Genomic DNA, 56,966 nt, shown 5'->3' with positions numbered 1-56,966 from the left:
CGCGACCGAGGGGGTCGGCAAGGACCTGGTCAACGAGCCGATGATCAGGCACTGGTGCGAGGCGATGGGGGACACCAACCCTGCCTACACGGGGTCGGGCGCGATCGCCCCGCCGACGATGCTGCAAGCGTGGACGATGGGCGGCCTGTCCGGGCACACCGACCGGTCCCCGGCGTACGAGGAGCTGTTCGGCCTGCTCGACGGCGCGGGATACACCTCGGTGGTCGCGACCGACTGCGAACAGGAGTATCTGCGTCCGCTGCGGCCCGGTGACCGGATCACGTTCGACGCGGTGATCGAATCGGTCTCGGCTCGGAAGACGACCCGGATCGGAACGGGCTACTTCGTGACGACGCGGATGGACGTCCGGGCGGAGGGGGAACTCGCCGGGACGCACCGCTTCCGCATCCTCAAGTACGCGCCGCCCGCCAGGAAGCCGGAGTCGCCCCGCGGTGACCGGCGGCTGCGCCCGAGGCCGGTGATCAACCGGGACAACGCCGGGTTCTGGCAGGGCGTCGCCGAGCACCGGCTGCTGATCCAGCGGTGCGGGGCCTGCGGGGTGCTGCGCTTTCCCTGGCTGCCGGGCTGCAACGCGTGCGGCGGCCGGGAGTGGGACACGGTCGAGGCGAGTGGCGAGGGCACCGTCTTCAGCCATGTCGTGATGCATCACCCGCCGTTTCCCGCCTTCGGCACCTCGCCGGAGGGCGGCCCGTACGCGGTGGCACTGATCGAGCTGGCGGAGGGGGTGCGGATGGTCAGCAACGTGGTCGGCGTGCCGTACGACAAGGTGCGGACCGGCATGCCGGTGCGGCTGGAATTCCTGCGCACCGACCCGGACTTGGAGCTCCCGGTCTTCCGGGGAGGTGAGGGCTGACATGGACTTCGCACCCACCGAGGAGCAGACCGCGGCGCGCGGACTCGCGGCGCGGATCTTCGGGGACCTCTCGACGCACGAGCGCCTTGCCGCGGCCGGAACAGGGACGGACGCCGGGCTGTGGAAGGAGCTCTGCGCGACCGGACTGACCGCGGCCGTCGAGGAGATCGGCCTGCTGGGCCTGGTGCTCCTGTTGGAGGAGCAGGGCAGGACGACGGCGCAGGTGCCGTTCGCGGCGAGCTGCGTGTACGGGCTGCTCGCCGTCGCCGGACACGGTACGGACGCGCAGCGCCGGCTGCTGCTGCCCCCGCTGCGGGACGGCACGACCGTGGCCACCGGGGCCTTTCCGGCCCGCGGCGGGATACGGGCGGACGGGGAGCGGCGGCTGAGCGGCAGCATGCCGTACGTGCCGTGGCTGAGGGACGCGGAGCTCGTCCTCGTCGCGGACTCCGATCGTGACCTGTGGATCGTACGGACCGCCGATCCCGGAGTGACGACGCAGCCCGTGGAGACCACGGCGCCCTGGTCGGCGGCGCGGCTCGTCCTGGACCGGGTGTCCGGGGAGCGGCTCGGGGGCGCCGGGGCGTACGAGGCGGTGCTGGCCGCGAGCCGGATCGCGTTCGCCGGCTTGCAGGCCGGGGTGTGTGCCGGGTCGCTGGCCAGGGCCGTCGCCCACACGAACACCCGGGAACAGTTCGGGCGCCCGCTCTCCACCAAGCAGGCGGTCCTGCTGCACGCCGCCGACGCCCATATGGACACCGAGGCGATACGCGTCACCGCGTACGAGGCGGCCTGGCGGTACGACGCCGGACTGCCGTACGGACCACAGGCGTTGACCGCCGCCTGGTGGGCGTCGGAGGCCGGGAAGCGGGTGGTGCACACCGGCCAGCATCTGCACGGCGGAACGGGCGCGGACCTCGACCATCCCGTGCACCGGCACTTCCTCTGGGGGCGTCAGCTCGACGCCTATCTGGGGTGCGGCAGCGAAGTGCTCCAGGAACTCGGCGAGTCGCTGGTGAAGGAGGGATCGGAGTGAAGGCCGGTGAGGAACTGGCGCCGCTGGAGATCGCGGTGACCCGCACCCTGATCGTGGCGGGCGCCATCGCCTCCCGCGACTACCAGGACGTGCACCATGACGCGGAGCTCGCCCGGCAGAAGGGCTCCCCGGACATCTTCATGAACATCCTGACGACCAACGGCCTGGTCGGCAGGTATGTGACCGACCGCCTGGGGCCGTCGGTCGTGCTCCGCAAGGTCGCCATCAGACTGGGCGTGCCCAACCGTCCCGGGGACACCATGGTCCTCACCGGCACCGTCACCGCATGCGGGGGCGATGGTACGGCCGAGGTGTCGGTCGTCGGCACCAACAGTCTCGGCAGGCATGTCACCGGCACGGTGACCGTCGGTGTGACCCAGGAGGCGGCATGAGCCTGCGCAGGGCCGACTCGCTCGGCGGCCGGGCGGCGATCGTGGGCATCGGGGCGACCGAGTTCTCCAAGGACTCCGGCCGCAGCGAACTCGCCCTGGCCGTCGAAGCGGTGCAAGCCGCCCTCGACGACGCCGGGCTGACCCCCGCCGACGTCGACGGCCTGGTCACCTTCACCATGGACACCAGCCCCGAGATCACCGTCGCCCAGGCGGCCGGCATCGGAGAGCTGACCTTCTTCTCCCGCATCCACTACGGCGGCGGAGCGGCCTGCGCCACCGTCCAGCAGGCCGCCCTGGCCGTGGCGAGCGGGGTGGCCGACGTCGTGGTCTGCTACCGCGCGTTCAACGAGCGCTCCGGACGCAGATTCGGCTCCGGCGTGCAGCAGCGGGAGCCCACCGCGGAGGGCACGGCACTCGGCTGGAACCTTCCCTTCGGGCTGCTCACACCGGCCTCCTGGGTCGCCATGGCCGCGCAGCGCTATCTGCACACCTACGGGCTGGCGCCGGACGTCTTCGGCCATGTCGCGGTCACCGGCCGGCGGCACGCCGCCCGGAACCCGGCGGCGTACTTCCACGGGAGGCCGATCACCCTCGCCGACCATGCCGCGTCGCGGTGGATCGTCGAACCCCTGCGGCTGCTCGACTGCTGTCAGGAGACCGACGGCGGGCAGGCGATCGTCGTCACCAGCCCGGAGCGGGCCAGGGACCTGCCCCGGCCGCCCGCCCTGATCGTGGCCGCCGCCCAGGGGGCCGGGCGGGCGCAGGAGCAGATGACCAGCTTCTACCGCGACGATCTGACCGGGCTGCCGGAGATGGGGGTGGTGGCGCGGCAGCTCTGGCAGAACTCCGGACTCTCCCCGTCCGACATCGATGTGGGCATCCTCTACGACCACTTCACGCCGTTCGTCCTGATGCAGCTGGAGGAGTTCGGTTTCTGTGCGCCGGGTGAGGCCGCCGGCTTCGTCGAGGCCGGCGCACTGCCCCTGAACACGCACGGCGGCCAGCTGGGGGAGGCGTATCTGCACGGGATGAACGGCATCGCGGAGGCGGTCCGGCAGATCCGGGGCTCGTCGGTGAACCAACGGCCCGGGGCGGCCAGGGTCCTGGTCACGGCAGGCACGGGCGTACCCACCTCGGGTCTGATCCTGGGGGCGGACGACTGAGCGGGACTGCGGTCCGCGAGGGAAACCGGTCCGGGCAGGGGCAGGCGTCCGGGCAGGGACGGGGGCGACCCTGAGCCCCGGCGCCGGCGGCTCCCCCTGCAGGAGGTGGAGCCGTCTTCGTCTCTACTCCCTGAGGGGGACACGATTTCGGGACCTTGGGCCGATTCCCGGGGCCGTGCCCGCTCCTAGCGTGGAGCCATGACCATGCCAGTCTGCACAGGCGCCTCCGGGGGAGCCGCCGTCACCGGACATGTCCCGCACGGCTCGTACGCGCCGCGCACGGCTCAGGCCGCGCGCACCCCGCACGGCCCGCGGGCTCCGCATGCCCGGTATCCGTCGTTCTCCTCCTTCGTGCGGGCGCGGGGGCCCGTACTGCTGCGCACCGCACGCTCGCTCACCGCCAGCCCGAGCGATGCCGAGGACCTGCTGCAGACCGCGCTCACCAAGACGTATGCCGCCTGGGAACGGATCGAGGACCACCGGGCACTCGACGGCTACGTCCGCCGGACCCTGGTGAACACCCGGACCTCGCAGTGGCGCAAGCGCAGGATCGACGAGTTCGCCTGCGAGGAACTGCCCGAACCGGAGTCGTCGGCCGGCCCCGACCCGGCCGAGCAGCAGGTCCTGCACGACGCGATGTGGCGTGCCGTGCTGAAGCTCCCGGACCGGCAGCGGGCGATGGTGGTCCTGCGGTACTACGAGGACCTGAGCGAGGCCCAGACGGCCGAAGTGCTCGGGGTGTCCGTCGGCACGGTGAAGAGCGCGGTGTCGCGGGCGCTGGGCAGGCTCAGGGAGGACCCGGAGCTGGCTCCCGTGCGATGAGAATCGGCCGGGTGCGATGTGCCGTCGGGGTCCGCTTCCGTCGGACGACACCGATTTCGTAGGGCCGGAACTAGTGACATACCGCTCGGTATGTGCGCAGAATCTGCGGAACCCTACTGCCGCGTAGCGCCCACCGGGAGGACGCCGTGCTGAGCACCATGCAGGACGTACCGCTGACTGTCACCCGCATCCTGCGACACGGGATGACCATTCACGGAAAGTCCCAGGTCACCACCTGGACAGGTGAGCCCGAGCCGCAACGGCGCAGCTTCGCCGAGATCGGCCGGCGGGCGACGCAGCTGGCGAACGCGCTGCGCGACGAGCTCGGGGTCGAGGGCGACCAGCGGATCAGCACCCTCATGTGGAACAACGCCGAGCACGTCGAGGCGTACCTCGCGATCCCTTCGATGGGCGCGGTGCTCCACACGCTCAACGTCCGGCTCCCGGCCGAACAGCTGATCTGGATCGTCGCGCATGCCGACGACAAGGTCGTCATCGCCAATGGCACCCTGCTGCCGCTGCTCGCACCGCTCCTGCCGCACATGCCGTCGGTCGAGCATGTCGTCGTCACGGGGCCGGGCGACCGCTCCCTCCTCGACGGCGTCACGCCCCGGGTGCACGAGTACGAGGAACTGATCGCCGGCCGGCCGACCGAGTACGACTGGCCCGAGCTCGACGAACGCCAGGCCGCCGCCATGTGCTACACCTCCGGCACCACCGGTGACCCCAAGGGCGTCGTCTACTCCCACCGCTCCATCTACCTGCATTCCATGCAGGTCAACATGGCGGAGTCGATGGGCCTGACCGACCAGGACACCACGCTGGTGGTCGTCCCCCAGTTCCACGTGAACGCATGGGGTCTGCCGCACGCGACCTTCATGTCCGGCGTCAACATGCTCATGCCGGACCGGTTCCTGCAGCCCGCCCCGCTCGCCGAGATGATCGAGCGCGAGAGGCCGACCCACGCCGCCGCCGTCCCCACCATCTGGCAGGGGCTGCTCGCCGAGGTCACCGCCCGCCCGCGCGACCTGACCTCCATGGCCCGCGTCACCATCGGCGGCGCGGCCTGCCCGCCCTCCCTGATGGCGGCGTACGACCAGCTCGGCGTCCGCCTCTGCCACGCCTGGGGCATGACGGAGACCTCGCCGCTCGGCACCATGTCCAACCCGCCGGCCGGACTGACCGAGGAGCAGGAGTGGCCCTACCGGATCACCCAGGGCCGCTTCCCGGCCGGTGTCGAAGCACGCCTGGTCGGCCCCGGCGGCGAACACCTGCCGTGGGACAACGAGTCGGCCGGCGAGCTGGAGGTGCGCGGACCCTGGATCGCCGCGGCCTACTACGGGGGCGCGAACGGTGAGGCGCTGCGCCCCGAGGACAAGTTCAGCGAGGACGGCTGGCTGAAGACCGGCGACGTCGGGGTGATCAGTGAGGAGGGCTTCCTCACGCTCACCGACCGGGCCAAGGACGTCATCAAGTCCGGCGGCGAATGGATCTCCAGCGTCGAGCTGGAGAACGCCCTGATGGCGCACCCGGACGTGGCCGAGGCGGCGGTCATCGCCGTCCCGGACGACAAGTGGGGCGAGCGCCCGCTCGCGACCGTCGTCCTCAGGGACGGTGCCACCACCGCCTACGGGGTCCTGAGGGACTTCCTCACCGAATCCGGCATCGCCAAGTGGCAGCTGCCGGAGCGCTGGACGGTCATCGCGGCGGTGCCGAAGACCAGCGTCGGAAAGTTCGACAAGAAGGTCATACGAAGGCAGTACGCGGAGGGCGAGCTGGACGTCACCGTGCTCTGACCCCGGCCCGGTCGGGGCATGGGGGGGCGGGACACGGCAGAACGGCGAGGGCGGTGCGGGAATCCCCGCACCGCCCTCGCCGTCACCTCGTCGTCTTCTTCGTCCGCCCGTTCGCGCCCGGACGGGTCAGTTCGTGCCGATCTTCGCGAGCAGATCGACGATGCGTGTCTGCACCTCGTCGCTGGTGGAACGCTCGGCCAGGAAGAGAACGGTCTCGCCCGAGCCGAGCTTCGGCAGGTCCGACCCGGCCATGTCGGCGGAGGTGTAGACGACCAGCGGCGTCCGGCTCAACTGGCCGTTGGCGCGCAGCCAGTCGACGATCCCGGCCCGACGGCGGCGTACCTGCATCAGGTCCATCACCACCAGGTTGGGCCGGATCCGGGCGGCGAGCGTCACCGCCTCGCTGTCCGTGGCGGCCCGGACGGCCTGCATGCCGCGGCGTTCCAGCGTCTCCGTCAGCGCCAGCGCGATCTCCTCGTGCTCCTCGATCAACAGCACCCGCGGCGGGTGCTGTTCGCTGTCGCGCGGGGCGAGCGCCTTGAGGAGCACGGCCGGGTCGGCACCGTACGCGGCCTCCCGCGACGCCTGCCCCAGACCTGCCGTCACCAGCACCGGAACCTCGGCCGCCACCGCGGCCTGACGCAGCGACTGCAGTGCCTTGCGGGTGATCGGACCGGTGAGCGGGTCCACGAAGAGCGCGGCGGGGAACGCCGCGATCTGCGCGTCGACCTCTTCGCGCGAGTGCACGACCACCGGACGGTAGCCGCGGTCGCTCAGGGCCTGCTGAGTGGAGACATCGGGCGCGGGCCAGACGAGCAGCCGACGCGGGTTGTCCAGCGGCTCCGGCGGGAGTTCGTCGTCGACCGGCTGCGGCGACGGACGGTTGGCGACCTCGACCGCACCGCCCGGACCGTCCAGCGGCTCCGGCCCCTCCGCGCCCTCGTCGGGCGCCCCTATGGCATAGGCGCGCCCCTCGGCCTCCTGAGCCGGGAGCAGCTGCCCCGAATCCTGGGCGGGGACGGGCACGGGCTGGGCCGGTGCGGGCTGCGGGGTGGGCTCCTCCTCCGGCGGGGCGGCGAGCTTGCGGCGCCGTCCGGCACCGCCGAGCGTCTGGTTCTGCTGATGCGCGAGGTGCTGGGCGAACGGCACACCCTGGCCGAGGGTGCGCACGCTGAAGGCGCGCCCCTGCGTCGAGTCCGACGAACCTCCCGGAAGCGGAGACTCCGCGGGCAGTGGCTGCCTGCGCGCGGGCGGCACGGGGGCGACGTCCCGCGGACGGCTCTCCGCGACATCGGGGGCGCCCACGGCGGCCGTGCTGCCGGTGGTGTGCGTGGTCTGACCGGCCGCAGGCCACTGGGGAGCGCTGCCGGGCTGCTCGGCGACCTGATCACCGGGGCGGCTGTCCGTCTGCTCGCCGGCCCGTCCCGCGGGTGTGGCCGGACCCGCTTGCGCGGCACTGTCGTGCGCCCGGTCGCCGGACTGCGGGGGCGTCTGCTCCGCGGGCCGCCCGACGGCGACGGCGGGGCCGGTCTGCTGGGGGGCGTCGGCGTGACGCCCCCGGCGCCGCCCGGTCGGTGCGGGGTGCGCCTGGGGCGGTGTGTGGTCGTCGCCCGGCGGGATGCGTACGGCGTCGTGGCGCACGGGCAGCGCGGCATCCGCGTCGGCCCCGGTGGCCGGGGCCCGGTCGGCCTCCGCGGGCGGGAGTGCGAACGCGGTACGGGGCCCGGCCGGCTCGGCCTGGGCGGACCGCTCCTGCGCACCCGCCAACGCCCGGCGTGCCCGGCGCCCGGTCGGCTGCGGCGCCGGCCCCGGGCCGTCACCGGCCTGCGGGAAGCCCTCGGGAGCAGCGGAGGCGGCCGGCAGGGCCAGCTGGTTCTCGCCGCCCTGGCGCGCCCGGTGCCCGCCCGCCGGCACCGGTACCGGCAGCGGCACCTCGGAGGGGACGCCCTGCGGCGGCACGGTCCGCCCGAGCTGCGGACGGCCGCCGCCGTCCTGAGCACTCTCGGCCGCTGTCACCAGCGCCCCTTCGGACGGCGCCGGTGCGGGCAGCGCCAACGCCTGTCCCGGCCCCCGCTGATCGACTGCGGGCTCCGGCCCCTGGTTCTGCCCGGGCAACGGCGCCGGCTGGGCCGAAAGGGCATGCTGCGTACCGGACTCGGCCGGACTCGGCCGGCCGCGCCTGCGCCCCGATCCCTCGCCCTGCTGCGCCGGAATGATCTCGTGCGCGCTCGGCTCCTGCTGCTCCGCGGGCTCACGACGCGCCCGGCGCCGCCCCGTCGGTTCGGCCGCCGTGTCCTCACCGTTCCCGCGCCCGCCCCCCGAAGCGTCCAGGGGGCTCGCCAGGAACGCGTCCGTGGACGCCCGGCGGGCCCGCCGCCGTCCGCTTCCCGGCGCGCCCTGTCCGGGGGCCGGCTCGGGCGCGGGCTCGGGCGCGAGCTCCGGTGCGGGCGCCGTCGGCGTCACCGTTCCCGAGCCCGTGCCCAACGGCACTTCGAGCACGTACGCGCTGCCGCTCATCCCCGGCACCTCGTGCGTCTGGAGCACGCCGCCGTGGGCGTTCACGATCCCGCGCACGATCGGCTGGTGCACCGGGTCCCCTCCGGCGAACGGCCCGCGCACCTCGATCCGTACGACCTCGCCGCGCTGCGCCGCCGCGACGACGACCGTCGAGTCGACGTAGCCACCGCCCGGCACCACGCGGGTCTTGCCGGTCGAGTCGACCCCGGCGACGTCCGCGACCAGATGGGCGAGCGCGGTCACCAGCCGGGCGGCGTCCACCTCGGCCTCGATCGGCGGAGCATGCACCGCGAACTGGGCGCGCCCGGGGCCGATCAGCTCGACGGCCGCGTCGATGCCGGCCGTCACGACCGAGTCGAGCAGCACCTCGGCCTTGGACAGCTCCTCCGCACCGGCGTCCAGGCGCTGGTAGCCGAGCACGTTGTCGACGAGCGTCGTCATCCGGGCGTAGCCCGCGGCCAGGTGGTGCAGGATCTGGTTGGCCTCCGGCCACAGCTGACCGGCCGGATCGGCGGCGAGCGTGCCGAGCTCACCCCGCAGCTCCTCCAGCGGCCCGCGCAGGGACTCGCCGAGCACGGCGGTGAGCTGGGCGTGCCGGGCGGTCAGCGCCGCCAACTGCTCGGCCTGCGCCTCCAGCTCGGCGGTGTACCGCTCGGCCCGGTCGGCCAGCTCCGTGCTGTGCCGCTCCGTCAGCTCGGTGATCTCGGTGGTGTGGTCCGCGGTCAGTTCGGCGACCTCGGCCTGGTGCCGCTCGCCGAGCTCCTCGTACGGCCTGCGGTCGGTGAACGCCATGACCGCGCCGACCAGCTGGTCCCCGTCCCGGACCGGTGCGGTGGTCAGGTCGACCGGTACCCGCGCACCGCTCTTGGACCACAGGACCTGTCCGCGCACCCGGTGCTTGCGGCCGGACTTCAGGGTGTCGGCGAGCGGTGACTCCTCGTACGGGAACGGCTCGCCCTCCGCCCGTGAGTGCAGGATCAGCGGATGCAGCTCCTGGCCGCCCAGGTCGCTCGCGCGGAATCCGAGGATCTGCGCGGCGGCGGGGTTGACCAGGACGACCCGGCCCTCCGTGTCCGTGCCGACGACGCCCTCGGCCGCGGCCCGCAGGATCATCTCGGTCTGCCGCTGCGAGCGGGCGAGTTCGGCCTCGGTGTCGACGGTGCCGGACAGATCCCGTACGACGAGCATCAGCAGCTCGTCGCCCGTGTAGCTGCCGGCGTAACCGCCCTGGAAGTCGTTGTACGCGGCCTGGCCGTCCTCCAGGTCGGCGCTGGTGACCTCGACCGGGTACTCGGTCCCGTCCGTGCGCCGGGCGACCATCCGCGTCGGCTTCGTACGGCTGCGGGCGTCCGCGTCGTCGGGCCGCCGCATCGACCCCGGGATCAGCTTGGAGTCGAACTCCGGCAGCAGATCGAGCAGCCCGCGCCCGACGAGCGCGGTGCCCGGCGTCTCGAACATCTCGAGCGCGATGGTGTTGGCGTTGACGACGGTGCCGTTGCAGTTGACGAGCAGCAGCCCGTCAGGGAGTGCATCGAGTATGGCTGCGAGGCGAGCAGTGCCTCGGGACGGCCTGCTGCTCACGACGACGCTTCCTCCCTGATTACCGCACCTTGCCGACAGCGGGCCCCATCTTGCCCCTCGGGCCGCAGGCTGTCACGGATGGAGTCTACGGGCTGGGGAGCGGCATGGGACGGCGGATACGGGGGAGCTCTCACCAAGCTTCTGTGCATACCGTGTACGACTCCATCCCTTTATGTGACGGTTTATGTGCCGTTCGAGAGATCCTGGGCCGGGTGCGGGCCCTTGATCAGCGGACGCCCGGGAGTACCGGCCGCAGGTTGTTCCAGCGCGAGATCGCGCAGCCGTCGGTCCGGTCGAAGACCGCGTCGATGTCCCTTCCCTGCCAGGTCCCGGTGACCCGGGCGGTCGCCGGGCCGCCGAACTGCTGGGTGCACAGCGCGTCCTTGGGTACCGGGGCGAACGGGTCCACGCCCCGGTCCGCCAGCTCCGTCAGCCGGTCGCAGGCCTGCCCCGTCGCCGGGTGGCTGCCGCCGGCCGGCCCGCAGGTCAGCCCGAAGGTGCCGTCTGCCGCCGGATCCCCCGTGCCCGAGACCGTGATCGTCAGCCGGGTGCGGCCGTCGTCCCCGTCCAGCAGGGGCAGGGGCAGAGGGAGAGGCAAGGTCCCGGTGGCCGCGCTCGCGGCCGGTACGGCGGCGGACAGGGCGACGAGAGAGGTGACGGCGGCGAGGCTGAGGCGGCGCAACATACGGGCTCCTGTGCTCGTGCCCTTCGAGGGGCGGAGAAACGGGGCGGGCGGAGGGCGAACGGGCCGGGAGGCCGATGGAACGGGAGAACGGCGCCCTCTTCCTCACTAACGCTCCGCACTCCACGGCGTTGCGCGCCCGCAGACGCTTTGCCCTCGCGGCCGACTGCCTAGTACCGTAGGCAGCGATTGGTGACGCAACACTCAGGTGTGTCATCATCTGCACGTACCTCTCGCGCATGCGTGGGGTGTGCTGGAGGCGTCGCCTAGTCCGGTCTATGGCGCCGCACTGCTAATGCGGTTTGGGTCTTAAAGCCCATCGAGGGTTCAAATCCCTCCGCCTCCGCTTCATCACCGAAGCCCCGTGCCACCGGCACGGGGCTTCGGTCGTATCCGGACCCGCGTCGTCCGTCCGTCGCTTCCGAGGGGCCCGTCAGCCGCTCTCCACCCGCCCTCCAGCCGTCCCGCGCGGCCCGCCGGGGAGGCTCGCGAACCCGACGATCATGACGTTTCCGCAGGTCAGAGCAGGTTTGGCTAATGGATTTCGCACTACGGCGCAGGTCATGTAATGTTGTTCCCGCAACGCCGACCGGGAAGAAAAAAACCGGGAGGAAGAGCAAGCGGCCAACACCGCGAACAAGCACTCGTAGCTTAACGGATAGAGCATCTGACTACGGATCAGAAGGTTGCAGGTTCGAATCCTGCCGAGTGCACATCAGGCCAGAGGCCCTCAGGAGAAATCCTGAGGGCCTCTGTCGTATGTCGTGACGGCAGTGGTTGACGGCAATCTCTTCCGAGGGCGGCTGTCAGCCCGATCAGACGGCTACGCGGACGTCGGCCTCGCCGGGTCAGCGGATGGCCTCGTCCATGAGCACGTAGAGCAGCCCGACGAGGGCGCCGCTGCTGATGATCTCGCGGCGGTCGATCATGCCCCGCACGTCGGCCAGCGGGATCCACTCGATCCGGTCCGACTCGTTCTTCTCGGTCGGCGGTCCCTCGTACGTCGCCCCGTCGGCCCGGAAGACGTGGTGCTGGGAGTCGGTGATGCCGTTGGCCGGCTCGGCGTAGATCAGTGGCTTGATCGGGCCGGGGCGCCAGCCGGTCTCCTCCAGGACCTCACGGGCCGCCGCGTCGGCCGGGGTCTCGCCCTCCTCGACCAGACCCATGGGCAGCTCCCACGCCCACGCGTCCGTGATGAAGCGATGCCGCCACATCATCAGGATCTCTTGCCGATCGTTGACCACGGCGGCCACGGCCAGGTGCCGGAGCTTGACGACGTGGTGTTCCCAGCGGTTGCCGTCCGGGGTCTCGATATCGGTGAGCCACAGGTTCACCCAGCTGTTCTCGTAGATCGGACGTTCCCCGTGGATCTTCCACTGCATTGCTGCGGCCCCTCTCGGTCGGCCTCCACCATCGCAGAACGAACGGTGAAGACAGGTGAGTTCGGAGACCTGACCCCGATCTGACGAATATCTGGGCGGACGCCCGCCTCCTGGTCATCGCTTGTGCTCCCGAGCGAAGAGCTTGGCCCGTCGGCTTGGGAGGACCGAGTGCTGGTGGGGCGCTCTGTCAGTGCGCGGTGACTGAGTACGCGGCGAGCGCGCGGTTGCCGCGCGGCTTGGCGACGGCCCGGAGAACGTCGGCCTGGCTCAGGACAAGGTGTCGCACCGGCTCGGGCAGTGCGGCCAGATGTTCCTCCGTTCCGGCCAGGTCGAGGCAGGCAGCGATTTCCCAGTCACCGTCCTGGAGCTCTCCGGTATCGACCGACCCGCTGCTGTCGGCCGTCCAGCCGGCCTCGGGCAGGAGCCGTAGCAGCTCCTCACGGGAGAAGGGCGTGCGGACATTGCCCTGGCCACGCGATCCTGCGGCCTCGGTCTGCCCCTGGACCAGCACGGCGAGGAGGTGCGCCAGTTGGTCGCCGGAGGCAGGCGTCAGGTCCCACTCGGTGAAACAGAGTCGCCGCGCCCACGGCCGTACTCGGGCCAGTGTGTCTCGCAGTTGTCCGAACGAGGCGAAGTACCAGGAGCAGTGTGCGAGCACCACATGGTCGAAGGTGTTTTCTGGGAAGTCGACGGAGGGGTCGAGGACGTCGGTGGCGAAGCGGAAGTCGATGCGCGGCCCGAGGGGGCCCGCCATGAGCCGGTCTGCCGACTCCCCGAGTGTGACCGGCGCCCCGTAGGAGGGTTCGGCCACGTCGACGGCGACCACGCGCCCTTCGGGCCCCACCGCTTCTGCGAGGACGGCAGTCATGTCGCCCTGGCCACAGCCCAGTTCGAGGACGGTTGAGCCGGGTGCGATGTGCCAGTCCGCCACGAGCGCGGCGCGGTGGCGGGTCTGGGACAGCTGGATGTCCGGGCTGTGACCGGCGGCGGCCATGCCGGCCGCGAGCGAGGGAACCTTGGCGCGGAGATCGGAAGGATTCACAAAATCCGTGATGGTACTTGATGGTCGGTATGGGGCTGCCGGAGTGGTACCTCGTGGGGTGCACTGTTGGCCCTGACGGGACGTGTAGCGCCACGTGCTGTTCGGCGGGCGCAGCGCCATCAGCACGCCTGGCGGACCTTCCCGGGGCCGCGCGACCGGACCACCCCGAACGTTGTTCAGGCCGAGGGGCGGTCCGGTCTTTGGGGCGTTGGCCTCACATGTCTGCGGCGGCCATCACTCGGGAACGCAGCGGCTCGGCCGTCAGCATGTCGGCGAACTGCCAGGAGTAGTTCGTGACCTCTTCCTCTTGCAGTTCGACCGCGTCCGCGGTGGTGCGGAACAGGAACCGGAAGTCGAAGTGCAGGTGCGCAGGTTCGTCTTTCGCGTCGTTCGCCGGGATGGTGTGCACATCGATGTGCAAGGGGGCTTCTCCGTCCGGCTCGACCTGATCGCGGCTGATGCCGGTCTCTTCGGCCAACTCACGCAGTGCGGCATCTCGCAGACTCGCGTCGCTGGTCTCGACGTGTCCGCCGGGCAGCAGCCACTTGCGTAGGGCTCGGTGTTCGATGGTGAGGACGCGGCTGTCGGGGCGGACCAGGGCGGCACCAGCGGTGACGTGTCCGCGGAACTCCTTGCGCGAGGTGATCGAGTCGCCGGCTTCCTCGACAGCCTGCCGCAGGGGCGAAAGAGCATCCTTCTCGTCCGGGTGGTCGGCAAGGTAGGCGTCGATGGTGTCGCGTACGTGCTGCGCGGTGATCGGCATGAGGCTGGTTCTCCTAACGGTTGAAGTAGGTCAGCCATGTTCCGGCGATGGTCGCCCGGTCGGTGGCGTCGACCTCGTGCATACCGGGTCCGAGGTGTTTGTAGGTGAGGTTTCGGACGCCCGCGAGTATCTCGGCCTGTACGAGGTAGATGAACGGGCCCACGCTGGCGCCGTGCAGGAAGTTAACGGCGTTGCCGCCGTTGAGCAGGTAGAAGTAGTGCCCGGTCGTCTGGTACCGGGTGACGTGCTCCCCGTTCGGGGTCCGCTGGTACACGGCGGGAAGGCCGGCCAGGTCGAGTTCGTCCTCGCTGCTGGTGACCGTGGCGACGTAGGCTCCGTTCCGCAGAGCTGAGAAGTCTTCGCCCCGCAGTGACACGGCACCGGTCGCGCACAGGACGAGACCGGCCCCGTGCAAGGCTGCGTCGCGATCCCTGGCGACAGAGAAGCCCTGTGAGAGCGCCTGTGTGCGGCGGACGGGGTCGATGTCGTAGACGGTGACATGGACACCCTTGGCGTGCAGCAGGCGGGCGATGCTCGACCCGAGCTTGCCGAAGCCGATCACGAGGGCCGGGCGGCCGTGCAGGATGTCACCGCGGCCCCGCATCAGTGCCTCGGTCGAGAAGACGACCGACTGACCCACGAGAAAGTCCTCGGGATCCTTCAACGGGGAACGGGCGACGGAGACGACGGGGCAGGGCAGTTTCTCGGCGCTCGCGTACCGCTTGTGCCCGTTCTCCGTGTCCTCGACCACGCCCAGGATCCGACCCGAGAACCGCTCGCACAGGGCGTTGAGAGCCGGCGCGAAGTATCCGCCGACATCAAGCAGCACGACATTCTCGCCAGCGGCCCGCGACTCGACGTAGTCGACCGCACCGGTGGGGTCCTCGAACAGTTCCCGCGAGAGGGCGTCGCACTGGGTGGTCTTCTCGATCTCGCGGTGCGCAGTGGGGTCGACGGACTTGGGCTTGGGCAGCACGGCCCGCAGGCTGGTACTCATGCCCACGGCACGCACGAACGCGGGTCGTTCAGGCAGCAGGTGTGTGATCAGGAAGGCCGACGGTCTCTCCGCCGGGGCGAAGGCGCCTGCGATACGGGCGAAGTACGAGTCGAGCCGTGCACGCTCGAACTGTTCCATTGGCTCACTTCCCTTGAGAGGAGCGCGGAGGCGGGGGCATAGGGTGGCGCACCGCTTTCGGGGTCTCCTGTGGCGTCCCGTCCCCTGGGAGCGGGGTTGCCGACCGGGCGGGGAGACAGGCTTGCGGGAGCGCCGGGCACCGTGTGGGCAGCGGATCGACCCGAAGGGAGTATCGGGCGTCGTAGTCCGTCACGGCGAACACGAAGGAGCGGTCTGTGGCAAGGGCACATATTGCGTGCTCGTACGCCTGATCATTGCTGGCCCACGCGCGCAGCTCGGCTCCAGGGCCGGGCATGTCCGGTACTGCGGTGGTGAGCGGCGCGTCCTGGAAGAACGTGGCTCCGGGGTCCGGGGACAGCAGCCGAGCAAGGTGGAGTGCTTCGGCACGTAGCCAGCGGGCGGCGAGACGGGAAGACCGGCATCGGCAGGTGGCGAGCAGGACTTCGCGGGTGCCGCTGAGGTTGTTGGCGGTCGCTTTACAGCGGAAGGCGATGAGCGACCGCATCGGGATGCGCGCGGAAGCAGGCGGACCGGGCATCAGCACGGCCGGGGTCACCGCTGGTGCTCCCGAGTTGATTCCCTCGCCTCGATCAGCTGGTCGAACTGCAGGTAGTACAGCTCGACTTGCATTGAGGTGAGCACGAGCAGCGTCTCGCAGACGCTGCCGTCCTCGTAATGCACGGTGACCGGGACCGCGGCCTGCTGAGCGCGGTGGTCGTAGACGGCATCCTGCTTCATGGGCGTGACGTGCGTGACCGGGACGGGCACGGGACACAGGGTGCTTCCGTCGGACCGGGCCCGCCAGTCCTCACCGCCGTCGACTGGACGCAGTTGGTACGACGCAGAGATGCCACTCGGCAGAGCGACGACCACCCCGATCTTTCCGCCCTTGGCGAGGTCGAGAGCGAGCTCGCCAAGGCGGGGTTGAAACGGGGTGCCGGGGATTAACGCGGTTTCTGATCCAGGGAGTTGCTTCGCTGATTCTTCTGCCATGCTCCGAAGTTAGGAAGGTCTCCGGGGCTCAATATGAACCACAGGAATACGCCCCTCATCCGTCGAGGTGGAAGCGGTCCGACATGCGGCGCAGCTTCTCGCGGGTGCTCGTTCGTTCGGCGTACACGATGCTGCGCAGGGTTGACCGGGCGATGGGGTGGTTGCGGATGAGCTGGGGTGCGATGCGCTCGGCCGTCTCCAGCTCCTTCAGTGACTTGTCCCGGTTTCCGTCCCATAGCCAGGCGCGCGCCAGGTCCATGTGGTGATGACCCCGGCGGGAGTTGGGAAGTGAGTCGACCAGAGCCGGGGATGTGCGGCGGTTTATCGAGAGCGCCTTGCGCTGCTCATGCATCTCCAGCGCCACGCTGATCGCGTGAATCTGCACGTTGCCCGCCGAGAACGTCAGACTGTGGCGGTCGCACACCTGAGGGCCGCGGTATTCCGTCATACGGTCGGCAGCGGCCCGCGCGTGACCGATGCGGTCTTCGGCTTCCGCAGGGCGGCCGGCGCGGGCGGCGGAGACAGCCGCACGTAGTTGCAGGGAACCCCAGGCACGGAGGGCCAGCGGATCGCCCTGGTCGTAAGCCTGTTGTACCGAGCGAAGAGCTTTGTCCGACAGAGCCATGGCATCGTCCCAGTCAGCGGTGGCCCACATGTCCCAGACACGCATCCAGTCGGCGACGGCAGGCATGACGGGGTCGCCGGAAAGCCGGGCGGACCATGCAGCCCGCTCACACGCCATGGCGATCAGCTCAGGGTGACCAAGGGCATGCGCGGCCGTGTGGGCGAACTTGCAGCACACGGCATAGATGGCGAACGCCTCTTCCCGCTCGTGCCCAGTGAGTACTTCGGCGAGGGCGCGTGCCTCTCGGAAGAGGTCAGGAAGAACCTCCATGATCGCCACGTTGGCAGCGGCGTCACGTAGGCGGTGCAGGCGGGTGGTTTCCTGCCAGAGCTGGCGGGCGGGCCGGGGGGTTCCGTCGAAGACAGGGGCGAGATCGTAACGGCGCAGTTCACGCATGATGGCTGTGGCGGAGATCTGCCACTGATTCTCGGACGGGGAGCTGTTGTACGGCCGTCCGATCAGGTCGTTCGGGTGTATGTGCAGCTCCGAGGCAAGCAGGTTGAGCAGGCCGACGCGGTCGAGTTCGATGTGTCCGCGTTCCATCTTGGACACCCAGCCCTGTGTCTTGCCCAGGGCGGCAGCGAGGTCGGCTTGCGTCATGCCGAGGCGGAGCCTGGCACGGCGTGCGCGACGGCCGATCTCTTCGGCTTCTTCCAGCATCAGCGTGCCCCCTGATGGGCGAGGCGTTGGCGGTCCAGCGGGCGGCGAGGCATCGTGCTCCATCCGTCGGGGCTTCCACTGATGAAGGTACCGAGAGTGCGCGGTGGTTGGGGAGTGCCATAGGCAGGAAGCCCCTGCCTGCGGCGACGCGTGGGTGGATCGCCTCGATCTTCCGGATGCCCGACCGGCCGATGAGTCGAGGTCTTGTGCTTGCCCTCTGTGTCGGAGACCCCGGCCCGCTCTTCAAAAGGTCAGCCGATTATGGCAAGTCTCTTGTTATTGCAAGTAATATGCAGCAAGCTCAGGCGTCTCTTACCGTCTGCTCGGAATGCGGAGCCCCTTCATGCCCCATCTGATGCCGGATTCAGGGCCGCAGCGGGTCCTTGCTGCCTCGAACTTCGTCTACACCGTCGGCAGCGGCCTCTATCTGACCGCGGGGGTGCTGTACTTCACGGAGGCGGTGCACCTTCCGGCGAGCCGCGTGGGGCTCGGGCTTGGCATCGCCGGTTTCGTCGCGCTGGCCGTGGGCATCGCGGTCGGTCACCTCGCCGACGTGTACGGAGCACGGGGCGTCTACGCGGTCACTCTGGTGATCCAGGCATTAGCCACGGCCGGCTTCCTGTTGGCGGACAGCTTCTGGCCGTTCGTTGTCGCGGTGAGCGCAGCAACCGGAGCAAAGGCGGCCGGTCTGGCCGCACGTACTCCGCTCATCAGGCACTACGGAGGAGACCAGCCACAGGAGTTCCGCGCCTATCTCCGTGCGGTGACCAACGTCGGCATTTCCTTCGGCGCCGTAGGGGCCGGCTGGGTCGTCCTGAGGGGCACCCCCACCGCGTATCAGCTCATGGTCGTCGGCAACGCGATCGCCTTCGTGCTCGCTGCGGCTTTCCTGGTCCTTCTGCCGCCGGTCACCCCTGAGCCCGTTGCCGCCGGCCCTCGCTGGATCGCCCTGCGGGACGCGCCCTACCTGCTGCTCACCGCCCTCGACGGGATCATGGCCGTCCAGTTCAAGGTGCTCACCGTGGCCATCCCGCTCTGGCTGGTCGGGGTCACGGCCGCACCGCACTGGCTCATCCCGGGCACCATGCTCACCGGAACGGTCATCGTCGTGGCGTTCCAGGTGCGAGCCAGCCGGAACATCGATTCCCCCGAGGCCGGCGGCAACGCCTACCGGCGAGCGGGCGTGGCCTTCCTTGTCTCCTGCGTGATGATCTCGCTGGCCGCAGGAATATCGGCGTGGGCCGCTGCAACGCTGCTCATCACGGCGGTAGTTGTCCACACCATCGGTGAGCTGTGGCACTCGGCCGCCGGCTTCGAGGTGTCATTCGCTCTCGCCCCACAGCACGCCACCGGCCAGTACTTGGGAGTGTTCGGGCTGGGCGCCGGACTCGCCGAAGCTCTCGGGCCCGGGCTGCTCATTGCGCTCTGCATCAGCTGGGGGCGGCCGGGGTGGTACGTCGTGGGAACGCTGTTCGCCCTGACGGGACTTGTGGCGCCGCGTGCTGTTCGATGGGCACGGCGCCACCAGCCCGCCTGGCGGACATCCCGTGGCGCCGTGAAGGAAGCATCAGCCGCATGAGCTGGGTGTGGGCGGATTCCAGGGGCCTCGTGCCCTGCGGCAGAAGGAAACCGACAGCGGGCAGCCGGTTCTCCCGGTGCGCCGCTGCCCACGCGACCTGCGGGATGTCACTCCGATGCCGCGCCGAAGGCACCCGCCTGGCCGCCACTGCCTGGCCCGTTCGGCCTCCCGCGTGAACGCTGAAGTGCCGTAGGCCCCTATCGAGAGTGAGGTCGACATGTCAGTACCCGCGATACGTGGCTCGCTGCTCCGACGCAGGGCGTTGCGCGTGGCGACGGCAGGGTGCGCGGTCACCGCCCTGTCCGCGCTGACCACGGTCCCTGCGGCAGCGGACGACGGGGCGAACGCCACCAGGCCGACCATCGTGCTGGTCCACGGCGCCTTCGCGGACGCCTCGAGTTGGAACGGGGTGATCGAGCGGCTTCAGCGTCGCGGATACACCGTGATGGCCCCGGCCAACCCGCTGCGCGGCCTGTACAGCGATTCCGCGTACATCGCCTCCGTCCTCAAGACGATCAAAGGCCCGATCGTGCTGGCCGGTCATTCCTACGGCGGCGCTGTCATCAGTACGGCCGCAGCGGGAAACCACCAGGTCAAGTCACTGATCTACATCAACGCGCTGATGCCGGACGTCGGTGAGAGCGGTGATTCGCTGTCCGCCCGCTTCCCCAGCACCCCGGGCACCGCCACGAACGCCGTGCCGTATCGGACGGCCGACGGCAGCGGCACCGACCTGTACCTCAAGCGGGACAAGGTCCACCAGGTCTTCGCCAACTGCCTGTCGGAGAGCCAGGCGAACCTGCTGGCTGCCACCCAGCGCCCGGTGGCCACGACGGCGTTCTCCGAGAAGGCCAAGGTCGCGGCCTGGAAGGAGATTCCGTCCTGGGCCCTGGTGGGACGGCAGGACAAGACCGTCAGCCTCCAGCAGCAGCTCTTCGAGGCCCAACGGGCCCACTCCCACACGCAGGAGATCGACTCCTGCCATGTGTCCCTCATCGCCCGCCCCGACGCCGTGGCCGACCTGATCGTCCAGGGCGCCACTGCGGCTGCGGGCAGTTCCTGACCTGACGGGGCTGCCGTCCGACGCCCCCTCCTGGCTGGTGCCGCGACGGGCAGAGGCTGCCGGTCGCGGCACCTGGCGGCGGAGGCCCGGTGTGATCACGCGGGCGGTGTCTGAGTCGGGCAGGCCGTGGGGCCGGTGGACGCCGGGCGGGCCGGCAGGGGCTGCAGCGGGGTGCAGACGGGGGTGGCGGCTCCGATGAGTTCGACCAGGCCGTCGCCGCCGGTGGGCGGGGTGATCGCGGACCAGTTGTTGGCCAGCCAGACGTTGCCGGACTGGTCGAGCTGGACCGCGGTGAGGTGCTGGAGGGAAGGGCTGCGGTAGCCGTCGCGCGGGGACAGCACGGAGCCGGTGGAGGAGCCGGGCGGGCAGGCGCTGGTGTTCGTGCCGCACAGGACGGATACGGACGGGGCGCCGAAGCCGGCGACCCACACCCGGTCGGATCCGTCGACGGCGACGGACCAGGGAGCGATGGGCGTGGGCAGTTTGTAGACGCCTGCCACGGTTCCGTCGGACCCGATCCGGGTGACCGAGTTGCTGACGAAGTCGGGCACCCAGACGTTGTTCCCGGAGTCGACGGCGAGTCCGAGTGGCCAGTCGAGCGACGCGTCCTTGATGGGCGAGAACGAGGTCGGTTTGAAGTCGGGGCCGATGACGGTGACGCTTCCGCCCGCGTGGCCCGTGGGGGTGCGGGTGTCCAGGAGCTTCGCCCCGTTCAGGCGGGCGTTGGAGACCCAGGCCCGGCCGTATCCGTCGATCTGGAGGGAGAACGGGTGGTCGAGGCCGCCGCCCGTGATGGTGATCGCCTTCGAGGGATCGCCGTGGGGGTAGACGATCACGCTTCCCTGGCCGCGGTTGCCCTTCAGGCCGTAGAAGTTGGCGATCCAGACGTTGCCCCGCTGGTCGACCGCGGTGCCCTGCGGGTGGTTCAGGCCGCCGTTCCTGAAGCCGGTGCCGGGCGACAGCGGCTTTCCGGCGGACGAGTACTTCGCCATGGCGTCGCCGCCGTAGCTGGGTACCCAGACGGACCCCGCGTGGTCGATGGCGATGCCCCAGGCACCCGCCTTCATCCCGCCGCCGCTGATGGGGCTGTTGAGGGCCGGGTTGCCCACCGGGTCCTGCACGGTGACGTAGGGGCTCGGGTTCCGGGTGCCGGGCAGCCAGTTGTTGGAGGCCCAGACGTTGCCCCTGGCATCGATGGCCATCCGGCCGGGGGCGTACACCTCGGGGGCGGTGAAGTGGAGGGCCAGCACCCAGGCCGACGGTGCCGAGGTGAGTGCGGGGCTGTACGTGTGGGTCCGCGCGGCCAGGGCGTACAGCCTGCCGGTGGCCAGGCTCGGGTTGTGGGCGAGGTTGAGCACGGCTTCCGCCGTGTCGCCAGGTGCGCTGCCGCCTTCCGGGGTGGCCAGGCGCAGCATGTCCTGGCACAGGCCGGTGCCCGATCCCGGCGCGCACAGGGAGACGAGGTTGGCCAGAGTGCCGAGGGTGGCCAGGGTGTCGTTGCGGCTGCCGTTGTTCCGGTCGCTGACGACCTTGCCGGGCTTGCCCGATGCCGGGTCGGCGAGGTTGTAGGACGTCGCGGCGGCGTTCTGCAGCCCGGGGCTCGGACCGGTGATGCCGCTCCGGTCGGTGAACTGGGCCAACGCGTAGGTGGTGGCGACCGTGGTGAACTCGTTCACCGTGACAGCGGACTCGGAGCGCTGCGGGACACCGCCGCCGGGGCCGACGCCCACGACGGAACGCAGGCGCAGCGACGGGTCGCCGCTGGGGGTGGCTTCGACGTACTGGACGGAGCCCGTGGGCCCGCCGGGGCCGGGCCGGATCCGGAAGGTTCCGGCACCGTCGGTGGTGGCGCGCCCCAGCACCCGGGCTCCTTCCCGGTCTCCGGCGAAGAGCGTGACGGTGGTGTGGGACAACGGCTTTCCCGCACTGGTGACCGTTCCGTGCAAGGGGGCCGGTGGGGCGGGAGGGGCGGCCGCGGGCAGTCCCGTCAGGGCGAGTGCCAGGGTGGCCGATGCGGCCAGGGCGGTACCTGGGCGGCGCAGAGGGGACGTGAGCCTTCCGACGCCGTGGGGGAGCCGAGGTGTCGATCTGCGCGGGTGCCTGCCGGAGGGAAACAAGATCCGGGCCTTTCGTCATGTCGGCGCCGTGCACAACCTCCGCCCGCGGGCAGAAGCCTGACGCGTCAACGGGGCGTGGGGAGAGGGTGCGGAGAGGCCGGGCGGTGGGCGGCGGGCCCCGTTGGGGGCATGAGGACCGCCGCCACGGCCGGTGCGATCGCCGCTACCCCGTGCCGCTGTTCGGTTCGCGCAGCGTGAACCAGCCGATCCTGTGGCCGCACAGCCAGATCAGGCCCAGGTACAGGCCCGGGCCGACCTGGCGGAGCTCGTCCCGTACACCTCCGAACGCCGCGGATGTGTGGGAGTAGTCGATGACGATGCACTCCTGTTCGTCCAGGCGGCTCGGTCCGGGCCCGACCAGGGCGACGACGGACAGGACGTCCAGGGCGGTGAGCCGGTTGGTCAGATAGCCGTCCGGGCTGAAGACCTTGCCCCGCCACAGGGCCAGATGCACCAGGCAGGCCAGCAGTCGCGCCCCCGTGGGCCCCGCCGCGGGAAGGATCGCCCTGCCTTCCATCGGCCCCTTGGGGATCTCACCCGCCGGACTCCCGCGGAACAGCTCCTCGAGCCGCTGGTCGTCGGTCTTCAGCAGTTCAGCCTCGGTAACCATCACGATCTTCCTCGGCCCGGCAACCACTGCGGCCGTGGACCGGTCGGTGCGCGGCCACGGGGCCGGGCGCACGGATGATCGCCCGCGGTGGAGGGCCCAGCGCGGAGAGCGGTGCGAGCAGCGGCGGGGGCTCAACGGGAACTCGTGACGACGACCGGTCCAAGCACAGGATCACCATGTGGCTTGTTGTCCGCTGCTCCCTCCATCGTGGACCGCCTCGGCACAGGTCACCACCGCTGGACGTCCCGGTCCCGTCCCGGCCCGCGGCGGGCGGCCGGCGGCGGGCACGGCCGGTGGTTCCGGGAGCACCCTGGGCGTGTTCCGGGAGCACCCTGGGCGTGTGGCATTCTCTGCGTCCGGATCGGAGTACGGGAGTTCGCGGATGGGTTGGCAGTGCACCGGTCTGCGGTGGCCGGACGTGCAGGGGCCGCCCCTGATGGGGTGGCGGCAGGGTGGTGAGGCGCGGGTGAGTGCGCCGGCCTACGGGACGGAGCTCGGCTTCCGGGCCGTGGGGGAGCGGCACTGTGTCGGGGCGCGCCGCAACGCCTGTCCGGTGGGGGCCGTGGTGCCGGGCCGGAGCACAGGGGCGCGGTGCCCCGAGTGTGCGCGGCTGGACCGGGCCCACTCGGTGGCCGCCGACACGATCGCCGACGACCCCCGGACCTACCGCGTGTATCTCGCGTGGTTCGGGCCGGGGATGGTGAAGGTCGGGATCACCGCCGAGGAGCGGAAGGCGGCGCGGCTGCGGGAGCAGGGGGCGGTGGTGTTCAGCTGGCTGGGCCGGGGGCCGCTGATGGCGGCGCGGCGGACCGAGGAACTGCTCAGGGCGGCGCTCGGGGTGCCCGACCGGATTCCGTACGCCAGGAAGCGGGCGGTGCGTGCGGTGCTGCCCGGGGCGGCCGAGCGGCGGGCCGAGATGGCGGAGCTCTACGCGCGGGCCGCGGCGCTGGAGGGGGCCGGGTGGCCGCAGTCGCTGGAGCGGCTCCCGTTCGAACCGGTCGATCACACCGGGGTGTTCGGGCTGGATGGTGCGGTCGAGGTGGACTGGGCGGTCACCGAGCTGGTGGACGGGGGCACGGTCGCGGGGCGGCTGGTGGCGGCGGCGGGGCCCGATCTGCATCTGGAGACGGTGACGGACGGGATCGTGGTGCTGGACACCCGGCTGATGACCGGGTGGGAGCTGGCGGGGGCCGGCGCGGAGGCGGGGGTGGGGGTGCCGGTCGTCGGCATCGGGGGCGGTGGGGTGCAGGAAGGGCTGTTCTGAGATCGTCGGGTGCGGACGAGGAGAGGGGCGCGTGATGCGCGGTGACGCCGACGGGGTCGTGCGGTTCTGGGAACGGCTGGGGCTGCCCGGGATCATCGACGTCCACACCCATTTCATGCCCGAGCGGGTGCTCAGCAAGGTCTGGGCGTACTTCGACTCCGCGGGGCCGCTGACCGGGATGGAGTGGCCGATCGAGTACCGGCACGACGAGGACGAGCGCCTCGCGCTGCTGCGCTCGTTCGGTGTGCGCCGGTTCACCGCGATGCTCTATCCGCACCAGGCCGGGATGGCGGCCTGGCTGAACGGCTGGGCGGCGGACTTCGCGCGCCGGGTGCCGGACTGTCTGCACACCGCGACGTTCTTCCCGGAGGAGGGTGTGGAGCGGTATGTGCGTCAGGCCGTGGAGGCGGGGGCGCGGGTCTTCAAGTCGCATCTCCAGGTCGGTGCGTACGACGCGAACGACCCACTGCTGGAGCCGGTGTGGGGGCTGCTCGCGGAGGCCGGGATCCCGGTGGTGATGCACTGCGGCTCCGGGCCGGCGCCGGGGAAGTACACGGGCCCCGAGCCGGTCGGCCGGCTGCTCGCCCGGCATCCGCGGCTGCCGCTGATCGTGGCGCATCTGGGGATGCCGGAGTACGCGCAGTTCCTGACGCTCGCGGAGACGTACCCGCGGGTCCGGCTCGACACGACCATGGCGTTCACGGACTTCACGGAGGCCTTCACGCCGTTCCCGGTGCCCGAGCGGGGACGGCTGGCGGCGCTCGGGGACCGGATCCTGCTGGGGACGGACTTCCCGAACATCCCGTATCCGTACGCGCATCAGCTGCACGCGCTGGAACGGCTGGATCTGGGGGACGACTGGCTGCGCGCGGTCTGCCACGGGAACGCGAGCGCGCTCTTTGCCGTGGAATGACGCATCACACAGCCCCTGCGTCGCTTTCTCAGGGAATTCACAGAGTCGGGAAAGGGCTCTCTCAGAGGTGTCTCACAGGGTGGAGGCATGACGACGATCTCGCCCCAGGGGCGTACCGAACTGCTCAGGGCGGACCGCAGCCCCGTCCGCGTGCTGGTGGTGGACGACGAGGCCCCGCTCGCCGAGCTGCTCTCCATGGCCCTGCGTTACGAGGGCTGGGAGGTCCGCAGTGCCGGGGACGGTGCCAGTGCCGTACGGATAGCACGCGACTTCCGGCCCGACGCGGTGATCCTCGATGTGATGCTGCCCGACACGGACGGGTTCACCGTGCTCGGCCGACTGCGGCGGGAGCTCTCCGAGGTCCCCGTCCTGTTCCTGACCGCGCGCGACGCGGTGGAGGACCGGATCGCCGGGCTGACGGCGGGCGGCGACGACTACGTCACCAAGCCGTTCAGCCTGGAGGAGGTCGTGGCGCGGCTGCGCGGGCTGATCAGACGGTCCGGCACGGCGGCGGTGCGCGGCGAGTCGACGCTCGTCGTCGGCGATCTGGTCCTCGATGAGGACAGCCACGAGGTGAGCCGGGGCGGCACGTCCATCCACCTCACGGCGACCGAGTTCGAGCTGCTGCGTTTCCTGATGCGCAATCCGCGACGCGTGCTGAGCAAGGCGCAGATCCTGGACCGGGTGTGGAACTACGACTTCGGCGGACAGGCGAACGTCGTCGAGCTGTACATCTCGTATCTGCGCAAGAAGATCGACGCCGGACGGACACCGATGATCCACACCCGGCGCGGGGCGGGATACCTCATCAAGCCCGGTGACTGAGCGATGTCCGCGACAGCCCTGGGACGCATGAGCGGATGGCGACGGGGGCCGTGGACGCTGCGGACCCGGCTCGTGGTCTCCGCGGTGACCCTGATCGCCGTGGTCGCCGCGGTCATCGGATCGGTCACCACCATCGCGTACCGCAGCTACATGTACGGCAAGCTCGACGACCAGTTGCACTCCATCGCCGTGCGCGCCACCAAGCCGCCCGGTGGCGGCGCGGGGCCGGTGCCCGACGGGGCACTGAAGGACGACGCAGCGCTGGACGGCGACGATCCGCTGGCCTTCGTCGATGCGCGCGGGCTGCCCGTCGGCGCCTTCGGCGCGGTTCTGACGAAGGACGGTTCGGTCAGCCGGTCGAGGGTGGTCGCCGAGAGCTCCACCACGCCGAAGCCGGGGGCCGAGGAGACCGGGCAGCCGATGACCGAGGAGCAGCGGAGCGCTCTGGCCGCGGCCGGCACACCGGTCGGCGGCGGTGCGCGGAGCGTCGACCTGCCCGATCTCGGCATCAGCCGGGTGGAGGCCGTCGCCGGCCCGCAGGGGACGACGATTCTCGTCGGCATCCCCGCCGCCGAGGTGGGCTCCGCCCTCACCACACTGATCCTCGTCGAGGTCTGTGTCACCGGGGCCGGCCTGATCGCGGCAGGCATCGCGGGCGCCGCCATGGTCGGTGTCGCGCTGAGGCCGTTGCGCAGGGTCGCCGCGACCGCCACCCGGGTCTCCGAACTTCCGCTGCACAGCGGCGAGGTGGCCCCGCTGGAGCGGGTGCCGGAGGCCGAGGCCGATCCGCGGACCGAGGTCGGACAGGTGGGTGCCGCGCTCAACCGGATGCTGGGCCACGTCGGTTCGGCGCTGGCGGCGCGCCAGGAGAGCGAGATGAGGGTCCGTCAGTTCGTCGCGGACGCCAGCCATGAGCTGCGCACCCCGCTGGCCTCGATCCGGGGGTACGCCGAACTCACCCGGCGCGGCCGGGAGGAGACCGGCCCCGACACCCGGCACGCGCTGGGGCGGATCGAGTCCGAGGCGGAGCGGATGACGGGCATGGTGGAGGATCTGCTACTGCTCGCCCGCCTGGACGCCGGGCGCCCGCTCAGCCAGGAGAGCGCCGATCTCTCACCGGTGGTCGTCGACGCGGTGAGCGATGCCCGTGCCGCGGGGCAGGGGAAACACCACTGGCGTCTCGAACTGCCGGACGAGCCCGCGATCGTGTACGGCGATCCGACCCGGCTCCATCAGGTGCTGGTCAATCTGCTGGCGAACGCCCGTACGCACACCCCGCCCGGTACCACCGTCACCGTGCGGGTGCGCGCCGCGGCCGGGCATCCCTGGGTGACCCTGGAGGTCCAGGACGACGGGCCCGGCATTCCGGCCCACCTGTTGCCGCATGTCTTCGAACGGTTCGCACGGGGTGACGCATCGCGCTCCCGCCATGCTGGTTCCACCGGGCTCGGCCTCGCCATCGTGCAGGCCGTCGTCGCCGCGCACCGCGGCCGGGTGGAGGTGTCCTCGGTCCCGGGGTGCACGGTGTTCGCCGTCCATCTGCCCGTGATGTCCGCCGCCTTGGCGTACTCACAGGAGGGGGACAGGTTCACCACATCGGCGGGACAGCGTGGCCGGTGAAGGTCGGTGGTATGCGAACCGACACCCCTTGGAGCACCCTGCCGGCCCGGGACCACCTCCTTGCCGGAGCGGTCGACGCGGCAGGGACACCCGTACTCGACGTGGTGATTCCCGTCCACAACGAGGAGAAGGACCTCGAACCGAGTGTGCTGCGCCTCCACGAGCACCTGGTGCGCACCTTCCCGTACGCCTTCCGGATCACCGTCGCGGACAACGCGAGCACCGACCGGACACCCCAGGTGGCGGCCCGGCTCGCGGCCCAGCTGCCCCGGGTGCGGTCGTACCGGCTGGAGCAGAAGGGCCGCGGGCGGGCGCTGCGCACCGTCTGGTCGCACTCGGACTCCCCGGTCCTGGCCTACATGGACGTCGACCTCTCCACCGACCTCAACGCGCTGCTGCCGTTGGTCGCCCCGCTGATCTCGGGCCACTCGGACCTGGCGATCGGCTCGCGGCTGGCCCGTAGCTCGCGGGTGGTGCGCGGGTCGAAGCGGGAGTTCATCTCGCGCGCCTACAACCTCGTGCTCCGCTCGTCGCTGGCCGCCCGGTTCAGCGACGCCCAGTGCGGGTTCAAGGCCATCCGGCGCGAGGTCGCGCAGCGGCTGCTGCCGATGGTCGAGGACACCGGATGGTTCTTCGACACCGAGATGCTGGTCCTCGCCGAGCGCGCCGGGCTGCGGATCCACGAGGTGCCGGTCGACTGGATCGACGATCCCGACTCCAGCGTCCACCTCGTGCGGACCGCGACCGAGGACCTGAAGGGCGTGTGGCGGGTGGGGCGGGCGCTGGCGGTCGGCGCACTGCCGCTGGACCGGCTGGCCAGACCCTTCGGGGACGATCCGCGGGACCGTGCGCTGAGCGGGGTGCCGCGCGGCCTGGCCCGGCAGCTCGTCGGGTTCTGTGTGGTCGGCGCACTCTCCACGCTGTTCCATCTCGCCCTGTACTCGCTCTTCCGGCTGGGCGTCGGCCCGCAGATCGCCAACGCCGGCGCGCTGCTGGTGTCGGCCCTCGCCAATACGGCGGCCAACCGCCGGTTCACCTTCGGCGTTCGCGGCCGGGGCGGTGCCGTACGGCACCAGGCGCAGGGCCTCGTCGTCTTCGCGATCGGCCTCGTCCTGACGTCCGGCTCGCTCGCGGCACTGGGAACGGCGTCCGGATCGCCGTCGCACACCACGGAACTCGCCGTACTGATCGCGGCCAACCTCGCGGGGACGGTGCTGCGGTTCCTGCTCTTCCGCGCCTGGGTCTTCCCGGAGCGGACCGCGGGGAGGCACACGGCCCTCGTGTCCTTCGCCGAGCACGCCCCGGCCGGGCGCGCCGACGACACTCACCACGAACTGGGGAACGTTCGATGACCACGCTGCATCCCGACCACCTTCCGCCTCCGCCGGACGCGCCCCCGCCGCCCCCGGCCGCCGGGACCGGCGGCGAGGGTCCCGGCCTGCCCCTGGTCCAGCGGGTGTGGCGGGGCAGACCCGAGGACCCGCGCTGGGCACGGCCCGCTTTCCTGGCCATGCTGCTGGTCATCGCGCTGGCTTACCTGTGGAACCTCAGTGCCTCCGGGTACGCCAACTCCTTCTACTCCGCGGCCGTCCAGGCGGGCAGCCGGAGCTGGAAGGCCTTCTTCTTCGGTTCGCTGGACGCGGCCAACGCGATCACGGTCGACAAGCCCCCGGCCACGCTCTGGCCGATGGCCCTGTCGGTGCGGATCTTCGGCCTGAATTCCTGGGCGATTTTGGTCCCGCAGGTGTTGATGGGGGTGGCCACGGCCGGGGTGCTGTACGCGGCCGTACGCCGTCGGTTCAACGCCGCGGCCGGACTGATCACGATGGCGGTGTTCGCGCTCACCCCCGTCGCCGCGCTGATGTTCCGCTTCAACAACCCGGACGCGCTGCTGGCGTTGCTGATGACCGTCACGGTCTACTGCGTGCTGCGGGCGATGGAGAACGGACGGACCCGGTGGCTGGTGTGGGCGGGGGTCGCGGTCGGTCTCGCGTTCCTGTCCAAGACCCTGCAGGCGTTCCTGGTCCTGCCGCCGCTGGCGGTCCTGTACGCGGTGTTCGCGCCGGTCTCCGTACGCAGGCGGTTCGGTCAACTCGGGCTCTCCGCCCTGGCGATGGTCGTCGCGGGCGGCTGGTGGGTGGCGATCGTCGAGCTGTGGCCCGCCTCGTCGCGTCCGTACATCGGCGGTTCGCAGAACAACTCCTTCCTGGAGCTGACCTTCGGCTACAACGGCCTCGGCCGGATCAACGGCGACGAGACCGGCAGTGTGGGCGGGGGCGGCGGCCAGGGCGGCGGTCAGTGGGGCGAGACCGGCATCGGCCGGATGTTCAACTCCGAGATCGGCGGCCAGATCTCCTGGCTGCTGCCCGCCGCACTGATCCTGTTCGTCGCGGGCGTCTGGCTGACCCGGCGGGCGAAGCGGACCGACACCGCCCGCGCGGCGTTCCTCGCCTGGGGCGGCTCGCTGCTGATGACGGCGGTCGTCTTCAGCTTCATGGCCGGCATCTTCCACCAGTACTACACGGTCGCCCTGGCTCCGTACCTCGCGGCACTCGTCGGCATGGGCGTCACGGTCCTGTGGGAGGAGCGGGCCACCTGGTGGGCCGGCTGCACACTCGGCGTCACGGTCGCGGTGACCGCACTCTGGTCGTACGTCCTGCTGGGGCGGACCCCGGACTATCTGCCGTGGCTGCGCTGGACCGTCCTGGTCGGCGGCCTGGCGGGTGCGGCGGGTCTGCTGCTCGCCGCGCGGGCCGGGCGCCGGCTGGTGTTCGCGGCCGTGCTGGTGAGCTGTGCGGCGTCGCTGGCCGGGCCGACGGCGTACTCCCTCTCCACGCTGAACACCGGGCATCAGGGCTCGATCGTCACGGCCGGCCCGTCCGTCGCCGGCACCAAGGGCGGTCCCGGTGGCGGCGGCGGTGGCGGCCGGGGCGGTACCGGTGACGGTGGTGGTCCCGGCGGCAGCACGGGTGGTCCCGGCGGCGGCGGGGGCAACAGCGGCATGCAGCCTCCCGGCCAGGGCAACCAGCAGAGCGGCGGCGGTATGGGGCAGCCCCCCAGCGGCAACGGCATGGGGCAGCCCCCCAGCGGTGGCCCGGGCGGCGGTTCCAACGGGCAGCAGAGGCAGGGCCCGGGCGGCCAGCAGCAGAACGGGCAGCAGCAGAACGGGCAGCAGCCGGGCGGTATGCCCGGCACGCCACCCGGCGGCCGGAGCGAATCCGGCAGCCGGGGAGGCGGCGGCATGGGCGGTCTGCTCAACGGCACCTCCGTCGGCGCCGAGGCCCGGAAGCTCCTGGAGAAGAACGCCGGTGACTACACCTGGGTCGCCGCCGCCATCGGCTCACAGAACGCGGCGAGCTACCAACTCGCCACCGAAGAACCGGTGATGGCGATCGGCGGCTTCAACGGCAGTGACCCGTCCCCGACGCTCTCCCAGTTCAAGAAGTACGTCGAGGACGGCAGGATCCACTACTTCATCGCGGGCGGAATGGGCCAGGGTGGCGGCAACAGCGGCACCGCGTCCCAGATCTCCTCGTGGGTGGAGAAGAACTTCGAGGAGGTCACGGTCGGCAGCTCCACCTTCTACGACCTGACCCAGCCGAAGAGCGACGCATAGGGCTCAGCGCCGCAGCAGCAGATCGGCGACGACCGGGCGGTGGTCCGAGGCGAGCGACTCGGCCACCGCCGCGCCGCGTGCCCGTACGGTGTCCTTCGACACCGCCACGTAGTCGATCCGCTGCACCGGGTCCTGCGCCGGGAAGGTCGGACCGCCGGGCTCGATGTCCGTCAACTCCTCCCACAACGGGGCGAGTTCCGGGGCGGTCGGTGCCGCGTTGAAGTCGCCGAGCAGGATCTGCCGCACCTTGTGCCCGTCCGTCGCCCGGTCCTCGGCCATGACCCGGCGGGTGTCGGCGACCTGCGCGGTCCGGACGGCCGGGTCGGCGCGGTAGTCGAGATGCGTCACGTACACGTGCACCGGCAGCCCCTTCACCCGCAGGGTCACCTCGCCGAAACCGGGCGCCAGGGCCGGAACCGGGTTCGGGTCCTGGGTGGAGAGCCGGGTGATCTCGTGGTTCTCGGCGCTCACGATCGGGTACCTGGACAGCACCGCGACCCCGAACTCGCGCCGGGCCGCCCCGGCGGTCGCGGGGTCGAAGCTGTATATCGGGGCGAACGAGACGTGCATGTCCAGCCGTTCGGCCAGCTCGGACGCCAGATCGCGCCACTCGCTGCGGGCTCCCCAGTGGACGTCGACCTCCTCCAGCCCGATCACATCGGCGTCCAGCGAGCGGAGTGCGGCCTCCTGACGGTCGAGGTCGAAGACATTGTCCATGCCGGCACCCGCATGGATGTTGTACGTGGCCACGCGCAGCGGCACCGCGTGTCCCTGCCCGGTGGCCGATGCGGGGGGTGCGAGGGCGGTGCCCAACAGGCCCGCTGCGATGACTGTTTCCACCGTACGACGACGCAGTGACATACCACTCCAGTCCTAGTCGGAACTCAGCGGCGAGCACGCTATCGCGCGGGTACGAGATCCACACCGTACGAGGACGGCTTTCCGGTGCAGATCTCGTACACGGACGCCGTACGGGGGCGTACGCGCGGTGTACCACCCGCTGAACGACACGTGCCGTGGCAGGCAACGCTCGCCCCGCGAACATTGCCTGTCACGGCACTACGGACCGGAGAGCGCCGTCAGCTGCCGGGCGCCAGACGGGCGGGGAAACCGCCGGTGGCGAGGGGACCCCAGCGCTCCGGAGTGATCCGGATGATCGACTTCCCCTGCTTCACCATCGCCGCCCGGTACTCGTCCCAGTCCGGGTGTTCACCCGAGATGTTCCGGAAGTACTCCACGAGCGGCTCGACCGAGTCCGGTGAGTCGATCACCTCGGCCGAGCCGTCGATCTGCACCCACGGCCCGTTCCAGTCGTCGGACAGGACGATCACGCTGACCCGTGCGTCCCGTTTCGCGTTACGCGTCTTGGCCCGTTCGGGGTAGGTCGAGACGACGATCCGCCCGGAGTCGTCGACGCCGCACGTCAACGGGGAGCCCTGGGGGCGGCCGTCGGACCGGGTGGTCAGCAGGATCGCCCGGTGTCTGGGCCTGACGAACGCAAGCAGATCGTCGCGGTCCACGGTGGTGTTCGTCGCGATGCTGGGTGCCATGACCGGAGACTACGACGGGAGGGTCTCACCCTGCACGGCCTGGACGTCGAGCTCCACCCGAAGGGTCGTGCCGATCGCCGCGATGCCCGCCTGCACCACCTGGTTGTAGTTCATCGCGAAGTCCTCGCGGCGCAGCTCGGCGGTGGCGCTGAACGCCGCACGCGTCCCGCCCCACGGGTCGGGACCGGTGCCGAGGTAGCTCAGGTCCAGGTCGACGTCGCGCGCGACACCGCGCATCGTCAGCTCGCCGTGCACGGTCCAGCGGTCGGGGCCGACCGGCTCCAGCCCGTGCGAGCGGTAGGTGATCTCCGGGAAGCGGTCCACGTCGAGGAAGTCCGGCGAGCGCAGATGCTTGTCGCGCATGCCGTTGCCGGTGTCGATGCTGGCCGCGTCGATGACGGCCTCGACCCGGGACCGCTCCACGTCCTGTGCGATCTCGATCCGGCCGCTGAACTCGGTGAACCGACCGCGCACGCTGGAGATGCCCAGGTGCTGCGCGACCGCGCCCACCGTGGTGTGGGCCGGGTCCAGCGCCCAGGGGCCCGGTGGCGGCAGTTCCACACCGCCCTGGCGGTTCAGGACCACCGTGCCGGCCTCGACCCGTCCGCTCGCCGTGACGAGGGCGGTGGAGGCGGCGGGGGCGTATCCGACCGCGGTGACGATCACGGTGTACGCGCCGGCCGGCAGGGGGGCGTCGGTCCGTACCGATCCGTCCTCGTCGGCGGTGGCCCGCACCACCTGGGTGCCGGTCATGTCGGTGATCGTCACGATCGCGTGCTGGACCGCCCAGCCGTCCCGCGTCCGTACCTGTGCGCTGAGTCCCATCCGGTTTTCTCTCCTTGCTCATGACTCGACAAGTCGGGCCCCGGGGCGGGGGCCGCAGGCCGTCCCCTGCCTGCTGTCCCCGCCGCCGGGGCCCATTTCCACCGGCCGGTACGGCGCCTCCGCTCGAAACGCCGCCCGGCCAGGGGTCTGTGGTTACTCGCCCGGGTGGGCGAGTTCGATGTCGTGGCCGTCGACCCCGGCACCGCTGACGACCAGCGCACCGGCCACCGGCGGATAGCCGGTCGCGATCAGCGAGTACTCGCCCGCGTCCAGGTCGGTGAAGGCGTACGCTCCGTCCTCCCCGGTGGTCGCGGTGGCGACGACATTGCCCGCCGCGTCGACCAGCGTGACCCGGGCGTCCGGCAGCGGCTGCCGACCGGAACCGGCCCGCACGACGCCCTGCACCAGGGCACCGGCCTGCAGTCCGGCCTCGATCCGGGTGACACCCTGACCGGCGATCTCCACCGGCAGCGCCAGCGGACGGAACCCGGTGGCGTTCACCGCGACGGTCACCGAACCGGGGACCAGCTCACCGAAGGTGAACTCGCCCGTCCCGTCGGAGACGCCGGTGGCCAGCACATCACCGCGCACATCGGTCACCACGACCATGGCGCCTTCGACCGGCTCATCGGTCTCGGCGGCCTTCACCGTTCCGGCCAGACCGCTCGTACCGGAGAGCAGGATGTCGTACGAGAGCGGCTCCTCGCCCACGACCACGGTGGACGCCTGCGGCTGGAAGCCGTCGGCGGACGCGATCAGGACGTAGCTGCCGGTGCCCGGGGCGTCCAGGCCGTAGCTGCCGTCGGCCTGGGCGACGGAGCGTCCCAGCTGCCGGCCGTCCAGCGAGATCAGCGTGACGGCGGCCTGGGCGACGGGTGCGCCCTCGGCGCCGCGCACCACACCGTGCACGGCCGTGCCCTGCAGGGTGGCGACCGGGGCCGCCAGGGTCTTGACCGCGGCGGTCGTGGTGGCCGGGGCGGCCTCCTCGACGGCCGCGACGGTGGCCGCCGGAGCCTCGGCCGTCTCCGCGATGGCCTCGGCCGTGACCGGGGTGGCCTCCGCGGCGTTGGACTTCAGCGCGACCTCCTTGATGAAGATCGTGATCAGGAAGGCGATCAGCGCGGCCGGGGCGGCGTACAGGAAGACATCGGCGACACCGTGTCCGTAGGCACTCTCGACGACCGTACGGAACGGCGCGGGCAGCTTGTCCAGGTCGGGGATGCCCCCGCCCTCGGTGCCGCCGTGGCCCAGGGCCTTGGCCTTGGGGCCGAGCTCGGCGAGACCTTCCTTGACGTAGTGGGTGACGCGGTTCGCCATGACGGCGCCCAGCGCCGAGACGCCGATCGCACCACCGAGGGAACGGAAGAAGGTGACGACGGAGCTGGCCGAGCCGAGGTCGGACGGAGCGACCTGGTTCTGCGTGGCGAGCACCAGGTTCTGCATCATCATGCCGATGCCGAGACCCATGAGGGCCATGAAGACCCCGATGTGCCAGTACTGCGTGTCGTACCGGATGGTGCCCAGCAGCCCGAGGCCGGCGGTGACCAGGGCGCCACCGGTGACCAGCCAGGCCTTCCAGCGGCCGGTCTTGGTGATGATCTGGCCGGAGACCGTCGAGGAGATGAACAGACCCATGATCATCGGGATGGTCATGACGCCGGACATCGTCGGGGACTTGCCGCGCGCCAGCTGGAAGTACTGGCTGAAGAAGACGGTGCCCGCGAACATCGCGATACCGACGAACAGCGAGGCCAGCGAGGCCAGCGTGATGGTGCGGTTGCGGAAGAGGCGCAGCGGGATGATCGGCTCGCTGGCCTTGGACTCGACGACGACGAAGGCTGCTGCGAGCGCGGCGGTGCCGATGAGCATCACGGCGGTCTGCCAGGAGGCCCAGTCGTACTTGTCGCCCGCGAAGGTCACCCAGAGGAGCAGCAGGCACACGGCGGCGCTGATGAAGAACGCGCCCAACCAGTCGACCTTGACGTCGCGCTTCACGACCGGGAGCTTCAGGGTCTTCTGGAGCACGATCAGCGCGATGACGGCGAACGGCACACCGACGTAGAAGCACCAGCGCCAGCCCATCCAGCTGGTGTCGGTGATGACACCGCCGAGCAGCGGACCACCGACGGTGGCGACGGCGAACACCGCACCGATGTATCCGCTGTAGCGACCGCGCTCACGCGGGGAGATCATCGCCGCCATCACGATCTGTGCGAGGGCGGAGAGACCACCGACGCCGATGCCCTGGATGACACGGCAGGTGATCAGCATGCCGCTGCTGGTCGACAGACCGGCGACGACCGAGCCCGCGACGTAGATGACGAGGGCTATCTGGACCAGCAGCTTCTTGCTGAACAGGTCGGCGAGCTTGCCCCACAGAGGAGTGGTGGCGGTCATCGCCAGCAGCGACGCCGTGACGACCCAGGTGTAGGCGCTCTGGCCGCCACCGAGGTCGGAGATGATCTCCGGAAGAGCGTTGGAGACGACCGTCGACGACAGGATCGCGACGAACATACCGAGCATGAGCCCGGCCAGTGCTTCCATGATCTGCCGGTGTGTCATCGGCGCGCCGGACGGGGTATCGGTCGATCCCCCGTGCTTGGCGCGGCCGCCCCGCACACCGGTTGGTGTGGACGTAGCCATTGAGTTCCTTGTCTTTGCTTCTGTTACACAGGTGTACGGGTGTGCGCGTCGTCGTCGCTGTCGGCGGGCCGGGAATGGCAGTCACCGATGTGCTTCCCGGGGGTGCATCCTCCGGAGCCGCGACAGGCGAAGCTGTCGCGCAGTCGCGCCAACAGCGTGTTGAGCCGGCCGACATCGTCGTCGGACCAGTCGGAGAGATTGCGGACGAACATCTCCGTTGCCCGCTGGTTCAGGCCGCCGAGCAGGTCGCGTCCGGCAGGGGTCAGCCGCAGGATCCGGGACCGCTTGTCCGTCGGGTCGTGGGACCGCTCTATCCAGCCGCGCTCTGCCACATGAGCGACATGACGGCTGGTCACCGACATGTCGACGGCCATCAGTTCGGCCAGTCTGCTGATCCTCATCTCGCCGTGCTCACGGAGCAGCGCCAGTACGGCGGCGGATCCGGAGGGGCATTCGGCGGGAAGGGTGCGGGCGAGACCTCGCTTGACAGCACCGATGGCGCTGAGGTGCCGGGCCAGTTCCTCGTACTGACGTCGTTCGGCCACGTGCCCTCCTCCAGACGCCCAGCGGTTCATGTTGTTGCTTAGGGCAACGATAAAAGCCGTTGGTTGCTGAAGGCAAACGAAATGGGGCTTGCATAAGTAAAGGAACGCAAAAGGGTGTGTAGGGGCCGAGTCAAAGGCCCAGCGTGTGGGCGCGGGGTGGCGGTCGATGTGTGTCGTGCCACAGGGCCGTCGATCGGGTGTCCGATATGGGGGAATGGTGGGGTGGTCCCGTCAGGCGTGTGAGGGCGTGTGCAGGGAGTGACGCCGCCGTCCGGGTACGTGCTTGTGCGCCTGTGCCGGTCGGGACCGCCTCCACCCGCTCCCGGCCCCCGTCCGGCCCTTCTCGGACCCGGGGGTTGGGCCGTACCGCCGAATTCGCTAGTGTCCTGGCCCATGGCACACAACCCCCATGCCCCTCAGGGCCCCGAGGGCAACTACGACCCGGCCGGCAGCACCCAGATGTTCCGGGCCTTCGTCGACGAGGGCGAGCCGCAGCGGCGGCAGCAGCAACAGCCCGCCTCGTCCGGACCGAGGACCGGGGTGATCGTCGCCGTCGTCGCGGTGGTCGTCGTCCTCGCCGCGGTCGCCTGGCTCGCGCTCGGCTGACCGGGCACCGGTTCCCCGGCCTCCCTCTTCCGGCCTCACCCGTCATGCCGCTACGGCGGTGACGTCCCGGGCCGCAGCCCCCGGCGCCGAGGCCCACCCGCCGGGTGGCCGTGCGGCCGCCGTCCGTCTTCGTCCGCATCGCTCCCGCACCGACCGGCGCGGGAGCGGGCCGGTCGGCACGGCGGTCGGCCGGTTCCTGGCGCACCGGTCCGGCCGACGAGCCGTACGCACCCTCGTGCGAGGGTGCGGTGTCCGACGGCCGTCAGTCGGCGATGAGGCCCTCTCTGAGCTGGGCGAGCGTACGGGTCAGCAGGCGCGAGACGTGCATCTGCGAGATCCCGACCTCCTCACCGATCTGGGACTGCGTCATGTTGGCGAAGAACCGCAGCATGATGATCTGGCGCTCCCGCGGCGGGAGCTTGGCCAGCAGCGGCTTGAGCGACTCGCGGTACTCGACGCCCTCCAGTGCCGAGTCCTCGTATCCGAGCCGGTCCGCGAGGGAGCCCTCGCCGCTGTCGTCCTCGGGTGAGGGCGAGTCCAATGACGAGGCGGTGTACGCGTTGCCGACGGCCAGCCCGTCGACCACGTCCTCCTCGGAGACACCGAGTGCCTTGGCCAGCTCGGGCACGGTCGGCGAGCGGTCGAGCTTCTGGGCGAGCTCGTCGCTGGTCTTGGTCAGCGCGAGCCGCAGTTCCTGGAGCCGGCGCGGGACGCGCACCGACCACGAGGTGTCCCGGAAGAAGCGCTTGATCTCCCCGACGACGGTCGGCATCGCGAACGTCGGGAATTCCACGCCGCGTTCGCAGTCGAACCGGTCGATGGCCTTGATCAGGCCGATCGTGCCGACCTGGACGATGTCCTCCATCGGTTCGTTGCGGCTGCGGAACCGCGCCGCGGCGTAACGGACCAGCGGGAGGTTGAGCTCGATGAGTGTGTCCCGTACGTAGGCACGCTCCGGACTGTCCGTTCCGTCGGGGCCCGGTGCGGGGCCCAGCGCGGCGAGCCGCAGGAACAGGGAGCGGGACAGAGTGCGGGTGTCGATGGCTTCCGGCGAGCTGGTGAGCACCGCGGGTGCGGGTGCGCTCTTCGTGAGCGTGAGCACCTTCGAGCTGCCCTGTTCTGCGGACATGCCACCCCCTTGAGGTCGCGGACGGTCGCGTCGAGCCGCGACCATCGGAGGAACGCAGCCTCCACCTGAATACCGGAGGCGGGGCCACGGCAAACGCGGTTTCCGCAGAATGTCACATGTCGGCAACGCGCTGTAGTGACATGTCGACAAGTCCTTCTGGCGTATGCGCAGTTAACAGGGGGTCTGTCGGATTTCCGCTGTACGAACCGGACTTCGAGGTCTCTACCCGTTCCGGTTACGCATCGATCCTGTTTGCGGATCGAAGTCGTGCGAAGCTGCGGGCCAGGAGTCTTGACACGTGCATCTGGGAGACACCCAGTTCGGCGCTGATCTGCGACTGCGTGAGGTTGTTGTAGTAGCGCAGCATCAGAATGCGCTGCTCGCGCTCGGGCAGTTGTACGAGCAGATGCCGGACCAGGTCGCGGTGCTCGACCCCGGCGAGGGCCGGGTCCTCGTAGCCGAGCCGGTCCAGCAGGCCGGGCAGTCCGTCGCCCTCCTGCGCGGCTTCCAGCGAGGTCGCGTGGTAGGAGCGGCCTGCCTCGATACAGGCCAGTACCTCGTCCTCGGAGATCTTCAGCCGCTCGGCGATCTCCGCGGTGGTGGGGGAGCGGCCGTGGGCGGTCGTCAGGTCCTCGGTGGCGCCGGTGACCTGGACCCAGAGCTCGTGCAGCCGGCGCGGGACGTGGACGGTGCGTACGTTGTCCCGGAAGTACCGCTTGATCTCCCCGACGACGGTGGGCATCGCGAAGGTCGGGAACTGGACGCCGCGTTCGGGGTCGAACCGGTCGATGGCGTTGATCAGGCCGATCGTGCCGACCTGGACGACGTCCTCCATGGGCTCGTTACGGCTCCGGAAGCGTGCCGCGGCGTACCGCACCAGGGGGAGGTTCGCCTCGATCAGCGCCGCCCGTACCCGGCCGTGCTCCGGAGTGCCCGGATCCAGATTCTTGAGCTGTCCGAAAAGGACCTGAGTGAGGGCCCTGGTGTCGGCGCCCCTGGTCCTGCTGGGCGGTGCCGCACTGTCGGGCGTCTCGGGCCGGGCGGTTTCGGCTGTCCCGGTGCTCTGGATGGTCCCGACGCCCTGGACGGTCTGGGGAGGCACTTGAGGCGCTGTACTGGCCGGCACGGTGACGCCACCCCTTTGCGGTCAACTTCGGTCAACTCGTCCATCAAAAGCGGTCATAGCATCACAAGACATGTACACCGTGTGCAAGCACCGCGTAACGCCGTGTTGGGGGATGAACTGGTTTGAACAGTAAGAAAAACCCCTCGCCGTGAAGGTGAGGGGCTCGGGGGTTCGACCGGATCGGGTGGCTCCGGGTGGACCGGGTGGATCAGAACGGATAGTCGGCCATCACCCAGGTGGCGAAGGCGCGCCACTGCCCGGCGGCGGCCTGGTGGGCGGGGTGCTCGATGTAGCGCTTCAGGGCGTCCTCGTCGGCGACCGCGGAGTTGATGGCGAAGTCGTATGCGATCGGACGGTCGGTGATGTTCCAGGCGCACTCCCAGAACTCCAGTTCGGGGATCTGTCCCGACAGTTCCTGGAAGGCCTTCGCACCGGCGACGACCCGCGGGTCGTCCCGGCGGACGCCGTCGTTCAGCTTGAACAGGACCAGATGGCGGATCACGGGAGTACTCCTATTTCACGAGTTCGGTCATGAAGTCGCCGACGCCCTGTGCGGCATTCGAAATGCCTTCGAACCCTATCTGGACCAGGTCCGCCGCTCGCTCCGGGGACGTGATGATCGTGTACAGCACGAAGACGACTATCACGTAGAGAGCTATCTTCTTCGCTTGCACCATCAGCCCCTGCCTCACCGTCGATCCCCTGTGCAGTCGGGCGATTCTATCCGCAGGAGTGGTCGTGGCCCTCGGGTGTTTCCCGGCCCTCGCACAGCCTTTGAGGACCAAAGGGCCGTCCGGACAGACCCAAGGGCCCGGTGATCGAGGTCTTTTGTCCGCTCATGAGGCTTCTATGAGGCTGCAGGATGGACGGTGAAGCCCGACGGACCAGGCAGGGGTCCGGAGGGCTGGGAGCAGGACCTCACTGTGGGACTCCGCCGCGCGCTCTCCTCCGACTGCGGCGAGGGTGTGAGGGACTGCATCCGGCGGGGGAGGCGGCTTGTCCCCCTGATGCCGCTTCCCCCGGCCGGCGGCCTGGATGCGCACGGTCTGGCGCGCGAGGGGGTGGAACACGAGAAGGGGCCCGGTTCGGCTCGGGCTCCAGGCTTCGTGCTTTCTCCTGGTGAGGCGTTGGTCTGTCGGCGTGTGAGCGCGGCCCCTCGCGGATCCCTCAGCGGGCGGTGGCGGATCCATGCGGCACGACAGCATGCAAAAACACCCCTCTGATTTGCGTTTCCGCAGTTCAGAGGGGTGTTGCTGGCGGTAGCGGAGGGATTTGAACCCTCGGTGAGTTTCCCCACACTCGCTTTCGAGGCGAGCTCCTTCGGCCGCTCGGACACGCTACCGAGAGAGAGCTTAGACCATCCCGGCCGTCCGCCGAAATCCGATAGGCCGCAGCAGACCGCCAACGTCCCCCGAGCCTGGTCAGAGGTCGCGGAAGAACGCCGTCAGCTGCTCGGCGCAGACCTCCTCCAGCACTCCGGCGATCACCTCGGGGCGGTGGTTGAGCCGACGGTCGCGTACGACGTCCCAGAGCGAGCCCGCTGCCCCGGCCTTCGCGTCGCGCGCGCCGTAGACCACCCGGTCCACCCGGGACTGCACCAGCGCGCCCGCGCACATGGTGCACGGCTCCAGGGTGACCACCAGTGTGCATCCGGACAGTCGCCATTGGCCGAGCGCCGCCGCGGCCCGGCGGACGGCGAGGATCTCGGCGTGCGCGGTCGGGTCGCCGGCAGCTTCGCGTTCGTTGTGCCCCGTGGCGAGCAGGGAGCCGTCCGGACCGAGCACGACGGCGCCGACCGGCACATCGCCGGCCCGCGCCGCCAGGTCGGCCTCGGCCAGGGCGTGGCGCATGTGCGCCCGCCACGGGTCTCTCAGGGGATCGTGTGTTGCCGGTGGTTCTTGCGGATGCGGTGGTTCGCTCACCCGCGGACCTTAACGGACGGCCTCCAGGACCTCGGCCGCACCCAGCGCGTCCGCGATCTCCACCAGCGCGTCCGTGCGCAGCATCAGCAGCTCCGCCTCGGGGAGCCCGAGGTCGGCCAGGACGCCGGTGTCACCGAGCGGGCCCGCAGGTACCGCGTCGGCATCGAAATCGTCGTCGGTGTCGTTGTCGTCGTTGTCGTTGTCGGGGGTGTCCGGTTCGCCGTCCTCCGTACCGTCGAGGCCGACGAGCTCTTCGAGGGCGGCGATCGTGTCGTCGGCCCCTGGTTCGCGGCCGAGCAGTTCGTCGGTGAGCAGGATCTCCCCGTAGGAGGAGCGGGCGGCGGCGGGCGCGTCCGAGACGAAGATCCTGGGGTCTTCCTCACCGTCCACCCGGACGACGCCGAACCAGGCGTCCTCCTGCTCGATGAAGAGGAGCACCGTGTCCTCGTCGGCCGAGGCCGCACGGGCCAGATCCGTCAGGTCGGACAGGGTCTCCACATTGTCGAGTTCCGTGTCGCTCGCTTCCCACCCGTCTTCGGTGCGCGCGAGCAGTGCGGCGAAATACACCGTGACTCTCCCACTGGTCATAGGGGCGTCGGTCCGGCGGGAGGGCATTCGGTGGCCCGGCTGCCCTGCGGTCCCGCCCATCGGAATCGTGGCAGAAACATGGGCCTTGCGAGAGGAGTTCGGCCGTTGCGTCGGCCATCAGTTCTCCTGGACGCCGCCACCAGGGGGACACTGGTCCGCCGTTCCGGGCCTACCAGCGGAATGTCCGCATCCGCATGGCTTGGCGCATTCGGGCGGCCCTGGCCCGGCGTGGCTGGACCCGGTCGCGGAGCGCCTTCGCCTCATGAAGTTCGCGCAGGAACTGGGCGCGCCGTCTCCGGCGTGCCGCGTCCGCGTCCTGCGGTGCCGGGGTGTCCGGCTCGTCCTTCTCCCGCCGTTCACCGTCCGGCATCGATGCATCACCCCAAGGCTGGGTTCGTCTGCCCCCACCTTCCCCCCGAACGTGCGGTTGATGCCAGCGCACGGGTGCGGGCGGCCCGGTTACTGTTGAGCCCATGCGGATCCACGTCGTCGACCATCCACTGGTCGCGCACAAACTCACCACCCTGCGCGACAAGCGCACCGACTCCCCGACCTTCCGGCGGCTCGCCGACGAACTGGTCACCCTGCTCGCCTACGAGGCCACCCGGGACGTACGTACCGAGCAGGTCGACATCGAGACTCCGGTCACATCCACGACCGGGGTGAAGCTGTCGTACCCACGCCCCCTGGTCGTACCGATCCTGCGGGCCGGCCTCGGCATGCTCGACGGCATGGTGCGGCTGCTGCCGACCGCCGAGGTGGGCTTCCTGGGCATGATCCGCGACGAGAAGACGCTCCAGGCGTCCACCTACGCGACGCGGATGCCGGACGACCTCTCGGGCCGCCAGGTGTACGTCCTGGACCCGATGCTGGCCACCGGCGGCACGCTGGTCGCGGCCATTCAGGAACTGATCAAGCGCGGCGCGGACGATGTCACCGCGGTCGTGCTGCTCGCGGCGCCCGAGGGCGTCGAGGTGATGGAGCGCGAGCTGGCGGGGACGCCGGTGACGGTGGTCACCGCCTCGGTCGACGAGCGGCTCAACGAGGACGGCTACATCGTTCCGGGGCTCGGCGATGCCGGCGACCGGATGTACGGCACGGTCGACTGAGGTCTCCTGGCTCGGACCGGTGCGCGGGTCAGGACACGCGGTACCCGGATCCGGCCCGTCCGGGAGGCCCGAGGTCTCCTGGCTCGGACCGGTGCGCGGGTCAGGACACGCGGTACCCGGATCCGGCCCGTGCGGGAGGCCCTGGGCGGACCGGGGCGGACCGATCCGCCGGGACCGGCCCGGCGGGCGTCAGCAGGACGGTGCGGGGGCCGGCTTCGTCAGTGCGGCGAGGGCCGCGGCGGCCGACTGGGGCGTTCTGAGCGCCGTGAACTTCGTACCGAGAATCAGATCGACGTCCGCCGTCCTGCGGGCATCGGTCTTCGAGACGGCCCCCTCCAGTTGCGTACCGAGCACCGGGAACGAGCCCTTCGTGGCCGAGGGGGCGCCCAGCAGCACGCCCGGACCGGGGACCTTCTTGTCGTACGCGGCCGGGGCGTTCCCCACTTCGCCGATGGTGAAGCCGCGCTTCTTCAGCTCGTCGGCGGCCTTCTTGGCGAGTCCGCTGCGCGGTGTCGCGTTGTAGACGTTGACGGTGATCTTCGCGGGGGCCGGCAGTGCCTTCGCGGGCTCGGACGGCTTGGCGGACGGGCACGCCGCCGCGTGGTCGGCGGCGCCGGCCTTCTGGTCTCCGCCGGTGAAGACATCGATGAGCTGCAGCGTGCCCCATCCGGCCAGTCCGAGAGCAACCACAGAAGCGGTGACAGTGAGGATCAGTTTGCCGCGACGGCGGGGGCGGCGCATGTGCGGGTACTTGTTGCCCGTGATGCGGTATTTTCCGCCCATGCCGGGGGGTGTGAGCATGCTCATGGGCGCAGCGTAGTGCGACCCGGTGATGATGCCTACTAAATGATCAATAGATCGCACCCGTATGGGTGCGAATGCACCCGAACGAACCCATAGCGATACGCGCGATCGGCGGATAGGGGGGAGGGGTGCTGGGGTGTCGCGGGCTTTGTCAGCCGAGTTCGAGTACCCGGGCGTGCAGGACCTGGCGCTGCTGGAGTGCGGCGCGGACCGCGCGGTGCAGCCCGTCCTCCAGATAGAGGTCGCCCTGCCACTTCACCACGTGTGCGAACAGGTCACCGTAGAACGTCGAGTCCTCGGCGAGGAGGGTCTCCAGGTCCAGGTTGCCCTTGGTGGTCACCAGTTGATCGAGGCGGACCGGGCGTGGCGCGACATCCGCCCACTGTCGGGTGCTTTCCCGGCCGTGGTCGGGATATGGCCGCCCATTTCCGATGCGCTTGAAGATCACACGGAAAGCCTACCGGGCAAGACCCTCCGGGCGCAGCCATGGAGCGGGACTGCGATGCCGTCAAGAACGCCATAAAAGCGGGCATTTCGAAATGTGGTCCGCGAGGAGTGACAGCGGCAGACACGGGTCGGGGAGCGGGTGCCGGACATCGACGGCCGTTCGGGCGGCGGCGCGTCGGAACCGGGCGCGTCGGACACCGGCACGACGAGCGGGCCGGGCGCGGCCCGCGGCGCCCTGACGCGGCCGGGGTCCACCGCGCCGTCGGAACGGTCCGGGTGCCCGAAGGGGCAGCGCCGGCTGCCCCCGACCGGCGGGGTCCGGGCTGGACGAGGCAGTGACGGGTCGTGAAGGTGGACGTGGTGGGGCCATCACGACGGGCCGCCGACCGGGGTGCGGTCAGGGAGATGACGATGCACGCACAGGAATGGGACCAGGATCACGACCACGAGCGGGGCCACGGCCACGAGCAGGAGCACGACGAGGCCCTGCACGCCTCGGGTGCGAGCGAGAGCCGGGAGACCGCGGACACCCCGCATCTCTACCGTGCGGCCGCCGCCGGGCGGGCCGATGTGGTCGGAGCCGGCGGAATGAGCGTGCTCCAGCGGACGGTCGGCAACAGCGCCGTGGGGGCGATGCTCCAGAGGCGGGAGGAGGAAGAGCGCTCCCCCGTGCACGACGTGGTCTCGTCCGGCGGGGGGCGGCCGCTGGACACCGACACCCGCACCGACATGGAAGCGCGGATGGGCGCAGACTTCTCCGACGTGCGCGTCCACACCGATTCCGCCGCGCACGAGTCGGCCAAGGGCGTGGGCGCCCACGCCTACACGGTCGGCAACGACGTGGTCTTCCAGCGGGACGCGTACGACCCGTCCTCCCCGCAGGGCCGCACCACGCTGGCCCATGAACTGACCCATGTGATCCAGCAGCGCAGTGGCCCGGTGGAGGGCACGGAGGCGCCCGGAGGTATCCGGGTGAGCGATCCGTCCGACCGGTTCGAGCGGGAGGCCGTCGTCAACGCCGACCGGGTGCTGGCGGACCCGGCCCCGGGTACGGCCTCGGCCTCGGCGCCCACGGCCGAGGGGAGCGGCCATGGCACGCCCTCTGCCGCGGTGCCTGCCGTGCAACGCGAGGCGACGGAGGACGAGGACGAGCAACCCGCCGATGTGCAGGGCTCCTTCGTCCAACGGGCGGAGGAAGGAGCCGAGGAGGAGGAAGAGGCTCCACCTGCCTGACGGGCCGTTGGGGGGAGCGCCGGGACCGGCGGTCCCGCCCCGGGGAACGCGACGAGGGCTGCGCCCGTGGGATCCGCGGGCGCAGCCCTCGTCGGGGCTCGGGGCTCGGGGCTCAGTCCGCGGAGTCCGTCCGCATCGTGCCGCCGAGGAACAGCGACTCCGCACACCGTGCGGGCGCCGGTGCGTTCACCGGCTTGCCCACCTTCCGGCAGTCGACGGTCATCGTGACCGTGCCGCCCGCGGGCACCAGGATCGGTGTGACGAAGTGGTAGTCGGAGTCCCGGAAGTTCTCCAGTGCGAGCCGGAGCACGGGCCGGTCCTTGCCGGAGGAGACCACGAGCGTTCCCGCGTCGCCCTGCGGGTTCTGGACCACGATGTCCGTCAGCTGGAAGGTGTGCCCGCTGGGTACCCGGAGGGCCGTCGCGGTGTTCGACCCACCGCCGACCGAGTCCCTGACCTGCACCTGCGCACTGGTCGGGGCGGCGTTCGACGCACCGCCGGATGCGGCGGGGCTCGGCGAGGGGCTGGGCTTCGACGCGCCCCCGCCCGCTCCGGACGAGTCGCCCCCGCCCGACGCCGCTCCGGCCGACGAGCCGCTCTCCGGGGCCTTGCTCTTGTCGGCCGCTGCGGCGGACCGGACCGCTTCCGGCGTGACCGCCTCCCGGGCCGCCGACTTCACGACCGGCCGCAGCAACGCGTACCAGAGCCCGACCAGCGCGATCAGCAGGACAGCCGCGGTGATCAGCGCCCGGGGAAGCCAGCGCGGCAGGATCGGCTCCTGTTGGTACGAGCCGTCCAGGACCACCGTGGTGACCGGGGCCTGCCCCTCGCCCGCATCCGGTGTGGCGACCACCTGGAAGGGGTGCGTGACCGGTGTCCCGCGCCAGATGCGTTTGGCCGGCCGGACGGTCACGTGCCCGAACTCCGCCCGTCCCGGGGCGATCTGCAACGCGTCCGCCGCGAAGGAGACCCGGGCCCGCTCCGTACCGGACTGTGCCCTGAGCCGCACGGTGGCCGGGGTGTTCCCCCGGTTGTCGACGGCGATCCGGTGCCTGCCGCGCCAGGCGCCGTGCGAACTGCGTGGCACCAGCTCGGCGGTGGTCTCGTGGAACGGCAGCACGGTCACCCGCCCCTCGGGCACCACCGTGCTGCTCAGCTCGCTGGTGGGCACCACCCGGATCCCGAAGGTCGTCTCGCCCGCAAGGACGGACGAGTCGCGGGGCGGACGCAACATGAGGGAGACGGTCTGTGAGTCGCCCGGATACAGCGAGAGGGTGGCCGGCTCCACCGTCGACCAGGCGGCACACTCACCGACCACCTCGAAGCGGTATTCCTCGACGGTGCGGCTGGAGTTGAGGATCCGCAGGGGGAGGGCCGTCTCCTCGCCCGGTGCGGCCGTGACGGACGATGCGTCGAGGCTTGCCGTGAGACTCATACGGCGCACCGTAGGTTCGGCGCGCATGACCGGCATCGGCCGTGAAGGAACACTTCCGGGCAACTTCTGTGCCCGGATCGGCTTTTCTGTTTCCCCGGGGGGGTATGAGGGAATCGTCTGACCGCCTCATGACGAATGAGGCATACGAGAACAGCCGTGATGGTTGTGTTCGCGTGATGCCTGCCAGCGGCTGTTGCCCAGGGGGAGCATTGCCATGGAGCGCATCACTGTCGCATTACGGGCCCAGGATCCGATCTCGCGAGCGGGTGTGGCCAGTCAGCTACGAGCGCGGCCCGAGGTCAGCGTGACGGAATGGGGAGAGGGCGAGGCCTCGCCCCGGATCGTGGTCGTCGTCGTGGACACGGTCGACGAGGAGGTGCTGACGATGCTGCGCCACATTCAGCGCACCAGCACCTCACGCACCGTCCTGGTCACCACGGACATCGACGAGCAGAAGCTGGTGAGTGCCGCGGAGTGCGGGGTCGCCGGGGTGGTCAGGCGTTCCGAGTCGACCCCGGAGCATCTGGTGCAGGTCATAGGGACGGTGGCCCGGGGTGAGGGCCATCTCCCCTCCGACCTGCTGGGCAGGCTGCTCGAAGAGGTGGGCCGGCTCCAGGGGCAGGTGCTCGGCCCGCGTGGCCTGCACTTCACCGGGCTCGCGGCCCGCGAGGTGGATGTGCTGCGGCTGGTCGCGGAGGGGTACGACACCGCGGACATCGCGACGAAACTGGCCTACTCCGAGCGCACGATCAAGAACGTGCTGCACTCGGTGATGACCAGACTCCAGTTGCGGAACCGCTCGCACGCGGTGGCGTACGCGATGCGGCAGGGACTGATCTGAGCGGTCGGGCCCGGACGCCCACGGCAGTCACGGCAGCCGCGGCGGTCGCGGCGGTCGTGTCAGTCGTGGCGGTCGCGTCGGCTCCGTGGCTCCGGCGGATTCGTCAGCCCGGACACGGCTTCGGACGCACCGGCATGCCTTCCGCTGCCCGATCGGGCAGCGGAAGGTTCCCGAGGGTGTGACTCCTGCTCCGCTGCGGGACGGACGGGGGTACGGGACCGTGGCGTCCGGTATGCCGATCGGCCGAGGGTGGGGGAGGACTTCCGTGCGCTGGTTCCATCCGCTTCAGTGGGCGTCGCGGTCGCGGAAGGGGCAGGTGGGCCGGCCCTTTGCCCAGCGCAGGACGCTCGCCGTGCTCCGTGTCCCGGCGCTGGCCCTGCTCCTGGTGGTCACCGGTGTCGCACCTGGCTCGGCCGTCACCTCGCAGGCGCCGGCGGCGGTCGAGCCCGAGCCCTGGGTCACCCCGGCCGAGTTCACCGACGCGGTCGACCCCGGCGGATCCACAGGTGTGGACAAGCAGGTGCGTACTCCGGCGCTTCCGCCGAAGCCGGATGTGATCCTGCTGGTGGACGGCACGGGCAGCATGGATGAGCCCATCGACCGGGTCAAGAGACGGATTCCCGAGATCACCAAGGCGATCCGCGAGCAACAGCCCGACTCGCGTTTCGCCGTGGCCACCTTCGGCGATCAGCAAGTCGACCCCGACGCGGGCTTCAAGGTGCTCCAGGGACTGACGTACGACCTCACCGAGGTGCAGAAGGGCGTCGACCAGCTCACGTCCGACATGGGTTCCTACAGCAAGGGTCCGCCCGAGGACTGGATCTACGCACTGTGGAAGCTGGCCAACGGCGGGAACGGGCAGACCGTGTTCCGTCCCGATTCCAGTCCCGTCATCGTGCTGGTCGGCGACGCGTCCAGCCATGAACCCAGCAACTACAAGTACTACCTCAGCGACGCCGAGTTCGCCCTCCAGGACGCGGGGGTACGGCTGATCGCGGTCGGCCTGACCAGTGACCGGGGCGATGGCCTCAACGGCAACGGCCGGATACCCAGATACCCCAACGACGAGGTGCACGATCCGGACCAGGCCCTGAGACTGGCGACCGCCACCAACGGCCGGATGATCGAAGGCATCGAAGGCGGCGATGTCGTGGACGCCATCATCGAAGGGTTCAACAACCTCCCCACCAACGTGGGTTACCGCCTGGAGAACTGCGACCCGCATCTGAGCGTGAGCCTCGATCCGCCGACCCAGCAGCTCACCAGCGGGGACACCGCACACTTCGCGGAGAACATCGACGTCTCCGCGGACGCTCCCCAGGGCACCCGGCTGACCTGCACCGTCCAGTTCCTGATGGGCACCCAGGCACCGGAGGCCGAAAGCATCGGACCGGCAGCGGCGGCCGATCCGGACTTCCAGGAACAGATCAACATCGATGTGAACGACATCGAGGCACCCGTGGTCACCGTGGACGATCTGACCGTCCGGGCCAAGGGGAAGGGGGGTGCGCGGGTGTCCTACGGCGCCACCGCCGAGGACGCCACCGACGGCACGTTGCCGGTGACCTGCACCCCGCCCTCCGGCTCGCTCTTCCCGGTCGGCATCACCACGGTGACCTGCTCGGCCACCGACTCGGCGGGCAACACGGGGAGGGACACCGCACAGATCGAGGTCCTCGAGGCGCCCGTACCGCCCTCGGCGGATGTGGCGGTGAAGGCCGACGTCAGCCCGGACCGTACGTACACCGGCCGCCCGGCCCGAGCGCGCTTCACCGTCACCAACGCCGGACCGGACACGGCGACCGGCGTGGTCATCGCCTCGTCCTGGCCGAAACCTGCCAAGGCGAAGGACCGCACTCTGCCCGCCCTGACCCGCTGCACAGCGGCCAAACCCTGCACCATCCCGGCCGGTGGCCGCATCGAGATCACCCAGACGGCGACCTACCGTGCGGCGGTCACCGGGGATGTGCGGGCCACCGTGCGCGGCACGCTGCCGGACCGCCGGACGGCCAACAACCAGGCCACCGACCGGCTGCGCGTCCTGAAGCCTTCGCTGACGGTCACACCGCAGGTGGTCAAGCCGGGCCAGGTGGTGCTGGCGAGGGGCAAGGACTACCCGCCGGGGCAGACCGCACGTTTCACGTGGAACACCGGGATCACCGCGGAGATGTCCCGGGTGACCGTGGCCGCCGACGGGACCTTCGAGGTCCAGATCCCGGTGCTGCGCAAGGACAAGCTCGGTCCGCGGGAGCTCCGGGTGGACACCCGGGACATCGACCGCTTGAAGAAACCTGTCCTGGTGGTCCAACGCAACCTCCAGCCACCGGACTTCGCGGGACGCGCATGAGGGCCGGCCACGCCACGGGAGTGATCGGGTGATCCACGAGGTCGATGACGTACTGAGGGCTCTGATCAGGGCGGAGGTGCTCGAAGGCGGCCAGATCGCGGTGGTCTTCGACGCCCCGACCCGGGACTGGGCGGCGAAGGTCAACGCGCCCGTGGTCAACCTCTATCTCTACGACATCCGTGAGGACATGCGCCGGCGTGAGCGGGGGCTGCACAACGAGTACGACGAGCGCGGCACGATCATCGCGCGCCGCCGCCCGCCCCGGTTCTTCAAGCTCTCGTACCTGATCACGGCATGGACGAAGCGTCCGGAGGACGAGCACCGGCTGCTCTCCTCACTGCTCGGCTGTCTGCTGCGGTACGAGGCGCTGCCTCCGGAGCGGCTGACGGGCACCCTGGCGGAGATCGGGGCGCCGGTACCGATGTCGATCGCGCTGCCACCGCCGGAGGACCGCTCGTTCGCCGACGTGTGGAGTGCGCTGGGAGGCGAGTTGAAGCCTTCGCTGGACCTGGTGATCAGCGTGCCGGTGACGGCTTCGCCGAGCTATGTGGTCGGCCCGCCGGTGGGGGACGAGGGCCTCCACGCCCGCTTCGGGGACGTACCCGAGGCGGCCGAGCCGTTGACGGAGCCGATGCCGGGGCGCGGCGGCCTTCCGGTGTACGGAGGCAGGCCGGGTCGGCCGGCCCGCCGGGGTGGTGCGGACGACCAGGGTGGTCCGGGCGGCGCGGGTGGTCCGGGGGGATCGGGAGGTTCAGGGGGCTCGGGAGGACCGGGAAGTTCGGGAGGTGCGGGCGGCCCGGGTGGGGGTGCCCTCCGCGCTCCCGACACGGAACGGCGGCGCGGACTGTCCCTCCGTATCACCGAGAACCGCACGAAGACCGAGCCGGAGCCCGGGACGGCGCCCGAAACGAAGCCCTCGATGGAGCCCGAGACGGAGGACAGCACCGGATGACCACTGCGGGCGACCCGAACCTGCGCCATCTCCTCGCCCGCGCGGTAGCGGTGGAGCAGCGCATCCGACGAGCGGTCGAGGCCCGGCAGCTCACCGACCCGGCCCCGGACGACGCCTTCCGCGGCCTCTACCTCACGGACGAGAACATCGCCCGCCTGCTGGACGAGGAGGAGGCCCGCAGCTATCCGTCGCCCGTCGGGGACCACGACGAGGCCTGGGCGGACGTGTCGTCCGAGACATCCCGACTCACGTCCCTGGCCGACGTGTTCGGCCTCACCGCCCTCGACACCGAGATCCTCCTCATCGCGCTCGTACCGGATCTCGACGACCGCTTCGAGGCGTTCTACGGCTACCTGAACGACGACGTCACCCGCCGCCGCCCCTCCATCGGCCTGGCCCTGGGGCTGTGCGGACTGTCCCCGGCCGACCAGGTGGCACGCGGCCGGCTCTCGCCCCTGGCGCCGCTCCGCGAAGGCCGCCTGCTGCTGGCCGAGGACCTGGACCGCCCGTTCCTGAGCCGTGCGCTGCGCGTCCCCGACCGGGTCACCGCCCACCTCCTGGGTGACGACACCCCCGACCCGCGGCTGGCGGACCTCCTCGCCCCCTGGCATGCCGTACCGGGCGTCGGCAACCCGGCCCCGCTGGCCGCGGCCCTCACCCGGGGCGCCTCGCTCGCCTACCTCCGCGAGGACCAGGGCGGCGCGGGCACGGCCCTCGCCGCCACCGCACTGACCCTGGCGGGCCACCGGGTGCTGGGCCTGAACCTGGCACGGCTGGCCGAGGACCCGTCACCCGCCGACGCGGTCCGCTCCCTGGTCCGGGAGGCCCGGCTGACCGGCGCCGGCCTGGTCTGCGCCCCGCTCGACGCGGTCTCCCGCGAACACCCGGAACTCCTCCGGCTGATCACCGGCACCCCGGTCCCCACGATCCTGGTGGGCCGGGCCCCCTGGGACGCGGCCTGGTCCACCGCCCCGCCCCTGCTCCTGCACGCCCCCCGCGTCGAGCCCTCGACCAGAGCCGCCCTGTGGACCGACGCGTACGCCGCCCCCGTCCCCGACACCATCGACGTGGACCGGCTGCTCTCGCCGTTCCTCCTCACCCCGGAACAGATCACCCGCGCCGCCCGGGGCGCCGCCCAGACCACCCACCTGGACGGCGGCGCCCTGACCCCCGACCACGTCCGCCAGGGCGCCCGCGCCCAGAACGCGGCGGGTCTGGACCGGCTGGCCCGCCGTATCGAACCCACCGTCACCTGGGACGACCTGGTCCTCCCGCCGGACACCCACGCTCAACTCCGCGAACTGACCGCCCGCGCCCGCCACCGCGACCGGGTCCTGGGGGAGTGGGGCATGCGCCCCGGCGGCGGCAGGGGCCGAGGCGTATCGGCCCTCTTCGCGGGCGACTCCGGCACCGGCAAGACCATGTCGGCGGAGGTCATCGCCGCAGACCTGGGCCTGGACCTCTACACGGTCGATCTGGCGACGGTGATCGACAAATACGTGGGCGAGACGGAGAAGAACCTGGAACGGATCTTCTCCGAGGCCGCGGGCGTCAACGGCGTCCTCCTCTTCGACGAGGCGGACGCGATCTTCGGCAAGCGCTCGGACGTGAAGGACGCCCACGACCGCTACGCGAACGTGGAGAGCGCGTACCTGCTGCAGCGCATGGAGTCCTTCGACGGTCTGGCCATCCTCGCCACCAACCTCCGGGCCAACCTGGACGACGCCTTCACCCGCCGCCTGGACCTGGTCATCGACTTCCCGGTCCCGGACCCCGAACAGCGCCTGGTCCTCTGGGAGCGGTGCCTGGGGCCGCTGTTGCCCCGGGGCAAGGACCTGGACCTCGCCTTCTGCGCCGAGAACTTCGAGCTGGCGGGCGGCAACATCCGCTCGATCGCGGTGACGGCGGCGTACCTGGCGGCGGACACGGGTGAGCCGGTGACGATGCCGACGCTGATCCACGCGATCCAGCGCGAGTACCAGAAGCTGGGCCGGCTGACCCTGGCGTCGGAGTTCGGGCCGTATCTGGGGCTGCTGGCGTGAGGACGGCGCCTCGCGGAGCCCGACGCTCAGACCTTGATGATCCGTACCTGGTCCCCGCACAGCTGCCTGAGAACCTCAGGGTCCGAGGTGAGGATCACCGCAGGTTTCGGTATCGCCCCGCAGAAGCGTTCGTGCGGCCTCGACCTCCGCGTGGCGCAAGACACCGTGCTCGGCTTCGTGTCGTTCGGTCAGCTCGGCAAGGTTGTCCCGCTCGATCTGCCGCCGCACGGCAGCGTCCACGTAGGCGGAGAAGCCCCGCTTTCCCACTCGCGCACGGACGGCCGCGATATTGCCCGAGCGCAGGCTGACGGAGACGTTGGCGGTGGAGCCTCCGCCCACGCCGTAGGTGGGTGCGTCACTCATGACACCGATCTCCTACAGGAAGGAGGAGAAGGCTGCGCCTTCTGCGGCAGGGCACTTCCCATGGATCCGTGTGCGAGCACCACGAGGGCTGTGACGAAGCCGTGGACCTGGCGCAACTCAGGCAATCACGACGCGGGCACCGTTGAAGTTGGCCACAAGTTCCAGCTGTCCACCCAGAGCTGCGATGTAGGCCGCGATCGTGCCCACTTCCGTGGCTGTCGTCCGCCCCCGTTCGATGGCGGAGATGCGCTCCTGCCGCACGTGCATGCGGTCGGCCATGTCGCTCTGTGTCAGCCCGAGCTCCTTGCGCATCTCGACCAGTCGGTGTGCTCGCGCCTCAGCAACCATCCGCCTGGCACCGAGCTCGATCTCGTCGAGGTCCTCGGCATCGAAGACCTCGTGCTTCACTTCGTCCCAGGAGTGGAAAGTAGTCATTCCGAAGTGCCTTTCTGCCGTTGTGCGATGTGAGCCAACCACTCGTCGTACCGTGCCTCGGCCACAGGGACCGACCGGCGGTACCACTGGGTCCATTGTCCTGATTTGTCTCCGGCGACGAGGAGCACGGCGCAGCGCTCAGGGGGCCGGCCGCCTACGCGATCGGGGGCGGCGGGATCCGCCTGACCTGGCCTTGACTTCTCGCGGGTGGAAGGGGGATCGGCCGTTGTCCTCCCACGCTCAATGGGGGCAGTCGCTCCTGCCCCCTCGACATGAGCGGAGAGTTCGCGCTTGCCGACACGGGCGCACACGGCCTCGATGACCCCACGCGGAGCCTGGTCCACATTCTGATTCACGTGATGCTGTCAGGGGTTCGGAGGATGCCAAACACCTCCCCGCTGACGGAACAGTTCCAGGAGTACGTTCGGGTCCCTGTCCAGCAGATCTTCTACCTCGTCGATTCTGATCTCTGGGTGGTCGGTATCAGGACTTCCAGTGATTTCAAGCCCTGGACTGCAAAGATAGTACCGACCGTTGTTCCGATAACAACTGAGGGGAATGTTCGCCTCACGAATCCGGAGAGACGCTCTCCATTCGCGCTCCTGTGACCGAGAAACATTGCATCCACGACGCATCAGCTCCGGGAGGACCATCTCGTAAGAGTCCTGAGACAATGGATTTCCTGTGATCTCGAGACTCGCGAGGTTGCAGTTCAGGAGCGGGGACACATCTTGAATCCGGTTCCTTGGCAATGACAGGATGCGCAGACCTGGGAATTTATCCATTCCCTCAATGTCACGGAGGCCGCTGTCGTGAATCCTTAGCGATAGAAGCCGCCCCAGATCAGGTAGGGTTTTAGGTGCTACCGGATCGCAGCCGGCAAGGATGAGGATCTCGAGGTCCGGAAAATTTGCGAGTCCGGCCAACGATTTAGCGTGAGACACATGGAGCTCCGTGATCGTTTCGCTGTCATCCCTCCTCAGTCGTTTGTGCAGTCGGGCCAGTTCGACGCCTTTCTTGATTTCCGGCTCAATGGGAATCCCCATGAGTGCTTCACTCCCCGCTAAGAATGTCGTGGACCTTCTGAAAGTCGGCGCGCACCCGTTCGTAATTTATCTTCTGAAGAGATTCCAGATCGCCCAAGGATATCCTTACTCGTTCGTCTGTACGGACAACTCCACCTGGGTTCACCGTAATGTTGCGATAAATTGCATCGACCTCTACGCCTCGCATTGCGGCCGGGATGGGGCGGACTCCTGGATCCCATATGAGCCGCTCAACTTCTGGGGCGACTCCAGGCTTGGGTAGTCTGGCCTGAAGGAGTTCCAGGAATTGTAACGCGGTTCCTGATCGATTGGCGCCTATGAAGTTGTCGAATAGTCCACGCAGCCCCTTGTGCCATGGATCGTCGCCGTCGTTGAAGATGAATTTTCGGTCGTCGACGGTGACAAAGGCGCCGGCGTGAGCCGATATAGAACCTCTTTCTGTGATTAGCTCGGATCCAGGCGGTATCTCCACGCGATAGATCACGTCCGAAGTGAACGAGCGCAATTTATTATGTAAGGTGAGCCAATCCTGTGCGGCTTCCAGGCGCCCCTTAATTCTGTGTTCCACCGCAAAGTGCAGAACGTCGGCGATGTAGTTTGTTGGAATCCACTCGTGCTTGCCGCCATCGGCCTCGCGAAATTTCGTCTTCACGTAAGCTTTCGAATTTGCATGGTTGTCCCAAAGGTCTTTGAACTCTCCCCAGTCGATTGTTCCCACAGTCTTGCCTTCCATGATCAGCTGAAGGAATTTGATGATCTTCTCCCTGGGTGGTGCGCTGACTTGCTCGATCGCCTTCTCCAGTTCGCGGTTCGGAGCCTTGGTACCTTTGGGGAATGGATCGAATCGACCATAGTGACCTTCGTTCGGAAGGAAACGCATATTCTTGAGCGTTTTCTCGGTTTCTGCGTCCTGTGCCTGACGTGCGCTCTCGACTCCGACTTTGCGAATTTTATTGAGTGCGGCTGCACCGAGTAGTCCGATGACTTCCTTCCGTGAATACTTCTGCGAATCTCCGAAAACTTTGGCGTAGAAATGATCTTTGTTGGGATCGCTGCGCTTGTTGGGGTAGTAGTCTTTTGTTACTTTCTCGTGCACACTCCTGTCGTTAAGGTACTTTTTTGCCAGTACGCTTGTCGGCGGGAGAATGCTATCGTCTTTCCATATTTTCCCGTTTGTGATTTCCGGATGCTTCAGTTGTTTGCTCCACCAATCGGCATGCGCCTTTTCTATGAGTTGTCCTCCATGTGTGATGAAATTCTTGCCAACGAGGGCTACCTGTGAATCCTGGTCACTGTCGCTCGGCAAGTTCACGCTATTGGTTGACATCGTTTGGACGTGAACCCGCTCGCCGTGGTCAGTTTTTGACTCTACTACGAGGTGTAGCGGGGTGCCGTGCCTATGGGAGATGACGGGAAGTCGCTCGGAGACGACCTCTTTTGGTGGTTTCCGATTCAGTAGGCGTTTTGCGTCCCTAATCGCATTGTCTTCCTTGGCGGTCGAGCTCCCCGGGCTTGGGCGTTGTCCCGCAGAACCCTTTTTGTTCCTCTTCTTCAATTTGTTCCAGAGGGCTTTGCCCTTCTTGACGATGAAGCCGACGATTTTGTCGATGGCGCGGTTGACGGGTTTGGCGACGGCGTGGAAGACGGATTTGACTTTGTTGGCGAGGTTGCCGATGCCGAGGAGTGAGGCGAGGAAGCCGATGAGGACGGGGACGCTGGCGGCGAGGGCGGTTTCGATCATTTTGGGGACGCCGGCGGTGCCGCCGTTGGCGATGGCGATGACGGAGTCGAGGACGGCGTTGACGAACTCCACGATCTGGGCGCCCTGGTTCACGATGAACGTGACGATGTCGATGATTCCCTTGACCGCGCGGACGAACGCGGAGGCGGGGTTGAGGAGGGAGATGA

48 protein-coding genes, 3 tRNA genes and 2 pseudogenes (1 of these 53 running past the window's edge) are annotated in these 56,966 nt (G+C 69.8%); 23 read left to right on the top strand and 30 right to left on the bottom strand.

The genetic code is table 11. The annotated features are described in order from the left end of the window. The 6 genes from AB0L71_RS26535 to AB0L71_RS26510 all read left to right on the top strand — a co-directional run. Window positions 1-874 carry the 3' portion of an OB-fold domain-containing protein gene (locus AB0L71_RS26535; protein ID WP_365247519.1) on the top strand. The gene continues 68 nt to the left of window position 1, outside the view, so the window shows 874 of its 942 coding nt (coding positions 69-942); its start codon lies beyond the left edge, outside the window; the stop codon is at window positions 872-874. Between the two features lies 1 nt (window position 875). Next, window positions 876-1,910 carry an acyl-CoA dehydrogenase family protein gene (locus AB0L71_RS26530; protein WP_365247517.1) on the top strand — a complete coding sequence of 345 codons (1,035 nt, stop codon included), beginning with the start codon at window positions 876-878 and terminating at the stop codon, window positions 1,908-1,910. Next, the gene (locus tag AB0L71_RS26525; RefSeq protein ID WP_365247515.1) at window positions 1,907-2,302 is read left to right on the top strand and encodes a MaoC/PaaZ C-terminal domain-containing protein; all 396 of its coding nucleotides are present in this window, start codon (window positions 1,907-1,909) and stop codon (window positions 2,300-2,302) included. The genes AB0L71_RS26530 and AB0L71_RS26525 overlap by 4 nt, the downstream gene beginning before the upstream one ends. Continuing rightward, a complete protein-coding gene (locus AB0L71_RS26520) occupies window positions 2,299-3,465 on the top strand; it encodes a lipid-transfer protein (protein WP_365247513.1) in 1,167 nt (388 codons plus the stop codon). Before AB0L71_RS26525 ends, AB0L71_RS26520 begins: the two co-directional genes overlap by 4 nt. A 198-nt stretch (window positions 3,466-3,663) precedes the next feature. After that, a complete protein-coding gene (locus AB0L71_RS26515; RefSeq protein ID WP_365247511.1) occupies window positions 3,664-4,287 on the top strand; it encodes a SigE family RNA polymerase sigma factor in 624 nt (207 codons plus the stop codon). A gap of 146 nt (window positions 4,288-4,433) precedes the next feature. Next, complete coding sequence (locus AB0L71_RS26510; protein WP_365247509.1) at window positions 4,434-6,083, top strand: long-chain fatty acid--CoA ligase; 1,650 nt, start codon at window positions 4,434-4,436, stop codon at window positions 6,081-6,083. 126 nt (window positions 6,084-6,209) lie between these two features. Here AB0L71_RS26510 and AB0L71_RS26505 read toward each other — a convergent pair whose 3' ends face one another. Then, complete coding sequence (locus AB0L71_RS26505; protein WP_365247507.1) at window positions 6,210-10,181, bottom strand: PAS domain-containing protein; 3,972 nt, start codon at window positions 10,179-10,181, stop codon at window positions 6,210-6,212. Window positions 10,182-10,407: 226 nt separating this feature from the next. Continuing rightward, complete coding sequence (locus AB0L71_RS26500; protein ID WP_365247505.1) at window positions 10,408-10,866, bottom strand: SSI family serine proteinase inhibitor; 459 nt, start codon at window positions 10,864-10,866, stop codon at window positions 10,408-10,410. A 252-nt stretch (window positions 10,867-11,118) separates the two neighbouring features. On the opposite strand from AB0L71_RS26500, the gene AB0L71_RS26495 reads away from it, so the two are divergent. Both AB0L71_RS26495 and AB0L71_RS26490 read left to right on the top strand, forming a co-directional pair. Further along, window positions 11,119-11,209 (top strand) — tRNA-Ser (locus AB0L71_RS26495). A gap of 294 nt (window positions 11,210-11,503) precedes the next feature. Continuing rightward, window positions 11,504-11,576: transfer RNA gene (locus tag AB0L71_RS26490), tRNA-Arg, on the top strand. Between the two features lie 135 nt (window positions 11,577-11,711). On the opposite strand, the gene AB0L71_RS26485 is transcribed toward AB0L71_RS26490, so the two are convergent. The 6 genes from AB0L71_RS26485 to AB0L71_RS26460 form a co-directional block, all read right to left on the bottom strand. Beyond that, window positions 11,712-12,245, bottom strand: a complete 534-nt coding sequence (locus AB0L71_RS26485; RefSeq protein WP_365247503.1) for an NUDIX hydrolase — start codon at window positions 12,243-12,245, stop codon at window positions 11,712-11,714. Between the two features lie 187 nt (window positions 12,246-12,432). Further along, window positions 12,433-13,287 (bottom strand): methyltransferase domain-containing protein, encoded by an 855-nt coding sequence (locus AB0L71_RS26480; protein WP_365247501.1) that lies wholly within the window; start codon window positions 13,285-13,287, stop codon window positions 12,433-12,435. 214 nt (window positions 13,288-13,501) lie between these two features. Continuing rightward, a complete protein-coding gene (locus AB0L71_RS26475; RefSeq protein ID WP_365247499.1) occupies window positions 13,502-14,050 on the bottom strand; it encodes an NUDIX domain-containing protein in 549 nt (182 codons plus the stop codon). 13 nt (window positions 14,051-14,063) lie between these two features. Further along, entirely contained in the window at window positions 14,064-15,185 is a 1,122-nt protein-coding gene (locus AB0L71_RS26470) for an adenosylhomocysteinase (RefSeq protein WP_365247497.1), read from the bottom strand. Window positions 15,186-15,737: 552 nt separating this feature from the next. Further along, complete coding sequence (locus tag AB0L71_RS26465) at window positions 15,738-16,178, bottom strand: hypothetical protein (protein WP_365247495.1); 441 nt, start codon at window positions 16,176-16,178, stop codon at window positions 15,738-15,740. 55 nt (window positions 16,179-16,233) lie between these two features. Next, a complete protein-coding gene (locus tag AB0L71_RS26460; RefSeq protein WP_365247494.1) occupies window positions 16,234-17,463 on the bottom strand; it encodes a helix-turn-helix transcriptional regulator in 1,230 nt (409 codons plus the stop codon). A gap of 343 nt (window positions 17,464-17,806) precedes the next feature. On the opposite strand from AB0L71_RS26460, the gene AB0L71_RS26455 reads away from it, so the two are divergent. Together AB0L71_RS26455 and AB0L71_RS26450 are read left to right on the top strand one after the other, a co-directional pair. Beyond that, a complete protein-coding gene (locus AB0L71_RS26455; protein ID WP_365247492.1) occupies window positions 17,807-19,042 on the top strand; it encodes an MFS transporter in 1,236 nt (411 codons plus the stop codon). A gap of 217 nt (window positions 19,043-19,259) precedes the next feature. After that, a complete protein-coding gene (locus AB0L71_RS26450) occupies window positions 19,260-20,105 on the top strand; it encodes an alpha/beta hydrolase (protein WP_365247490.1) in 846 nt (281 codons plus the stop codon). A gap of 95 nt (window positions 20,106-20,200) precedes the next feature. Here AB0L71_RS26450 and AB0L71_RS26445 read toward each other — a convergent pair whose 3' ends face one another. Then, window positions 20,201-22,018 carry an NHL repeat-containing protein gene (locus AB0L71_RS26445; protein WP_365247488.1) on the bottom strand — a complete coding sequence of 606 codons (1,818 nt, stop codon included), beginning with the start codon at window positions 22,016-22,018 and terminating at the stop codon, window positions 20,201-20,203. Between the two features lie 367 nt (window positions 22,019-22,385). Further along, window positions 22,386-22,832, bottom strand: coding sequence for a hypothetical protein (locus tag AB0L71_RS26440; protein ID WP_365247486.1), 447 nt, complete (start codon window positions 22,830-22,832; stop codon window positions 22,386-22,388). Between the two features lie 382 nt (window positions 22,833-23,214). On the opposite strand from AB0L71_RS26440, the gene AB0L71_RS26435 reads away from it, so the two are divergent. The 6 genes from AB0L71_RS26435 (at window position 23,215) to AB0L71_RS26410 (ending at window position 31,070) form a co-directional block, all read left to right on the top strand. Then, window positions 23,215-24,096, top strand: a complete 882-nt coding sequence (locus AB0L71_RS26435; protein ID WP_365247637.1) for a DUF2797 domain-containing protein — start codon at window positions 23,215-23,217, stop codon at window positions 24,094-24,096. A 34-nt stretch (window positions 24,097-24,130) separates the two neighbouring features. Further along, the gene (locus AB0L71_RS26430; RefSeq protein ID WP_365247635.1) at window positions 24,131-25,009 is read left to right on the top strand and encodes an amidohydrolase family protein; all 879 of its coding nucleotides are present in this window, start codon (window positions 24,131-24,133) and stop codon (window positions 25,007-25,009) included. Between the two features lie 87 nt (window positions 25,010-25,096). Then, window positions 25,097-25,834: a response regulator transcription factor gene (locus AB0L71_RS26425; RefSeq protein WP_365247484.1), complete on the top strand. Its 738-nt coding sequence runs from the start codon at window positions 25,097-25,099 to the stop codon at window positions 25,832-25,834. A gap of 27 nt (window positions 25,835-25,861) precedes the next feature. After that, window positions 25,862-27,454 carry an ATP-binding protein gene (locus tag AB0L71_RS26420; RefSeq protein WP_365247482.1) on the top strand — a complete coding sequence of 531 codons (1,593 nt, stop codon included), beginning with the start codon at window positions 25,862-25,864 and terminating at the stop codon, window positions 27,452-27,454. 11 nt (window positions 27,455-27,465) lie between these two features. Beyond that, complete coding sequence (locus AB0L71_RS26415) at window positions 27,466-28,806, top strand: bifunctional glycosyltransferase family 2/GtrA family protein (RefSeq protein WP_365247480.1); 1,341 nt, start codon at window positions 27,466-27,468, stop codon at window positions 28,804-28,806. Then, on the top strand, window positions 28,803-31,070 hold the full coding sequence (locus AB0L71_RS26410; RefSeq protein WP_365247478.1) for a glycosyltransferase family 39 protein: 2,268 nt from the start codon (window positions 28,803-28,805) through the stop codon (window positions 31,068-31,070). Before AB0L71_RS26415 ends, AB0L71_RS26410 begins: the two co-directional genes overlap by 4 nt. A 3-nt stretch (window positions 31,071-31,073) precedes the next feature. Here the strand turns inward: AB0L71_RS26410 and AB0L71_RS26405 are convergent, their stop codons facing one another. From AB0L71_RS26405 to AB0L71_RS26385, 5 genes are all read right to left on the bottom strand, one after another. Then, entirely contained in the window at window positions 31,074-31,931 is an 858-nt protein-coding gene (locus tag AB0L71_RS26405) for an endonuclease/exonuclease/phosphatase family protein (protein ID WP_365247476.1), read from the bottom strand. Between the two features lie 218 nt (window positions 31,932-32,149). Next, window positions 32,150-32,620, bottom strand: coding sequence for a PPOX class F420-dependent oxidoreductase (locus AB0L71_RS26400; RefSeq protein ID WP_365247474.1), 471 nt, complete (start codon window positions 32,618-32,620; stop codon window positions 32,150-32,152). A 9-nt stretch (window positions 32,621-32,629) separates the two neighbouring features. Beyond that, entirely contained in the window at window positions 32,630-33,445 is an 816-nt protein-coding gene (locus tag AB0L71_RS26395) for a YceI family protein (protein WP_365247472.1), read from the bottom strand. Window positions 33,446-33,598: 153 nt separating this feature from the next. Continuing rightward, window positions 33,599-36,088: a DHA2 family efflux MFS transporter permease subunit gene (locus AB0L71_RS26390; RefSeq protein ID WP_365247470.1), complete on the bottom strand. Its 2,490-nt coding sequence runs from the start codon at window positions 36,086-36,088 to the stop codon at window positions 33,599-33,601. Between the two features lie 23 nt (window positions 36,089-36,111). Continuing rightward, window positions 36,112-36,633: a MarR family transcriptional regulator gene (locus AB0L71_RS26385; protein ID WP_365247468.1), complete on the bottom strand. Its 522-nt coding sequence runs from the start codon at window positions 36,631-36,633 to the stop codon at window positions 36,112-36,114. Window positions 36,634-37,026: 393 nt separating this feature from the next. Between AB0L71_RS26385 and AB0L71_RS26380 the strand changes: the two genes are divergently transcribed. Then, complete coding sequence (locus AB0L71_RS26380; protein ID WP_365247466.1) at window positions 37,027-37,239, top strand: hypothetical protein; 213 nt, start codon at window positions 37,027-37,029, stop codon at window positions 37,237-37,239. A gap of 262 nt (window positions 37,240-37,501) precedes the next feature. Here the strand turns inward: AB0L71_RS26380 and AB0L71_RS26375 are convergent, their stop codons facing one another. The 7 genes from AB0L71_RS26375 to AB0L71_RS26345 all read right to left on the bottom strand — a co-directional run bounded on the left by AB0L71_RS26375 (window position 37,502) and on the right by AB0L71_RS26345 (window position 42,374). After that, the gene (locus AB0L71_RS26375) at window positions 37,502-38,368 is read right to left on the bottom strand and encodes an RNA polymerase sigma factor SigF (RefSeq protein ID WP_365247464.1); all 867 of its coding nucleotides are present in this window, start codon (window positions 38,366-38,368) and stop codon (window positions 37,502-37,504) included. Between the two features lie 235 nt (window positions 38,369-38,603). Further along, window positions 38,604-39,494, bottom strand: coding sequence for an RNA polymerase sigma factor SigF (locus AB0L71_RS26370; RefSeq protein WP_365247462.1), 891 nt, complete (start codon window positions 39,492-39,494; stop codon window positions 38,604-38,606). A 208-nt stretch (window positions 39,495-39,702) separates the two neighbouring features. Further along, entirely contained in the window at window positions 39,703-39,996 is a 294-nt protein-coding gene (locus AB0L71_RS26365) for a Dabb family protein (protein ID WP_365247460.1), read from the bottom strand. Window positions 39,997-40,748: 752 nt separating this feature from the next. Beyond that, window positions 40,749-40,836, bottom strand: a tRNA-Ser gene (locus AB0L71_RS26360). Between the two features lie 79 nt (window positions 40,837-40,915). Continuing rightward, window positions 40,916-41,344, bottom strand: a complete 429-nt coding sequence (gene tadA / locus AB0L71_RS26355; RefSeq protein WP_365247458.1) for a tRNA adenosine(34) deaminase TadA — start codon at window positions 41,342-41,344, stop codon at window positions 40,916-40,918. 81 nt (window positions 41,345-41,425) lie between these two features. After that, on the bottom strand, window positions 41,426-41,983 hold the full coding sequence (locus AB0L71_RS26350) for a hypothetical protein (RefSeq protein ID WP_365247633.1): 558 nt from the start codon (window positions 41,981-41,983) through the stop codon (window positions 41,426-41,428). Window positions 41,984-42,173: 190 nt separating this feature from the next. Beyond that, entirely contained in the window at window positions 42,174-42,374 is a 201-nt protein-coding gene (locus AB0L71_RS26345) for a hypothetical protein (protein ID WP_365247456.1), read from the bottom strand. A gap of 103 nt (window positions 42,375-42,477) precedes the next feature. Here AB0L71_RS26345 and upp point away from each other — a divergent pair, with 103 nt between their 5' ends. Further along, the gene (gene upp / locus AB0L71_RS26340; protein ID WP_365247454.1) at window positions 42,478-43,113 is read left to right on the top strand and encodes a uracil phosphoribosyltransferase; all 636 of its coding nucleotides are present in this window, start codon (window positions 42,478-42,480) and stop codon (window positions 43,111-43,113) included. A 189-nt stretch (window positions 43,114-43,302) separates the two neighbouring features. On the opposite strand, the gene AB0L71_RS26335 is transcribed toward upp, so the two are convergent. Together AB0L71_RS26335 and AB0L71_RS26330 are read right to left on the bottom strand one after the other, a co-directional pair. Further along, window positions 43,303-43,896: a LytR C-terminal domain-containing protein gene (locus tag AB0L71_RS26335; protein ID WP_365247631.1), complete on the bottom strand. Its 594-nt coding sequence runs from the start codon at window positions 43,894-43,896 to the stop codon at window positions 43,303-43,305. Window positions 43,897-44,068: 172 nt separating this feature from the next. Beyond that, entirely contained in the window at window positions 44,069-44,365 is a 297-nt protein-coding gene (locus AB0L71_RS26330) for a type II toxin-antitoxin system VapB family antitoxin (protein ID WP_072488263.1), read from the bottom strand. A gap of 404 nt (window positions 44,366-44,769) precedes the next feature. Here AB0L71_RS26330 and AB0L71_RS26325 point away from each other — a divergent pair, with 404 nt between their 5' ends. Then, window positions 44,770-45,597 carry a DUF4157 domain-containing protein gene (locus tag AB0L71_RS26325; RefSeq protein WP_365247452.1) on the top strand — a complete coding sequence of 276 codons (828 nt, stop codon included), beginning with the start codon at window positions 44,770-44,772 and terminating at the stop codon, window positions 45,595-45,597. 112 nt (window positions 45,598-45,709) lie between these two features. On the opposite strand, the gene AB0L71_RS26320 is transcribed toward AB0L71_RS26325, so the two are convergent. Continuing rightward, on the bottom strand, window positions 45,710-47,032 hold the full coding sequence (locus tag AB0L71_RS26320; protein ID WP_365247450.1) for a hypothetical protein: 1,323 nt from the start codon (window positions 47,030-47,032) through the stop codon (window positions 45,710-45,712). A 214-nt stretch (window positions 47,033-47,246) separates the two neighbouring features. On the opposite strand from AB0L71_RS26320, the gene AB0L71_RS26315 reads away from it, so the two are divergent. The 4 genes from AB0L71_RS26315 to AB0L71_RS26300 all read left to right on the top strand — a co-directional run bounded on the left by AB0L71_RS26315 (window position 47,247) and on the right by AB0L71_RS26300 (window position 53,214). Next, window positions 47,247-47,873, top strand: a complete 627-nt coding sequence (locus AB0L71_RS26315; protein ID WP_365247448.1) for a response regulator transcription factor — start codon at window positions 47,247-47,249, stop codon at window positions 47,871-47,873. A 352-nt stretch (window positions 47,874-48,225) separates the two neighbouring features. Next, complete coding sequence (locus AB0L71_RS26310; RefSeq protein ID WP_365247446.1) at window positions 48,226-50,220, top strand: VWA domain-containing protein; 1,995 nt, start codon at window positions 48,226-48,228, stop codon at window positions 50,218-50,220. A 28-nt stretch (window positions 50,221-50,248) separates the two neighbouring features. After that, a complete protein-coding gene (locus tag AB0L71_RS26305) occupies window positions 50,249-51,172 on the top strand; it encodes a DUF4255 domain-containing protein (RefSeq protein WP_365247444.1) in 924 nt (307 codons plus the stop codon). Continuing rightward, window positions 51,169-53,214: an ATP-binding protein gene (locus AB0L71_RS26300; RefSeq protein WP_365247442.1), complete on the top strand. Its 2,046-nt coding sequence runs from the start codon at window positions 51,169-51,171 to the stop codon at window positions 53,212-53,214. The genes AB0L71_RS26305 and AB0L71_RS26300 overlap by 4 nt, the downstream gene beginning before the upstream one ends. Window positions 53,215-53,289: 75 nt before the next feature. On the opposite strand, the gene AB0L71_RS26295 is transcribed toward AB0L71_RS26300, so the two are convergent. The 5 genes and pseudogenes from AB0L71_RS26295 to AB0L71_RS26275 form a co-directional block, all read right to left on the bottom strand. Further along, on the bottom strand, window positions 53,290-53,577 hold the full coding sequence (locus AB0L71_RS26295; RefSeq protein ID WP_365247440.1) for a hypothetical protein: 288 nt from the start codon (window positions 53,575-53,577) through the stop codon (window positions 53,290-53,292). Between the two features lie 117 nt (window positions 53,578-53,694). Continuing rightward, window positions 53,695-54,012: a helix-turn-helix transcriptional regulator gene (locus AB0L71_RS26290; protein WP_365247438.1), complete on the bottom strand. Its 318-nt coding sequence runs from the start codon at window positions 54,010-54,012 to the stop codon at window positions 53,695-53,697. After that, window positions 54,009-54,155: pseudogene (locus AB0L71_RS26285) on the bottom strand (addiction module toxin RelE); the annotation flags it as partial. The gene AB0L71_RS26290 and the pseudogene AB0L71_RS26285, both read right to left, overlap by 4 nt. Window positions 54,156-54,377: 222 nt before the next feature. After that, window positions 54,378-55,058 carry a hypothetical protein gene (locus AB0L71_RS26280; RefSeq protein ID WP_365247436.1) on the bottom strand — a complete coding sequence of 227 codons (681 nt, stop codon included), beginning with the start codon at window positions 55,056-55,058 and terminating at the stop codon, window positions 54,378-54,380. Between the two features lie 7 nt (window positions 55,059-55,065). Then, a pseudogene (locus AB0L71_RS26275) lies at window positions 55,066-56,966 on the bottom strand (hypothetical protein); the annotation flags it as partial.

This window comes from Streptomyces sp. NPDC052052, from assembly GCF_040680455.1.
In the GTDB taxonomy this organism is placed as follows: Bacteria; Actinomycetota; Actinomycetes; order Streptomycetales; family Streptomycetaceae; genus Streptomyces.
Note: the sequence above shows the minus strand (reverse complement) of the source record. Positions and strands in the feature narration are given on the sequence as shown.

Coding starts and splice junctions, on each gene's coding strand:
- AB0L71_RS26530 (WP_365247517.1), top strand. CDS start 876: ATGGACTTCGCACCCACCGAGGAGCAGACCGCGGCGCGCGGACTCGCG.
- AB0L71_RS26520 (WP_365247513.1), top strand. CDS start 2,299: ATGAGCCTGCGCAGGGCCGACTCGCTCGGCGGCCGGGCGGCGATCGTG.
- AB0L71_RS26515 (WP_365247511.1), top strand. CDS start 3,664: ATGACCATGCCAGTCTGCACAGGCGCCTCCGGGGGAGCCGCCGTCACC.
- AB0L71_RS26500 (WP_365247505.1), bottom strand. CDS start 10,866: ATGTTGCGCCGCCTCAGCCTCGCCGCCGTCACCTCTCTCGTCGCCCTG.
- AB0L71_RS26485 (WP_365247503.1), bottom strand. CDS start 12,245: ATGCAGTGGAAGATCCACGGGGAACGTCCGATCTACGAGAACAGCTGG.
- AB0L71_RS26475 (WP_365247499.1), bottom strand. CDS start 14,050: ATGCCGATCACCGCGCAGCACGTACGCGACACCATCGACGCCTACCTT.
- AB0L71_RS26470 (WP_365247497.1), bottom strand. CDS start 15,185: ATGGAACAGTTCGAGCGTGCACGGCTCGACTCGTACTTCGCCCGTATC.
- AB0L71_RS26465 (WP_365247495.1), bottom strand. CDS start 16,178: ATGGCAGAAGAATCAGCGAAGCAACTCCCTGGATCAGAAACCGCGTTA.
- AB0L71_RS26460 (WP_365247494.1), bottom strand. CDS start 17,463: ATGCTGGAAGAAGCCGAAGAGATCGGCCGTCGCGCACGCCGTGCCAGG.
- AB0L71_RS26455 (WP_365247492.1), top strand. CDS start 17,807: ATGCCCCATCTGATGCCGGATTCAGGGCCGCAGCGGGTCCTTGCTGCC.
- AB0L71_RS26450 (WP_365247490.1), top strand. CDS start 19,260: ATGTCAGTACCCGCGATACGTGGCTCGCTGCTCCGACGCAGGGCGTTG.
- AB0L71_RS26440 (WP_365247486.1), bottom strand. CDS start 22,832: ATGGTTACCGAGGCTGAACTGCTGAAGACCGACGACCAGCGGCTCGAG.
- AB0L71_RS26435 (WP_365247637.1), top strand. CDS start 23,215: ATGGGTTGGCAGTGCACCGGTCTGCGGTGGCCGGACGTGCAGGGGCCG.
- AB0L71_RS26430 (WP_365247635.1), top strand. CDS start 24,131: ATGCGCGGTGACGCCGACGGGGTCGTGCGGTTCTGGGAACGGCTGGGG.
- AB0L71_RS26425 (WP_365247484.1), top strand. CDS start 25,097: ATGACGACGATCTCGCCCCAGGGGCGTACCGAACTGCTCAGGGCGGAC.
- AB0L71_RS26420 (WP_365247482.1), top strand. CDS start 25,862: ATGAGCGGATGGCGACGGGGGCCGTGGACGCTGCGGACCCGGCTCGTG.
- AB0L71_RS26415 (WP_365247480.1), top strand. CDS start 27,466: ATGCGAACCGACACCCCTTGGAGCACCCTGCCGGCCCGGGACCACCTC.
- AB0L71_RS26410 (WP_365247478.1), top strand. CDS start 28,803: ATGACCACGCTGCATCCCGACCACCTTCCGCCTCCGCCGGACGCGCCC.
- AB0L71_RS26405 (WP_365247476.1), bottom strand. CDS start 31,931: ATGTCACTGCGTCGTCGTACGGTGGAAACAGTCATCGCAGCGGGCCTG.
- AB0L71_RS26400 (WP_365247474.1), bottom strand. CDS start 32,620: ATGGCACCCAGCATCGCGACGAACACCACCGTGGACCGCGACGATCTG.
- AB0L71_RS26395 (WP_365247472.1), bottom strand. CDS start 33,445: ATGGGACTCAGCGCACAGGTACGGACGCGGGACGGCTGGGCGGTCCAG.
- AB0L71_RS26390 (WP_365247470.1), bottom strand. CDS start 36,088: ATGGCTACGTCCACACCAACCGGTGTGCGGGGCGGCCGCGCCAAGCAC.
- AB0L71_RS26380 (WP_365247466.1), top strand. CDS start 37,027: ATGGCACACAACCCCCATGCCCCTCAGGGCCCCGAGGGCAACTACGAC.
- AB0L71_RS26375 (WP_365247464.1), bottom strand. CDS start 38,368: ATGTCCGCAGAACAGGGCAGCTCGAAGGTGCTCACGCTCACGAAGAGC.
- tadA (WP_365247458.1), bottom strand. CDS start 41,344: ATGCGCCACGCCCTGGCCGAGGCCGACCTGGCGGCGCGGGCCGGCGAT.
- AB0L71_RS26345 (WP_365247456.1), bottom strand. CDS start 42,374: ATGCCGGACGGTGAACGGCGGGAGAAGGACGAGCCGGACACCCCGGCA.
- upp (WP_365247454.1), top strand. CDS start 42,478: ATGCGGATCCACGTCGTCGACCATCCACTGGTCGCGCACAAACTCACC.
- AB0L71_RS26335 (WP_365247631.1), bottom strand. CDS start 43,896: ATGGGCGGAAAATACCGCATCACGGGCAACAAGTACCCGCACATGCGC.
- AB0L71_RS26325 (WP_365247452.1), top strand. CDS start 44,770: ATGACGATGCACGCACAGGAATGGGACCAGGATCACGACCACGAGCGG.
- AB0L71_RS26320 (WP_365247450.1), bottom strand. CDS start 47,032: ATGAGTCTCACGGCAAGCCTCGACGCATCGTCCGTCACGGCCGCACCG.
- AB0L71_RS26315 (WP_365247448.1), top strand. CDS start 47,247: ATGGAGCGCATCACTGTCGCATTACGGGCCCAGGATCCGATCTCGCGA.
- AB0L71_RS26300 (WP_365247442.1), top strand. CDS start 51,169: ATGACCACTGCGGGCGACCCGAACCTGCGCCATCTCCTCGCCCGCGCG.
- AB0L71_RS26295 (WP_365247440.1), bottom strand. CDS start 53,577: ATGAGTGACGCACCCACCTACGGCGTGGGCGGAGGCTCCACCGCCAAC.
- AB0L71_RS26290 (WP_365247438.1), bottom strand. CDS start 54,012: ATGACTACTTTCCACTCCTGGGACGAAGTGAAGCACGAGGTCTTCGAT.
- AB0L71_RS26280 (WP_365247436.1), bottom strand. CDS start 55,058: ATGGGGATTCCCATTGAGCCGGAAATCAAGAAAGGCGTCGAACTGGCC.